Source organism: Streptomyces sp. NPDC015242, from assembly GCF_043079125.1.
Classification (GTDB): Bacteria; Actinomycetota; Actinomycetes; order Streptomycetales; family Streptomycetaceae; genus Streptomyces.
This window is the reverse complement of the sequence record NZ_JBIBUF010000009.1, coordinates 170,684-226,784: the sequence shown is the minus strand read 5'-3', so window position 1 is coordinate 226,784 and position 56,101 is coordinate 170,684. Positions and strand designations below refer to the sequence as shown.

Below are 56,101 nucleotides of genomic sequence, written 5' to 3'. Positions count from 1 at the left end.
GGCGGCCCTGCGACCTTCCAGGCGCCGAGCGAGGTCTCGAAGCCCTCAGTCTCCTTCACCGTGCCGCCGACGACGAGCGAGGCCTCGTCGGCCAGGACGCCGTGCCCGCCGGTGCCCGGGTCGGTGACGTAGCTGATCGCGATCTCGACCGTCCGGCCCGCGTACGCGCTCAGGTCGAACTCGACCTGCTGCCAGCCGCCGGAGCTGCCGGTGAGGCTGTTCCACGCGCCGGTGCTGCCGGTGGCCGCGCAGCCGTCGTCGGACTGGGTCAGGTAGTGCTGCAGCCAGGGGTGCTCGCGGAGGTAGAACCCGCCCTCGCACTCCGTCGGCACGGTCGCCTCGGTGGCGCCGCCCTTCTCGGGCAGGGTCGTCCAGTCGTCGGCGCCCGCGGTGTGGGCCTCGATCAGGACGTTGTCGTAGCCGGGCTCGGTGTCCCACGTCAGGCGGGTGCGCAGCGTGGGCTGGTCGGCGGCGGTGACACCGGTGAGGTCCACGGTGCGCATGAGGCGCTTGTAGCCGTCGTCGGTGTGGACGGCCGCGGCCATCGAGGTGCCCGCGTACGGGCCGTAGGGGTTGACCGCCCCGGCGAACTGTCCCGCGCCCTCGCTCGCGAACTGCGGGAACTCGCCGGTGGGCAGCTCGTCGGAGGTGACGCTGTAGCGGCCGGCCTTGTCCAGCGGGTTGCCGGGGGCGGCGGCGAGCGGGCCGGTGAAGCCGCGCAGCTCGCCGGCGCCGGTGAAGCCGGTGGCGCCGGATGCCGGGGTCCGGCTGTAGGCGCCCAGGTAGTACTGGCTGAAGTCGTCCGAGAGGGCTCCCCCGCCGAGGTCGACGCTGCCGCCGGCCTGCTCCCCGGCCTCGATCAGCCGCCCGCCCTCGTTGAGGAAGGCGCGCAGCTGCAGCTGGGTGGCGTTGCCCGGGACGCTCGCGCCCGTGTAGTGGACGACGGTGTCGAAGTGGCTCAGCACACCCAGGGCGTCCGGCGCTCCGCTCCGGGCGACGTCCCAGACGACCGCCTTGCGGCCGGCGGCCTTCAGCGCGTCCACGTACTTCTGCGCCTGCGTGGCGGTCGCGCCCTCCTCGGCGACCACGAGGGTGTTCGCCCGGGGCCGCTCGGCGACGGTGTAGGTGAAGCGCTCGCTGGAGACCTTCTTGCCGCCCCGCGTCTCGGCGGTGAACCACACCTCGACCCTGTCGCCCGGTTCGCCGTCCTTGACCTTCGCCCGGTACTCGTCGAAGTAGAGGTTGTCCTCACCGCCGTAGGTCTCGCCTCCCTTCCAGGGCTTGAGCGCCATGTCGTGGGTGCGGCCGCCGTCGACCCGGTACTTGAGCTCCTTGTCGCGCAGCGACTTCCGCGCGACGACGGAGACCTCCTGGTCGGCGCCGCGCGCGTACGACGTGGTGAACCCGGCCGGGGTGAAGTCGGCGGCGCTCAGACCCACCGACGAGGACGGCCGGTCGGGGTGGGCGGCGGACTCGGCGACGGAGAGCGCGAACGGGACGTTCTTGGCGAACTCCTGCTGGATCAGCTTCTCGTCGTCCGGGAAGGTGAAGATCGAACGGCAGTCGGACGCCTTCCACTCGTCGTCCGGGTCGAGGTTGGAGACGGTCTGGCAGGTCGACATCTCCGGGGTGAACATCGCCAGCCCGTTGACGTTCGCCGCGTGCCCGTCCGCCTCGCCGTTGGTGGTGTACAGCTCGGAGGAGACCTGCGGGTGGTAGCCGGGGACCGCGGGGTTCCCGGGCGTGCCGGCGAGCGCCTCGTACACGACGTCGTCCGGGGTCTTCGTGGCGACCTGCCAGCCGACGCCGTAGAGGATCAGTTCGGCGGCGGAGTGGTAGTTGATGCCGTACGTGAAGCCGATGCGCTTCTGGAAGGCGTCCAGGGCCCGGGTCTCCGGCTCGGAGTTCGGGCCGGCGCCGCGGTAGGTCTCGCTGGTGGGGTTGGGGGACGAACCCTCGTTGTCGTAGCCCCACTTGTAGGCGAAGTTGCGGTTGAGGTCGACGCCGTCGCCGGTGGTGATGGCACCGTCGCCGTTGACGTCCCGGAGGTTCTTGCGCCACAGGCGGTTCGCGTCGGCGGCGTGGGTGAAGTCGTAGCCGTCGGGGTTGGCCGAGATCAGGAACCACAGTTCGGTGGAGTCGACGATCTTCTTGACGCGCCGGTCCTTGCGGTAGTTGTCCAGGTAGTGGTGCATCAGGCGCCGGGTCATCTCCGGCGTGATCCACTCGCGCGCGTGCTGGTTGGACATGTAGAGAACGGAGGGCTTGGAGCCGTCCTTCGACTTCTTCGCGCCCTTGGTCAGCTTCAGGGCGAGGATGTCCTGGCCCTTCACGGTCCTGCCGATGGAGACGACCTTGGTGAGGTCCGGGTTCTCCTGCGCGACCTCGAGGATCTCCTCCTTCAGGCCGCCCTGCCCGCTGTACGGCCGGAACACGCCCTCGGCGGCGGCCTCGACACGGGCGTCCGCGCGGGTGGAGAGGGTGTGCTCGGCGAGGTCGACGCCCTGCTTCTCCAGCTTCTTGGCCTGACGGTCAGTCAGGTAGACCTCGACGGTGGCGGTGCCCTTCTCGGGCACCCGTTCACTCAGCTCGTGGCCGTCCTGGCCGGCCGCCAGCAGCAGGGGTACCTGCTGCCGGGTGACGTCGGCGCGGAAGACCTTGACCTCGTCCGGGTCGGTCGGGTCGGAACTCCCGGGTTGTGCCTGGGCGATGGGCGCGATGCTCGCTCCGCCGATCAGGAGCGCGCCGACAGCGAGGATCGATCTCGCTCTTCGTCTCATGAACCCCCCTAGCGTGGGTCCGCCACAGCAGCGAACAGATGCCAGGCTCATGACAGTCCATGATCGAGTCAAGGGTGCCCGAGCGACACGCGAAAGCCGGTGACGACCACCCAAGTGGCGGTCGGCACCGGCTTCTTGACGCTCTGTGGGGCGGGTCAGCCCACGAGGTTGTCGGCGAGCTCCTCGCTGAGGTTGGCCTCCGTGCCCGGGATGCCGAGGTCGGAGGCGCGCTTGTCGGCCATGGCCAGCAGGCGGCGGATCCGCCCGGCGACGGCGTCCTTGGTCAGCGGCGGGTCGGCGAGCGCGCCGAGCTCCTCCAGGGAGGCCTGCTTGTGCTCCATGCGCAGCCGGCCGGCCGCGGCGAGGTGCTCGGGCACGTCCTCTCCGAGGATCTCCAGCGCGCGCTGCACCCGGGCACCGGCGGCGACGGCCGCGCGCGCGGAGCGGCGCAGGTTGGCGTCGTCGAAGTTGGCCAGCCGGTTCGCGGTGGCGCGCACCTCGCGGCGCATCCGGCGCTCCTCCCAGGCCAGCACCGACTCGTGGGCGCCCAGGCGCGTCAGCAGCGCGCCGATCGCGTCACCGTCACGGACGACGACCCGGTCCACCCCGCGCACCTCGCGGGCCTTCGCGGCGATCGACAGCCGGCGGGCGGCGCCGACCAGGGCGAGCGCCGCCTCGGGGCCCGGGCACGTCACCTCCAGGGAGGAGGAACGGCCGGGCTCGGTGAGCGAGCCGTGCGCCAGGAACGCACCGCGCCAGGCGGCCTCGGCGTCGCAGGTGGCCCCCGAGACCACCTGCGGGGGCAGGCCGCGGATCGGGCGGCCCCGCCCGTCGACCAGGCCGGTCTGGCGGGCCAGCTGGTCGCCGCCCGCGACCACCCGCACCACGTAGCGCGAGCCCCGGCGCAACCCGCCCGGGGCCATCACGATCAGCTCGGAGCTGTGGCCGAAGATCTCCAGGATGTCCCGCTTGAGGCGGCGGGCCGCCATCGCGGTGTCCAGCTCCGCCTCGATCACGATCCGACCGCTCACCAGGTGGAGGCCGCCGGCGAACCGCAGAATGGCGGAGACCTCCGCCTTCCTGCAGCAGGTCCGGGTGACGGGGAGCCGGGAGATCTCGTCCTTCACCGCTGCCGTCATCGCCATGGGCCGATCCTTCCATGCATCCGAAAAATACGGTCGTACGCGGCGGCCAACAGCTCCGGGTCGTGCCTCGGGGTGCCGTCGGGCCGGGCCACCGGCGCCAGCTCGACCGCGGCCCCGAACCGCTTGGCGGCATCGGTCAGGGAGTCCCGGTCGGGCACGGCGGCCTCGTCGGCCAGCACCACGTCCAGGGCGAGTTTAGGGGCGTGTCGTCCCAAAACCTCCAAATGACGCTGCGGGGAGAAGCCCTCGGTTTCTCCGGGCTGCGGGGCGAGGTTCAGCGAGAGTACCCGGCGGGCCTTGGTCTGCGTGAGCGCGTCCAGCAGCTCGGGCACGAGCAGGTGCGGGATGACCGAGGAGAACCAGGAGCCGGGGCCGAGCACCACCCAGTCGGCGTCCAGGACGGCCGCGACCGCCTCGGGCACGGCAGGGGGGTCGCACGGCACCAGGTGCACGGACTGGACCTCGCCCGGGGTGAGGGCGACGGTGGCCTGGCCGCGGACCGTGTCGACCTCGTCCGGGCGCTCCGGGTCGTGTCCTCTGACCAGGGCCTGGAGTTCCAGTGGCACGGCGGACATGGGCAGCACCCGGCCCTGCGCGCCGAGCAGGCGTCCGACCAGGTCGAGGGCCTGGACGTGGTCGCCGAGCTGCTCCCACAGGGCGACGATCAGCAGGTTGCCGACCGCGTGCTCGTGCAGGTCGCCCTGGGACTGGAAGCGGTGCTGGATGACCCGGGCCCAGGTCTGGCCCCAGTCGTCGTCACCACACAGCGCGGCCAGCGCCTTGCGCAGGTCGCCGGGCGGCAGCACGCCCAGCTCGTCGCGCAGGCGCCCGCTGGAGCCGCCGTCGTCGGCGACGGTGACGACGGCGGTGAGGTCGCCGGTGATCCGGCGCAGTGCGGCGAGCGAGGCGGACAGGCCCATGCCGCCGCCGAGGGCGACGACCTTGGGCTGGGTGCCGCGGCGGCGCGGGCGGCCGCCCCGGGCCTCGGCGGGCCGGCCGCCCTTTCCTCCGGTGTTGCCCTCGGGCACCACCCGGCGCAGCCGGCTCAGCCGCGGAGTACGTCGTGTCATTCGCGTCCCATGTCCCGGTGTACGACCACCGTCTCCACGCCCTCGGCGGCGAGCCGGGCGGCGAGCTTCTCCGACATGGCGACCGAGCGGTGCTTGCCGCCCGTACAGCCCACGGCGATGGTCACGTAGCGCTTGCCCTCGCGGCGGTAGCCGGTGGCGACGAGCTGGAGCAGCTCGGTGTACCGGTCGAGGAACTCCTTGGCGCCCGGCTGGTTGAAGACGTAGCCCGACACCTCCTCGTTGAGGCCCGTGTACGGGCGCAGCTCCGGGACCCAGTGGGGGTTCGGCAGGAAGCGGCAGTCGACCACGAGGTCGGCGTCGACCGGCAGGCCGTACTTGTAGCCGAACGACATGACCGTGGCCCGCAGCTCCGGCTCCTCCTCGCCGGCGAACTGGGCGTCCATCTTGGCGCGCAGCTCGTGCACGTTGAGGCTGGAGGTGTCGATCACCAGGTCGGCGTCGCCGCGCAGCTCGCGCAGCAGCTCGCGCTCGGCGTCGATGCCGTCGACGATGCGGCCGTCGCCCTGGAGGGGGTGCGGGCGGCGCACCGACTCGAAGCGGCGCACCAGGGCCTCGTCGGAGGACTCCAGGAAGACGATCCGCCGGGTGACGTGCTTGGCCTCCAGGTCGGCGAGGGACTCGCGCAGGTTGTCGAAGAAGCGGCGGCCGCGCACGTCGACGACGACGGCGATGCGGGCCACGTTGCCCTGGGAGCGGGCGCCGAGCTCCACCATGGTGGGGATCAGCGCGGGCGGCAGGTTGTCGACGACGAACCAGCCGAGGTCCTCCAGGCACTTCGCGGCGGTCGAGCGGCCGGCCCCGGACATGCCGGAGATGATCACCAGCTCGGGGATGGCCGCGTCGGGGATCTGGGCCTTCTCGTTCGCCGTGCCCGTACTCACCTGTGCTCCTGCTCCGGCTTGCTCTTGCTGCCCGTGGTGCTCGTTCACATTCATGTCTCCTGCCCCCGTCGTTCGTCCGGTGCGCCCGTCCGTACGGGCTCGCCGCTGGAACCCATGGTGCCGGGTTCCTCCTCCATGATCTCGCCAGTGGCGGTGTTGACGGCGGGAGCGGCCGGGGCCGAGCGGGCCAGGGCCACGACGATCGTCTCCGCCGTCTTGCGGCCTATGCCGGGGACCTCGCAGATCTGGTCGATGGTGGCGGATCGCAGTCTCTTCAACGAGCCGAAGTGCTTCAGGAGTGCCTGCTTGCGCGTGTCGCCGAGGCCGGGGACGTCGTCCAGAGGGCTGGAGCGGAAGCGCTTGGACCGCTTGGCACGCTGGTACGTGATCGCGAAGCGGTGCGCCTCGTCCCGGACCCGCTGGAGCATGTACAGGCCCTCGCTGGTGCGGGGCAGGATGACCGGGTCGTCGTCGCCGGGCAACCAGACCTCCTCCAGGCGCTTGGCGAGGCCGCACACGGCGATGTCGTCGATGCCGAGCTCGTCCAGGGCCCGGCGGGCCGCCGCGACCTGCGGGGCGCCGCCGTCGACCACCACGAGCTGGGGCGGGTAGGCGAACTTCTTCGGGCGGCCGTCGTCCTCGGTGAGGCCGGCCGGGGCGACCGGGGCGCCCGAGGCGGTGAGGACGTCGGGGCCGGCGGGTGCCCCCGGGCCCGTGAGGGCGTCAGGGCCGGCGAGGGTGCCCGCGCCGCCCCGGCCGCCCTCCCCGCCCACGCCGTTCTCCCCGTCGGTCCACTCGCCCGTCTTCTCCTTCTCGGCGAGGTAGCGGCGGAAGCGGCGGGTGATCACCTCGTGCATGGAGCGGACGTCGTCCTGCCCGGCGAAGCCCTTGATCTGGAAGCGGCGGTACTCGCTCTTGCGGGCCAGCCCGTCCTCGAAGACGACCATGGAGGCCACGACGTCGTCGCCCTGGAGGTGGGAGATGTCGTAGCACTCGATCCGCAGCGGGGCGCTGTCCAGGCCGAGGGCGTCGGCGATCTCCTCCAGGGCGCGCGAGCGCGTGGTCAGGTCGGAGGCACGCTTGGTCTTGTGCAGCACGAGCGCCTGCTGGGCGTTGCGCTGCACGGTCTCCATGAGGGCCTTCTTGTCGCCGCGCTGCGGGATGCGCAGGGACACGCCGGAGCCGCGCCGCCCGGCGAGCCATTCCTGGACGGGCTCGACGGGGTCGGGCAGGGCGGGGACGAGGACCTCCTTGGGCACGGCGTCCCCGGTCTCCTCCCCGTACAGCTGCTGCAGGGCGTGCTCGACGAGGGCGCCGGTGGTGATCTCCTCCACCTTGTCGGTGACCCAGCCGCGCTGGCCCCTGACGCGTCCGCCGCGCACGTGGAAGATCTGGACGGCCGCCTCCAGCTCGTCCTCGGCGACCGCGATCAGGTCGGCGTCGGTCGCGTCGGCGAGCACGACCGCGTTCTTCTCCATGGCCTTCTTCAGGGCCTCGATGTCGTCGCGCAGGCGGGCCGCCCGCTCGTACTCCATCTCCTCGGCCGCCTCGCCCATCTGCCGCTCCAGACGGCGGATGTACGTCTGCGTCCGGCCGGTCATGAAGTCGCAGAACTCGTCGGCCAGTTCGCGGTGCTCCTCGGCTGAGACGCGGTCCACACAAGGGGCGGAGCACTTGCCGATGTAACCGAGGAGGCAGGGGCGGCCGGTGCGGGCGGCGTTCTTGAACACGCCCGCCGAGCACGTGCGCACGGGGAAGACGCGCAGGAGCAGGTCGACCGTGTCGCGGATCGCCCACGCGTGCGCGTACGGACCGAAGTAGCGCACGCCCTTCTTCTTGTGACCGCGCATCACCTGCACGCGCGGATACTCCTCGTTCATCGTCACCGCGAGGTACGGGTAGCTCTTGTCGTCGCGGTACTTGACGTTGAACCGGGGGTCGTACTCCTTGATCCAGGAGTACTCCAGCTGGAGCGCCTCGACCTCCGTGGACACCACCGTCCACTCCACGGACGCGGCCGTGGTGACCATGGAGCGGGTGCGCGGGTGCAGGCCCGCCAGGTCCTGGAAGTAGTTCGCCAGGCGCTGGCGCAGGCTCTTCGCCTTTCCGACGTAGATCACCCGGCGGTGCTCGTCGCGGAACCTGTAGACCCCCGGCGAGTCGGGGATCTCACCCGGTTTGGGGCGGTAGCTGGAGGGGTCGGCCATGTCTCACACCCTACTGGCGAGCACCGACAGTCCGAGCCGGTGGCGGGGCATGATCACGGTCCGCTGCAGGGGCATGATCACGGCCCTTGCGGAGGGGCGCGTTTCAACGGCATGTGCCGCCATGGGGTTACGGCGGGCCGGGAGCGGGAATGCAGGCTTCCCACGGGACACGGCGACGTCCGGCGGACGCCAGGGCGCCAGTCCGTGCCGGTGCGGGCACAGGTTGTCGGTGCGGACCGGCCGTCTCCCACGCGGGAGCGGCCCGGGCCACGGGTCGGAGGGCTGCGCAGATGAAGCGGATGCGGATCGAGAAAACCCGGCGGACGGTCCGTGCCCGCCGGCACGCGGACGAGGCGTTCGGGCTGCGCGACCTCCTGGACCCACGCGACGCCGACATAGTGCGGGCCAAGCGCCTGTCGCTGCGGGAACGGGGCGGTGACGACCGCTCCTGAAGCCGGCGTCACCACCGAGAGCGCCCGGGGCCCGTCTCGCCCCGGGCGTTCGCATGTCCGTATCCGTGCGGCACGGTGGGGGCGGGAGCAGGGGCGGGGGCGAGGGCAGGGGCGGGGGCGGGGGCGGGGCAAATCCGCGTGCGGGCGGGAGTACCTCGCCATGCCGGAGGGCGTACATCACTGTCCGGCATCAGGTGTTGTCGGGACCAGGTCAACACGCTTCAATGCGGGGGAACTCGGGACCTGAACGACGGCGTACGGATGTGAAGACCCGCCCGGCGCCGGCGGGACGGCCCCGGGCGGCCCGCGCGAACGGTCTGACCAGCCGTCGCCGACTCACAGGAAGGCCCCTGCATGCCGCACGCCCCTCAGCACGCGGACGTCGCCACCGCCGAACTGGACTCGGCCCTGCGAGGCGGCCCCTTCCACGTCGCCCTGCGGGCCGCGATAGCCGCCCGCGGGCTGCCGCTGCAGCGGGTACAGCACCATCTGTCCCGCCACGGGGTGAAGGTCGGCGTGACGAGCCTCAGCTACTGGCAGCAGGGCGCGCGGCGCCCGCAGCGGCCCGAGTCGCTCCGGGCCGTGCGCGCCCTGGAGGAGATCCTCCAGCTGCCCGCGGAGTCGCTGATCCGGCTGCTCGCCGCGTCCGGCGACAGCCCGGCCGGACAGCGGTCGGCGGCCCGGTCCTACCGCTCCCTCGTCGAGGCCTCCGGAGTCCTGGACCAGCTGCTGGCCGAGCTGGAGTGCCCTCCGGACGGGGGTCTGCACACCCTCGGGCACCACGAGCGGCTGCGCATCGGGGCGCGGCGCGAGCTGGCCGAGCGCGAGTCGCACCACATCGTGCGCGCCCACCGCGACGGCGTGGACCGCTTCGTCGCCGTCCACCACGGCGAGCGGGGAGCCGTGCCGGAGCGCATGCGGGTGCACGCCCTGGAGAACTGCCGCACCGGGCGGGTGCGCTGGCACGGCGACACCGGGGTGCTCGCCGCCGAGCTGCTGTTCGACACCAGGCTGCGCGCCGGGGACACCTTCCTGTTCCGCTACGGCGTGGAGGACGGCACCGCCGGTGTCTCACGCGAGTACGTCCGCGGCTTCGACTCCCCCGGCGGCCAGTACGCCCTCCAGGTCTCCTTCGACGCGGCGGCCCTCCCGGTGCGCTGCCACCGGTTCGCCCAGCACTCGGCGGCGGCGCCCCGCACCGGGTGCCAGGAGCTGGCGATGACCGGGCAGCACCGGTCGGTCCATCTGGTCGAGCCGCGGGTGCGGGCCGGGTTCCTGGGGATCGGCTGGGACTGGGAAGCGGGGGTGTAGCGGCAGGGGCGCTGGGGCGTGGGTCGCCCGTCCTGCCTGATCCGGCTGCGTAAACGCTTGCGTCGGCGCTCGCGTAGAGGTTCGCGTAAGCGCTCGCGTAAAGGTTCGCGTAAGCGCTCGCGTAAGCGCTTTCGTTTAACGACTACGTCAGCGCTTGCGCAAGCGCTGACGCAAGCGTTTGCGTATGCGCTTGCGCGCTCCCTGACTCCGACCGTCGCAGGCGGCATGTTCTCGTGTTCGACGTAAACGTTTGCGCAATCGTTTACGTGACGCGCCGCATGCGATACCTTCCCGCCTGAACCGCCTGAACCGACGGAAGAAGCGGAGGCCGCATGGCCACGATGGCCGACGTCGCGCGGAGCGCCGGTGTCTCCGTGGCGACCGTCTCGCACGTGCTGAACGGCACCCGCCCGGTGCTGCCGCACACCCGCCAGGCCGTCCTGGACGCCGTCGAGGAGCTCGGCTACACGACCAACACCCTGGCCCGTGCCCTGGTGACGTCCCGCACCCGGTCCATCGGGCTGGCGGTGTCGGCGATCAGCAACCCGTACTTCACGGAGATCCTCCAGGGCGTCGAGGCCGCCACGCTGGAGGCCGGCTACAGCCTGCTCATCGCCGACCCGCACGACGATCCGGAGCACGAGCGCAAGGTCGTCCAGCTGCTGCACGAGCGCCGGGTGGACGGCATGATCGTCGCCCCCTCCGCCGATCCGCGCGGGTTGCTGGCCTACCTGGAGCGGCACGACGTGCCGGCCGTGTTCCTCGACCGGCTGGTGGACGCCCCGGGGGCGGTCGGCGGTCCGCGGTTCGACCAGGTGTGCGCGGACAGTGCCGAGCCGACGTCCCGGCTGGTCGGTCATCTGGCCGGGCTGGGACACCGGCGGATCGGCCTGGTGGCCGGGCGGCCGGGGCTCAGCACCACGTCCGAGCGAATCATGGGCTACCGCACCGGCCTCGCTTTCGCGGGGCTGCCCTACGACGAGCGGCTCCTGGTGCACGGCGACTCGGAGTCGGCCGGGGCGGAGGAGGCCGTCGTGGCCCTGCTGTCCCTCGCCGTGCCGCCCACCGCGCTGGTCACCGGCAACAACGCCATGACCATCGGTGCGCTGCGGGCCCTGCGCGCCCAGGGCCTGTCCGTGCCGGACGACATCGCCCTGTGCTGCTTCGACGACTTCGCCTGGGCGGATCTGTTCTCGCCCCGGCTGACCGCGATCGCCCAGCCCAGCAAGGACATCGGCGCCCGGGCCGTGGGCGTGCTCCTGGAACGGCTCGCCGAGCCGGGCCGGCCCGCGCGGACCCTGCGGCTCCCCTGCACTTTCGTCCACCGCACGTCGTGCGGCTGCCCCGACCCGTCCCAGGAAGGAACCGCCTCATGATCGTCGTAGCCGGTGAGGCTCTGATCGACCTCGTCCCGCAGGGCACGGGTGCCCTCGCGGCGCTGCAGCCGGCGCTCGGCGGCGGCCCGTACAACACGGCGGTCGCCCTGGGGCGTCTCGGCTCCGCCGCGGCCTTCTGCTCCCGGGTGTCGTCCGACGCGTTCGGAGAAGCCCTGCTGGACCGGCTGCGCGCGACCGGGGTGGACGTGTCGTCGGTGCAGCGCGGCACCGAGCCCACGACGCTGGCCGTCGCCACGGTCGGTGCGGACGGCTCCGCGGCGTACTCGTTCTACGTCGAGGGGACAGCGGACCGCCTGTTCGAGGCGCCCTCCGCACTGCCGGACGGCACCCGCGCGGTCTCCTTCGGCACCTGTTCGCTGGTGCTGGAGCCGGGGGCGAGCGCGTACGAGGACCTCATGCGGGCGGCTGCCGCCGAGGGCATTTTCACCGCGCTCGACCCGAACATCAGGGCCGGGCTGATCCCGGACGCGGACGCCTACCGGGCGCGGTTCAAGCGCTGGCTGCCGTCGGTGTCGCTGCTGAAGCTGTCCGAGGAGGACGCCCGGTGGCTCGGCGGCACGCCCCAGGAGTGGCTCGCGGCCGGCCCCGCGGCGGTCGTGGTCACGCGGGGCGGGGACGGGCTGACCGCCTTCACCGCCGACGGCGCCACCTACTCGGTGCCGGGCGAGCGGGTGGAGGTCGTGGACACGATCGGCGCGGGCGACACCGTGAACGCCGCCCTGCTGCACGGGCTGGCGGTGCGCGACGCGCTCAGCGGACCGGCGCTGGCCGCGCTGGGGCCGGACGGCTGGGCGGACCTGCTGGGCTTCGCGGCCCGGGCGGCGGCCGTGACCTGCTCCCGCGCGGGGGCGGAGCCGCCGTACGCGCACGAGCTGGAGGGCTGACCGGCGTGACGCCGGGCCGGCGCCGCACCGCGGCGCCGGTGGGACGCGTGCCGCGGCGCCGGTGGGACGCGTGCCGCGGCGCCGGTGGGACGCGTGCCGCGGCGGGTCGCCTGCGCCCACGCACCCGCGGCGGCCGGTCACGCCCTCAGCACCCCGTCGAGAGCCGTCAGCCTGTCTCCCCGACCGCTCGCAGCGCGCCGGGGCGGCGGCCGTTGAGGCGGTCCAGGGCCGCGGCCGTGGCGTCGTCCGCGGGCAGGTACACGAAGACGCGCTGTCCTTCGTCGGGCAGCGCGAGCGTCTCGTGCAGCAGCCGCAGGGAGCCGGCCTCGGGATGGTCGAGGTGCTGGGAGCCCGTCGGACGGGGTGTCATGGCGAGGTCGGCGAACCGGTCGGCGAAGTCCGCCCCGGCCGTCACCGTCAGCTCGTCGGCCAGTGCGGTCAGGTGGGGGTCCCGCAGGGGGACGCCGTGCCGGAGCCGGGCGACGAGGTCGTCGGCCACCCGGTCCCAGTCACGGTAGGCGGTGCGGGCCCGCGCGTCGGTGAAGAGGTACCGCAGGAGGTTGGGCGGCTCGCCGTCGAGCAGGCCGATGGGGCCGACGAGCCGTTCGTAGCCGGACGTGTGGGCCAGGACGTCGCCGATCCAGTTGACCACCAGCGCGGGAGCCGGTTCGAGGCGCTCCAGTACGGCCCGCACGGTGGGGCGCGCCCCACGGCTGAGGGGCGGGGCCGCCGCGCAGACGAGGGGGTCACCGCCGTCGGCCTCCTTGGTCAGGCGGCGCAGCAGCATTCGGTCGGCCAGGGACAGGTTCAGGGCGTCGGCGAGGGCGCCGAGGACCTGGGCGGACGGGTTGCGGTCGCGGCCCTGTTCCAGCCGGGTGAGGTACTCGACGCTGATGCCGGCGAGCGTGGCCAGCTCGGCGCGCCGCAGGCCCGGGGTACGGCGCCGTGGCCCCGTGGGGAGTCCGGCCTCGGCGGGGGTGACGGCTTCACGCCAGGTGCGCAGGTAGGTGCCCAGCTCGTTGTCGCTCACCCGGACGAACGTACCGCCCGCGCGGGCGGCAGAGGATGGCCCTGTCACTACCAGTCTCCGGCCGGTCTCCCTGTCGGGCCGTGGAGGCGCCAGGGTGGAGGGCATGACGAATGACACCGCCACCACCACCCTGCCGCTGGCCCCGGGACACTGGGCCCTGGACCCGTTCCACTCCTCCGTGAACTTCACCATCCGGCACCTGGGCATCGCCAAGGTGCGGGGACGGTTCGAGCGGCTGGAGGCCGAGCTGTTCGTCGGGGAGCGGGTCGAGGACGTGCGGGTCTCCGCGACCGTCGACCTGGCCTCGATCGACACCGGCAACCCCGACCGGGACGCCCACGTGCGCGCCGCCGACCTGCTCGACGTCGAGAAGCGGCCGACGATGACGTACCGCTCGACGCGGGTGTCGGGCGCGGGCGAGGACTGGACGATGGAGGGCGAGCTGACGATCGGCGACGTGACCCGCCCGGTGGCGCTCGCCGTGGAGTTCGGCGGGCTGGTCGACGTGCCGATGGACGGCAGCAGGCACGCCGGGTTCGAGGCGACGGGCGAGATCCGGCGCAGCGAGTTCGGGCTGGACTTCGCTCCCGGGCTGCTCGGCGAAGTGGTGAAGATCCAGCTGGACATGCAGTTCGTGGAGCCGAAGAGCGCCTGACCGGTCACCCGGCCGGAAACGCGCCGTGCCCCACGGGAGTCACCTGTGGGGCACGGCGCGTCCGGCGTGAGTCGTCAGCTCTTGGCCGTCCGCGTGGTCTTCTTCGCGGCCGCCCCGGTGCTCTTGGCGGTCTTGGCGGCGGGCTTCTCGGTGGCGGTGCCGGTGACCCGCCTGGTGGCGGTCTTCTTGGCCCTGGTCTGGGCCGGGACCGTCTTCTTCGCGGCCGTCCGGCGCGGGGCCCGGACCGAGGACGCGTCGCTGATGCGCTCGGCGCCGAGGATCTCCCGCAGGAACTTGCCAGTGTGGCTGGCCGGGACGGCGGCGACCTCCTCGGGCGTGCCCTCGGCGACGACCAGGCCGCCGCCGGCGCCGCCCTCGGGGCCCATGTCGATGAGCCAGTCGGCGGTCTTGATCACGTCGAGGTTGTGCTCGATGACGATGACCGTGTTGCCCTTGTCGACCAGGCCGGACAGGACCTTCAGCAGCTTGCTGATGTCCTCGAAGTGCAGACCGGTGGTCGGTTCGTCCAGGACGTAGACCGTGCGGCCGGTGGAGCGCTTCTGCAGTTCGCTGGCGAGCTTCACGCGCTGCGCCTCGCCGCCGGACAGGGTGGTCGCGGCCTGGCCGAGGCGGACGTAGCCGAGGCCGACGTCCTTGAGCGTGTTGAGGTGCCGGGCGATCGCGGGGACGGCCTCGAAGAACTCGGTGGCCTCCTCGATCGGCATGTTCAGCACCTCGGCGATGGACTTGCCCTTGTAGTGGACCTCCAGGGTCTCCCGGTTGTACCGGGCGCCGTGGCAGACCTCGCACGGGACGTAGACGTCCGGGAGGAAGTTCATCTCGATCTTGATGGTGCCGTCGCCGGCGCAGTTCTCGCAGCGGCCGCCCTTGACGTTGAAGGAGAAGCGGCCGGGCATGTAGCCGCGGACCTTCGCCTCGGTGGTCTCGGCGAACAGCTTGCGGATGTGGTCGAAGACGCCGGTGTACGTGGCCGGGTTGGAGCGCGGGGTGCGGCCGATGGGCGACTGGTCGACGTGGACGACCTTGTCGACGAGGTCGTCGCCGTCCACGCGCGTGTGCCGCCCGGGCACGCTCCTCGCGCCGTTCAGCTCACGGGCCAGGTGCGTGTACAGGATGTCGTTGACCAGCGTCGACTTGCCGGAGCCGGAGACGCCGGTGACGGCCGTGAACACGCCGAGCGGGAAGGAGACGTCGATGTCCTGGAGGTTGTTCTCCCGGGCGCCGTGCACCGTGAGCTGCCGGGACGGGTCCAGCGGGCGCCGGACGTCGGGCAGCGGGATGGCCTTCCTGCCGGACAGGTACTGGCCGGTCTGCGACTCCTCGTTGGCGAGGAGTTCCTTCAGGGAGCCGCTGTGCACGACCTTGCCGCCGTGCTCACCGGCGCCGGGACCGATGTCGACGATCCAGTCGGCGGTCTTGATGGTGTCCTCGTCGTGCTCGACGACGATGAGCGTGTTGCCCATGTCGCGCAGCCGGACCAGGGTCTCGATCAGCCGGTGGTTGTCGCGCTGGTGCAGGCCGATGGACGGCTCGTCGAGGACGTAGAGCACGCCGACCAGGCCGGAGCCGATCTGGGTGGCCAGGCGGATGCGCTGGGCCTCGCCGCCGGAGAGGGTGCCCGCGGCGCGGTTGAGGGAGAGGTAGTCCAGGCCGACGTCGACCAGGAACCGCAGCCGCTCGTTGACCTCCTTCAGCACGCGCTCGGCGATCTTCTTGTCGCGGGCGGTGAGCTTCAGTTCGCCCAGGAAGTCCGCGCAGTCGCTGATCGACATCGCGGAGACCTCGGCGATGGACTTGCCCATGATCGTGACCGCGAGGACGATCGGCTTGAGCCGCGTGCCCTCACAGGTCGGGCAGGGCACCTCGCGCATGTAGCCCTCGAAGCGCTCGCGGCTGGAGTCGCTCTCGGCCTCGCTGTGCCGGCGCTTGACGAAGGGGACGGCGCCCTCGAAGGCCGTGGTGTAACGGCGCTCGCGCCCGTAGCGGTTGCGGTAGCGGACCTCGACCTGGGTCTTGTGGCCGTGCAGCAGGGCCTTCTTGGCGCGCTGCGGCAGGCCGGCGAAGGGGATGTCCGTGCGGAAGCCCAGCGCGTCGGCGAGGGCGCCGATCAGACGGCCGAAGTAGTCCTTGGTGTGGCCGTGCGACCACGGGTGGATGGCGCCCTCGTCCAGGCTCTTGTCCGGGTCCGGGACGATCAGCTCCGGGTCGACCTCCATGCGTGTGCCGATGCCGGTGCAGTCGGGGCAGGCGCCGAAGGGGGAGTTGAAGGAGAAGGAGCGCGGCTCCAGCTCCTCGAAGGAGAGGTCGTCGTACGGGCAGTACAGGTGCTCCGAGAACATGCGCTCGCGCTCGGGGTCGTCCTCCGGGAGGTCGACGAAGTCGAGCACGACCATGCCGCCGGACAGGCCGAGGGCCGTCTCGACGGAGTCGGTCAGGCGGCGCTTGGCACCGTCCTTGACGGTGAGGCGGTCGACGACCACCTCGATGGTGTGCTTCTCCTGCTTCTTCAGCGTCGGCGGGTTCGACAGCTGGACCGTCTCGCCGTCGACCCGCGCGCGGGAGTAGCCCTTGGTCTGCAGGTCGGCGAAGAGGTCGACGAACTCGCCCTTGCGCTCGCGCACCAGCGGCGACAGGACCTGGAAGCGGCTGCCCTCGGGCAGCTCCAGGACCCGGTCGACGATGGCCTGCGGCGACTGGCGCGAGATCGGGCGGTGGCACTCGGGGCAGTGCGGCTTGCCGATGCGCGCGAAGAGCAGGCGCAGGTAGTCGTAGACCTCGGTGATCGTGCCGACCGTGGAGCGCGGGTTGCGCGAGGTCGACTTCTGGTCGATGGAGACGGCCGGGGAGAGGCCCTCGATGAAGTCGACGTCCGGCTTGTCCATCTGGCCGAGGAACTGCCGGGCGTAGGAGGAGAGGGATTCGACGTAGCGCCGCTGGCCCTCCGCGAAGATGGTGTCGAAGGCCAGCGAGGACTTGCCCGACCCCGACAGGCCCGTGAAGACGATGAGCGAGTCGCGCGGGAGGTCGAGCGAGACGTTCTTGAGATTGTGCTCGCGCGCTCCACGAACGATGAGACGGTCGGCCACGCCGGTCCGCACCTTTCTTGAGAGAAGTGACAGGGGCGGGGCCCCCGTCTTTCTCAGACTAGGGGGAGCCACTGACAACGCCGGTCGGATTCACGGGTTGCCAACAAACCCCGGCTCTCCAGCATGCCCGACGCCACGTCCGACCATATAGCACGTGCTTTCGAATAACGGCACTCCTTCACCACCTTCACCCGAAGGAGTGGCGGAGCTAGGGTCAGCACCATGATTGATCACGCTCATGACCTGGCGTCTGTACGTGACGCGACCGAACGGCTGCTGACCGCAGTCGGCACCCTGGACAACGCCGCTGTGACGCAGCCGTCACGGCTGCCCGGCTGGACCCGCGGTCACGTCCTGGCCCATCTCGCCCGGAACGCGGACGCCCTCGTGAACGTCCTGGAGGGCCGCCCCATGTACGTCTCCGCCGAGGCACGGGACGCCGACATCGAGCGGGACGCCCCGCGCGACCTCGGCGTCCAGCTCGCGGACCTGCGGGAGAGCGCGGCCCGCTTCCAGGAGGCCGGGGACGCTCCGGCGGACTGGTCGCGCACGGTGGAGCTGCGCAACGGGGTGAAGGACGCCGCGGCCCGGGTGCCGTTCCGGCGGTGGGTGGAGGTGGAGCTGCACCACGTGGACCTCGGGATCGGGTACGAGCTGGAGGACCTGCCCGGGGAGTTCACCGAGCGGGAGATCGACTTCCTCGCGGACCGGTTCGCCGGGCACCCCGACGTGCCGCCCACCCGCGTGACGGACGGCACGCGCGCGTGGAGCACGGGACGCCGGCCGGACGGCGGACCGGAGGTGACCGTCACCGGGAGCCCCGCGGACCTCCTGGGGTGGCTCGCCGGGCGCCGCGACGGGGCCGCGCTGGCGGTGGACGGCGGGCCGCTTCCGGCGTTGCCCCCGTTGTAGGACCGGGCCCCCTCCCCCGCTATAGGCTGGCGGACATGACGTACAGCGGACAGGTGACGGTCGGCGGGCCTGCCGACGTGCACGAGCTCAAGGACCTGATGATCACGAAGATCGCGGTGGGTCCGATGGACAACAACGCCTATCTGCTGCGCTGCCGGGCCACGGACGAGCAGCTGCTGATCGACGCCGCCGCCGAGGCGGAGACGCTGCTCGGCATGATCGGCGACGACGGGATCGCGTCGGTCGTCACGACCCACCGGCACGGCGACCACTGGCAGGCGCTCGCCGAGGTCGTGGCGGCCACCGGCGCCCGCACCTACGCGGGCCGGGAGGACGTCGAGGGCATCCCCGTCCGCACGGACGTACCGGTCGACGACGGCGACACGATCCGGGTGGGACAGGTGGAGCTCACCGCGCGCCACCTGGTCGGGCACACGCCCGGCTCGATCGTCCTCGTCTACGACGACCCGCACGGGCATCCCCACGTGTTCACCGGCGACTGCCTCTTCCCGGGCGGTGTGGGCAACACCCACCAGGACTCCAAGGCGTTCGCCAGCCTCATCCACGACGTCGAGACCAAGATCTTCGACGTCCTTCCCGACGAGACGTGGGTCTATCCGGGACACGGCAACGACACGAGCCTGGGCGCGGAGCGGCCGCACCTGCCGGAGTGGCACGCGCGCGGGTGGTGACCGGTTGCGCGGGGCGCGGGCACGCCGAGGAGTGAGCCGCGCACGCGCCCCGTGTGATTCGTTCGCACACGCCGGTCTCGCACATGCGCTCCCCTGGCGTCCGGCCAGGCGCTGAACTGGTGGCAGCCCCGTCCAGGATGACGGCTCCTGGGCGGACGGGCCGCCGGTCTGTCGTTCCCCGCCCTCGACCGGCGGCCCCGGCGCCCGCCGAAAGCCGCGCCGGAGGCGGCAGTTCACACGGACGCAACACCCGTTCCCATCATCCGGACATTCGTTGCCGTGACCTCGACAAAGAGGACCGCCGGCTGTCAATCTCCCGCCATGCGTCCCGTCCAGCGTGCCCTGCGCCGCACCGCCGTCCCCGTCGTCGTCCTCGCCGCCGCCGTGAGCTGTGCTCCGCAGCCGGAGAGCTCGGGCAAGCCGTCGGCCTCGGCGTCCTCCTCGTGCGAGAAGGGCGCGCTGGCCACCGAGACACCGGGCAAGCTGACGGTCGCGACCGACGAGCCCGCCTACGAGCCCTGGTTCAAGGACGACGATCCCGCCAACGGCAAGGGCTTCGAGTCGGCGGTGGCCTATGCCGTCGCCGACCGGCTCGGGTACGGCAAGGACAAGGTCGTCTGGCGGACCGTCCCCTTCAACAAGGCCTTCGCTCCCGGCGACAAGACCTTCGACTTCGACATCAACCAGGTGTCCGTCAGCGACGAGCGCAAGAAGGCCGTGGACTTCTCGTCCGGCTACTACGACGTCCGTCAGGCCGTCGTCGCGCTGAAGAACTCCCGGGCGGCGAAGGCGAAGAGCGTCGCCGCCCTGAAGGACGTGAAGCTGGGCGCCCAGGTCGGCACCACCAGCCTCGACTACATCAACGACGTGGTGCGGCCCACCCGGGCGCCCGCCGTGTACGGCAAGAACGACCAGGCGAAGTCCGCGCTGAGGAACGGCCAGGTCGACGCCATCGTCGTGGACCTGCCGACCGCCTTCTACATCACCGGCGCGGAGGTCACGGACGCGACGATCGTCGGCCAGTTCGAGCACCGGGGCGGCACGCCGGAGCAGTTCGGTCTCGTCCTCGACAAGGGCAGCGCGCTCACCTCCTGTGTCTCGCGGGCCGTGGACGCGCTGCGCGAGGACGGCACGCTCGGGAGGATCGAGCAGCAGTGGCTGTCGGACGCCGTCGACGCGCCGGTGCTCAAGTGACCGGCGGCAGGACGGGCGGCAGGACGGGCAACGGGTGACGGGGAACGGGTGACGGTGAACAAGGAGGAGCTCGCCGAGGGCTCCGGTGAGCACGACGGGTACGTCCCCTCACGGCGGCGTCTGGAGCGCGAGCGCTACCGGCGCGGACGTGCCCGGCGCGCCACGGCGATCGGCGCGGTGTCGACCCTGGTCACGGCGGCCGTCCTGTACCTGGTCGTGGTCAGCGCACCGGGCTGGCCGCGCACCAAGGAGACGTTCTTCGACGGGGGGTACGCACGCGAAGCGTTCCCGAAGGTCCTCGAAGGGCTGTGGCTGAACGTCCGCCTGCTGCTGGTGTGCGGGGCCGCGGTACTCGTCCTCGGCATGCTGATCGCCGTCGCGAGGACGCTGCGCGGCCCGGTGTTCTTCCCGCTGCGGTTCCTGGCCGCCGCCTACACGGACTTCTTCCGGGGGCTGCCGCTCATCATCAACCTGATGATCGTGGTCCTCGGCGTCCCGGCGCTGCGGCTCCAGGGCGTGACCGTCGACCCGGTGCTCCTCGGCGGCACCGCGCTCACCCTGACCTACTCGGCGTACGTGGCGGAGGTGTTCCGGGCCGGCATCGAGTCGGTGCACCCCTCGCAGCGCGCCGCGGCCCGCTCGCTCGGGCTGAACAACCGGCAGGCCCTGCGGTACGTGGTGCTGCCGCAGGCGGTGCGCCGCCAGGTGCCGCCCCTGCTCAACGACCTGGTGTCGCTGCAGAAGGACACCGGGCTGGTGTCGATCGGCGGGGCCGTGGACGCCGTGCGGGCCGCCGACATCATCGTCGGGCGCAGCCTCAACTACACGCCGTACATCGTCGCCGGCCTGGTGTTCGTCGCGCTGACCATCCCCATGACCCGCTTCACGGACTGGGTGACGGCACGCATGGACCGCCGGCGGGCCCAGGGAGGAGTGGCATGAGCGGAACGCCCGTGCTGCGGATGGAGTCCGTCCGCAAGAGCTTCGGCGGCTCGCTCGTCCTGCGGGACGTCGACCTGAAGGTCGCCCCGCACACGGTGACCGCGCTGATCGGCGCCTCCGGCTCCGGCAAGTCCACGCTGCTGCGGTGCGCCAACCTGCTGGAGGAGATCGACGACGGGGCGATCTGGCTGGACGGCGAGGAGATCACCGACCCGCGCGCCGACCAGGACGCCGTACGCCGCCGGATCGGGGTGGTGTTCCAGGCGTACAACCTGTTTCCGCACATGACCGTCCTGGAGAACATCACGCTCGCTCCCCGCCGGGTGCACGGCGTGCCTCGCGCCGAGGCCGAGGCACGCGCGCGTGAGTTGCTCGAACGGCTCGGGCTCGCCGGGAAGGCCGGAGAGTACCCGGACCGGCTGAGCGGGGGCCAGCAGCAGCGTGTGGCGATCGTGCGCGCCCTGGCCGTACGGCCCCGGCTGCTGCTCCTCGACGAGATCACCGCCGCACTCGACCCGGAGCTCGTGGGCGAGGTCCTCACCGTCGTGCGTGGCCTGAAGGACGAGGGCATGACCATGGTGCTGGCCACGCACGAGATGGGCTTCGCCCGGGAGGTCGCCGACCAGGTGTGTTTCCTGGAGGGCGGCGTGGTGCTGGAGCGCGGCACCGCCGAGCAGGTCTTCGGAGCGCCGCGGCAGGAGCGCACGCGGCGGTTCCTGCGGCGGATCGTGGAGGCGGGGCGCCTGTGACGACCGCGCGCCGCCCCTGGGCTCAGGCCTCGGCCCGGCCCGCCCCCGCCAGCGCCGCGACGCGCTCCACGCCGAACACGTAGCCCTGCACTCCGCACCCGGCGATGACTCCGTCGGCGCGCAGGGAGACGTAGGAGTGGTGCCGGAACGACTCGCGCTGGTGGATGTTGGAGATGTGGACCTCCAGCACCGGCAGGCCGTCACAGGTGTTGAGGGCGTCCAGGATGGCCACGGAGGTGTGCGAGTAGGCACCGGGGTTGATCACGATCCCGCAGTGGTGCAGCCGTGCCTCGTGGATCCAGTCCACCAGCTCGCCTTCGTGGTTGGACTGCCGGAAGTCCACCGTGCCGCCGTGCGCGGCCGCCGCCTTGGCGCACAGGGCCTCGACGTCGGCGAGGGTGTCGGAGCCGTAGATCTCCGGCTGTCGCTGGCCGAGCAGGTTCAGGTTGGGGCCGTTGAGGATCATGATCGGGGCGTGGGCCAGGGTGCGGGGCACGGTTCCTCCGGTCCGTTCGGTCGGGCGGCCCGGAACGGACCGCGCTCACAGCCGGTTTATCACGGTGCGCCGGCGGCCCGCCGGGCCGTAGCCTCCCGGCATGACCACCCCTGCCGGTCCGCCCAAGCCGTCGCCCGGTGACCGCGTCGCCGTGCTCTCACCCTCCTCCGGCCTGCCGGGGCTCTTCCCGCTCCCCTACGAGCTGGGCCTGGCGCGGCTGCGCACGGAGTACGGGCTGGAACCGGTCGAGTACCCGACGACCCGCCGCATGGGAGCCACGCCACGGGAGCGGGCCGCCGACCTCCACGCCGCGTTCTCCGACCCGGACATCAAGGCGGTCATCGCGTCGATCGGCGGGGACGACCAGATCACCGTGCTGCCGTATCTGGACCGCGAGGTGTTCCGGGCGAACCCGAAGCCCTTCTTCGGCATGAGCGACAACACCAACCTGCTCGCCTTCCTGCACACCTGCGGCATCGTCGCCTACCACGGCGGCAGCGTCATGTGCGAGCTGGGCCGGCCCGGGGCCATGCACCCCCAGACCGCCGACTCCCTGCGGGCGGCCCTGTTCACCTCGGGCCCCTACGAGTTGCGGCCCGCCGAGCGGTGGCGGGACGTCGACCGGGACTGGGCCGACCCGGCGACGTTCGACGCCGAGCCCGAGACCCGCCCCGGCACCGGCTGGACCTGGGTGAACCCCGGCCGGGTGGTGGAGGGCCGCACGTGGGGCGGCTGCCTGGAGATCCTCAGCCGGCTGCTGACGGCGGACCGGGAGGTCGCGCACGATCTGTCCGTGTACGACGGCGGCGTCCTGCTCCTGGAGACCTCGGAGGACATGCCGAGCGCCACGGAGGTGTACCGCACGATCCGGGCCATGGGTGAGCGCGGGCTGCTCCAGCGCTTCCCGGCCCTGCTGATGGGCCGTGCGAAGACCTGGTCCCTGGAACGCCGCAACAGCCCGGAGGAATCCGCCCGTTACGCCTCCGAACAGCGCGAGGCCGTCCTGCGCGCCCTGCGGACCTACGCCCCCGGCACCACGATCGTCTTCGACGTGGACTTCGGGCACACCGATCCACAGCTGGTGATCCCGTACGGCGGCACCGTGCGCGTGGACGGACCGGCCCGGCGCATCACGGTCGTGTACTGAGGACCCCTCAAGCCCTCCATGCGCCCCCGTAACCGCCAGTCACCGTGGGTAGTTGACGCGGCATGCACGTTGCACGCACCGTAAGGGCACCCTCCATGCCGCGCCTCGCGGCCGCCTCACTCGCCGGCACGGCCATCGAGTTCTACGACTTCTTCGTCTACGGCACCGCGGCCGCCCTGATCCTGGGGCCGCTGTTCTTCCCGACCTTCTCGCCCGTGGCGGGGACGCTGGCCGCCTTCGCCACCTTCGGCGTGGGCTTCGTGGCCCGGCCGCTCGGGTCGGTGCTGTTCGGGCACCTCGGCGACCGGCGCGGCCGGCGGCCGGTCCTCGTCGCCTCCCTGCTGCTGACCGGGGCCTCCACGGTCGCGGTCGGCTGCGTGCCGACCTACGAGACGATCGGCGTCGCCGCTCCCCTGCTGCTCCTGGTGCTGCGTTTCCTGCAAGGGCTGGGGCTCGGCGGGGAGTGGGGCGGCGCGGTGCTGCTGACGGTGGAGCACGCGCCCGCCGCACGGCGAGGGCTGTGGTCGAGCTTCCCGCAGGTCGGGCCCGCGGTGGGCTTCCTGCTCGCCAACGGGGTGGTCCTCGGGCTGTCCTCGACGCTGTCCGAGGCGCAGTTCGCCGCGTGGGGGTGGCGGGTGCCGTTCTGGGTGGCCGGGGTGCTCGCGGTGGTGGGACTGTGGCTGCGCTCGTCGCTCGCCGAGAGCCCGAGCTTCCTGGAACTCGACGACCACGCGCGCGTGCCGCTCGTGGAGGTCGTGCGCCACCACTGGCGCCTCCTGCTGCTGACCGGCGGCGCCCTCGCCATCGGCTACGCCATCTTCTACGCCGTGACGACCTGGTCCCTCGCCTACGGCACGGAGCGGCTCGGCGTCGGCCGCGGGGTGATGCTGACCTGCATCATGGGCGCGGTGGTCGTGAAGGGCGCGCTCACGCCCGTGGTGGCACTGCTCGGAGACCGCTACGGGCGGCGCCCCTTGTGCCTGGCCGGATGCGCGGCCGCGGCCCTGTGGATGTTCCCGATGGTCGCGCTGCTCGCCACCGGCGCGCCGCTGCCGATGTTCCTCGGCTTCCTCGGCGCGATGCTCTCGTTCATCACGATGTTCGCCGTGATCGCCGCGTATCTGCCGGAGCTGTACGAGCCGCGGGTGCGCTGCACCGGCGCCGCCGTCGGCTACAACCTCGGCGGGGTGCTCGGCGGCGCCCTCACGCCGATCGTGGCCACGGCCCTGGCCGAGCAGGGCGGGCGGGTGCCGTGGGGCGTGGCCGCGTACCTGACGGTGATCGCGCTGGTCAGCCTGGCGTGCTTCGCGATGCTGCCGGAGACACGGCCGGTGCCGGTGGGGGCGGCCGCGGAGACGGCCTGAACCGGGACATCCTCACGGATTGATCGCCAGCTCCAGGTACGCCGCGAACAGCACCAGGTGGACGCCGCCCTGCAGGGGTGTGGCCCGGCCCGGTACGACCGTCAGCGAGGCGACCACCACCGTCAGGGCGAGGAGCACCATGTGCGTGGCCCCCAGGCCGAGGACCAGAGGGCCGGAGAGCCACAGCGAGGCCAGCGCGACGGCGGGGATGGTCAGGCCGATGCTGGCCATCGCCGAGCCGAGAGCGAGGTTCAGGCTGGTCTGGACCCGGTCGCGGCGGGCGGAGCGCAGGGCCGCGATGGTCTCCGGCAGGAGCACCAGCAGCGCGATGATCACACCGACGACGGCGTGGTGCAGGCCCGCGGCCTCCACGCCGGACTCGATGGTCGGCGAGACGCCCTTGGCCAGACCGACGACGCCGATCAGGGCCAGGCCCAGCAGCCCCACGCTGATCAGGGCCGTACGGGCGGTCGGCGCCTCGGCGTGCTCCTCGGCGGTGATGACCTCGCCGTGGCGGGTGATGGGCAGGAAGTAGTCCCGGTGCCGCACGGTCTGCGTCGCGACGAACAGGCCGTACAGCACCAGTGAGGACAGTGCCGCGAAGGTCAGCTGGACCGTGGAGAACTCCCGGCCCGGCTTGCTGGTGGTGAACGTCGGCAGGACCAGGCTGAGCGTGGCCAGGGTCGCGACGGTCGCGAGGGCGGCGCCGGTGCCCTCGGGGTTGAAGACGGCCGTGCGGTGCCGTAGCGAGGCGACCAGGAGACACAGGCCGACGATGCCGTTGCAGGTGATCATCACGGCGGCGAAGACCGTGTCCCGGGCGAGCGTCGAGCTCTTGTCCCCGCCGTCGGCCATCAGGGTGACGATGAGGGCGACCTCGATAATCGTCACGGCGACCGCGAGGACGAGGGAGCCGAACGGTTCACCGACCCGGTGGGCCACCACCTCGGCATGGTGGACGGCCGCCAGCACGGCGCCCGCGAGCACCAGCGTCACCAGCGCGACGACCGCGCCGGGCAGGTCGCGCCCCCAGGTGAGCACCAGCAGCACGGCGGCGAGCAGGGGCACCAGGGTCGTCCACTGAGCCGCGAGCGGCCGGCGCCGAGCGATCATGCAGTGATCGTCGCAGAGGTGACGGAGCCCCGCACTCCGGTCGTTGCGGGCCCCGTCACCCGTGGGGCGCCCTACCTACCGCAGGTCACGCGTGTCCAGGAGATCGCAGTCGGTGTAGACCCGGTCACCGATGCACAGCGCGCCCACCCGCTCCGCGAGCCTGCCGGTCTCGGGGTCGTCGCTGTTGCGCATGGCCTCCTCGTACGAATCGAACTCGATGAGGGCCAGATAGCGGCGGGGGTTGGCGCGGTCCCTCAGGAGCGTCCTGCGGGTGGGCCCGCCCGCGCGGCCGGCGGAGCGCTGCCCGGCCTCCTGGAAGATCTGCTCCATCTCGTCCAAGCGCTCGGTCTCGAAGTCGATGATCTGAACGAACCTCATGGCACCTCCAGCCGGCCACGGCGCCCCCGGGCCGGGGAACGCGCTCAGAACCAAGCAAGCACCGGGACCGGTGGTCGGCAATTCGCCGGCCACCGGCCCCGGTGATGGTTCTCGCCGCGGTCGTCCCGGTCAGACGTCGATGCTGTCCTTCGATACGTTTCCGCCCTGCCCCTCGGCCGCCTCGGCGGCCGCCTGCTTCCGGGAGGCCCGCAGGCTCGTGATCGTGGTGACGATCAGGACGGAGCAGATCACGCCGAGCGAGACCGGAATGCTGATCTCGGGGACGTGCACCCCGGACTCGTGCAGCGCGTGCAGCACCAGCTTCACGCCGATGAAGCCCAGGATGATCGACAGGCCGTAGCTGAGGTGGACCAGCTTCTTCAGCAGGCCACCGATGAGGAAGTACAGCTGGCGCAGACCCATCAGGGCGAACGCGTTGGCCGTGAAGACGATGTACGGGTCCTGCGTCAGGCCGAAGATCGCCGGGATGGAGTCGAGGGCGAAGAGCACGTCCGTCATGCCGATCGCGAGCATCACGACCAGCATCGGGGTCATGACCCGCTTGCCGTTCTCCTGGATCCACAGCTTGGTGCCGTGGTAGCGGTCGGCCACGCCGAAGCGGCGCTCGACGGCCTTGAGGAGCTTGTTCTCCTCCCACTCCTCGTCCTCCTCGTCCGCGCGGGCCTCCTGGATGAGCTTCCAGGCGGTCCAGATGAGGAAGGCGCCGAAGAGGTAGAAGACCCACGAGAAGCTGGCGAGGATCGCCGCACCGGCGGCGATGAAGATCGCCCGCAGGACCAGGGCTATGAGGACGCCGATGAGCAGTACGCGCTGCTGGTACTGCGACGGCACCGCGAACTTCGCCATGATCAGGACGAAGACGAAGAGGTTGTCGACGCTCAGCGACTTCTCGGTGATGAAGCCGGCGAAGAACTCACCGGCCGGCTGGCCGCCGGCGAACACCATCAGGCCGAGCCCGAAGAGCACGGCGAGGACGATCCAGACGACCGTCCAGATTCCGGCTTCCTTGATCGACACGTCGTGCGGCTTGCGGCCGATGAAGAAGTCCACCGCGATGAGAGCGGCCAGACCCACGATCGTCAGGACCCATAGGGTCACGGAAACATCCACTGCGCCTCCGGCAGTCGTAACGGCAAGTGTCAGCGTCGTAGCTGCCGGAGGTCTCTTCCACCCGATGACGATCGGGCCGACGCCCCGGGACCAGGTCTGGCTTTCACCGACCTGCTCCGTATTGACGGGTACGCCGCAGCAGACAGGGAGTACTCCCCTCCGTGCCGACAACAGTACCCAATCACCAAGAACAGGTAAAGCGCTTGGCAAAAGAAAGACCAAACTCCCTGGTCAGAAGGCTTTACGTGTACTTGGTACGAGCGGCCGCGACCTGAGCGAGCACCTGCTGGAGGACCTGGCTGCCGGGCGGCACGAGCGAGGGCTCGTACGTCCAGGCGTGACCGACCCACGGGTCGGCGAGATGATCGTCGGGCAGGGGCGAAAGGCGCAGCAGGGACCGCCACAACGGGTCGAGCAACGGCCCGTACGCGGAGGACTCCTCACGGTCGGCCACCATCATCAGGTGGACGCCGAAGGCCGGGCCCTCGTCGGCGAGGTAGCGCAGCTGGTTCACGGCCCGGTCGTCGAAGCCGTGCGGGAAGTCGTTGACGATCAGCAGCTGCTGGGCGGTGTCGAAGCCGGGCGGAAGGGCGTCCGCCGCGCCGCCACGGACCGCCATCTGCACCAGGTCCACGCGCTGGGTCAGCCGCGTCAGCACGTCCGTGACGCCCGCCGCGCCGAGTGCGGGCGGAGCCGCGAGCACTCCGCTCTGCACGAGGGGCGCCAGCGCCTGGGCTCCGGAACCGGCCGGATCGATCACGTGGACGGTGAAATCACCGGCCGGGTGGATGGCGAGCAGCCTGGCCGCGTGCGCGGCCGCCGCCTCCATCGCGAGCCGCCCCAGGGAGTGGGCGTCGGCGAACGACCCGTCGGACGACGGGGTGCGGCCGCTGTCGATCCACAGACCGCGCTCCAGTGGCAGCCTGACGAGCATGGGGATACGGATCTGCTCGGCCTCGGGGAGGTGCAGGTCGCCCAGGCGCACGGCCATGGGGATCTCCATCGGCACCCGGTAGGCGTGCCACACCGGGTTGTCCCAGCGGGCGTACGCCGGCGGGAGGGCCGGTTCCACGACGTCGGCCTCGGCCCGCAGCTGGGCGAGGTCCCGGTCGAGGACTTCCCTGGCCTGGTCGACGAGCTGGGCGTGCCGGGCGCGGGCCGCCTCGCGGGCGGCGTCGCCCTGCCCACCGATCCGGCTGCGCGGGTCGGACAGGACCTGCTCGAGCTCCTTGTCCATGCGGGACTCGGCGAAGTCGACGGCGCTGCGGTAGGCGGCGGTGGTGCGGGCGAGGTCCTCGAACATGCCCCACACCTGGTTGTAGAGCCGCTCCTCCATGGACCAGCCGGTCGCGTCGCCCGCCACGGGCCGGGCGGGCTGCCCCGGCGCGGCCGGGGGCGCGGTGGGCGGCGGCGGGGGCGGTGCGGCGTTCCGGCGGCGCGGGTGGCTGTAGTCGATCGGACCGCCGGCCGTGGTGGGAGCCGACGGCTGGGTGACGGCGCCGGGGTCGTCGAGGCCCGGCGTGGGTCCGGGGTGGGACGGCGTCTGCGGGGCGGTCTGTCCGGACCCGCCGGACGTGTGGCCCGCGTACGGAGTGACCGGGGGCACCGGGCCGGGCTGCGGGGCGGCGCCGCCCTGGTCCGGGCCGAGGGCCGGGGCCGCCGCCTGCCGGGAGCGGTCGCCTTCCGCGGTGCGCGGCGGGGGCGCCTGCACCGAGCGGGCCAGCCCTCGGGCCACCGCCTCGTGGATGCTGCCGGCGAGCTGCTCCGCCTGCGGCAGGCCCTGGTCGGTGAGGAGTTCGGCCAGGCCGCCCGCATAGCCCTGGCCGACGGCGCGGACCTTCCAGGCGTCCTGCCTGCGGTAGAGCTCCAGGGCGATGACGGCCGACTCGGCGTCGAGGCCGTGGAGGGTGTAGCTGGCGATCCCGGCGCCGTCGAGGCCGGTGACGGCGACGAACGGGGCGGCCACGGATCCGAAGCGGACCGGGCCCGCCCCGCCGGTCGGCAGTGCGAGCAGCACGCCGACCCGGTGGACGGCCGCGGGCAGGGCGTCCAGGTCCACCGCGAGGCGGTGGTCCGCCGCGGCCTGCCGGGAGACCTCGAGACCCGGCTGGGTGGGCGCGCCCGGGTGGGCGACCCACTCCACGCCCTGGATCCGGCCGTTCTCGTCGCTGAGCGCGGCCGCGGCCACGACCGGCGTGCCGGCCGAGATCCGGATCTCGAGACGGGCCTGGGAGAGCGGGTGGTTCTGCCCCCGCACCAGCTCGGCCGTCATCGCCTGCGTCCCCCTGTGTCGTTGTGCGCCGTGGTGTGCTGCCCGCCGGGGCCCGCCGGTCCGGGCCCGAGGGCTGTCAGAGCACCGGCAGGATCGCCGGCATCAGGTCCTGGAAGGTGCGGCCGTTGGCCGGGTTGCCCAGGGCCGTCATGGTCCAGCCGGAGCCCGAGCGGTGCACCTTGGCCATGATCTGCGCCGTGTACTGGCCGCCGCCGGCCAGTGTGTAGCGGGCGAGCTCCTGGCCGTTGGTCTCGTCGACGAGGCGGCAGAACGCGTTCTGCACCTCCTGGAACGTCTGCCCCGTGAAGGAGTTCACGGTGAAGACGATCTGGTCGATGTGGACCGGGACCCGCGACAGGTCGACGAGGATCGCCTCGTCGTCGCCGCCCTGGCCGACACCGCCGACGAGGTTGTCGCCGGTGTGGCGGACCGAGCCGTCGTCGCTCACCAGGTGGCGGAAGAAGACCACGTCGACCGGCTGCTTGTCGGCGAACAGCACGGCGGAGGCGTCGAGGTCGATCTCACGCGTGCGCGTGCCGAACAGGCCGCGCCGGGGAGCCGCCTGCCAGCCGAGACCCATGCGCACCGCGGTCAGGCTGCCTCCGTCGTTCTTCTGCAGACTGATGGCCTGACCCTTGGTCATGTTGACGGTCACGCGCCGATTCCCCTCTCGAACGTCCCCTGTTGCCGCGCAGTCGCGGTTGACCAGCACCTTACGCAGGGGCACTGACAGCCACGTACCCTGGTCCGCACTTTGTGTCGGTCTTGCAACACAGTGCGTGCGGTATGCGCTGTCAGGCCAGACCCGCCTCCTTCATCTGGCGCAGCTCCTTCTTCATCTCGGAGACCTCGTCGCGCAGTCGGGCCGCGATCTCGAACTGCAGGTCCGCTGCGGCGGCTCGCATCCGTGTGGTCAGTTCCTCGATCTGCTCGGCGAGTTCGGCCGCGGGGCGGTCCGTCGGCACCGTCTCCTTGGCCTTGCCCCTGCCCTTGCCGGGCTTGGCCAGCTCGCCCGCCTTCCCGAGGGAGGGCACGGGCGCCTTGGTGCCGCCGCCGTCCTTCCTCGACTTGCGGTAGCCCGAGCCGAGGAGCTGCTCGGTGTCGACGTCCTCACGGGCGATCTGGGCGACGATGTCGTTGATCTTTTTGCGGAGGGGCTGGGGGTCGATGCCCTTCTCCGTGTTGTACGCGATCTGCTTCTCCCGGCGCCGGTTGGTCTCGTCGATGGCCTTCTCCATCGCCGGGGTGATCTTGTCGGCGTACATGTGGACCTGGCCGGAGACGTTGCGTGCGGCGCGGCCGATGGTCTGGATCAGGGACGTGCCGGAGCGCAGGAAGCCCTCCTTGTCGGCGTCCAGGATCGCCACCAGGGACACCTCGGGCAGGTCGAGGCCCTCGCGCAGGAGGTTGATGCCGACGAGGACGTCGTACTCACCGGCGCGCAGTTCGCGCAGGAGCTCGATGCGGCGGAGGGTGTCGACGTCGCTGTGCAGGTAGCGCACCTGGATGCCGAGCTCCAGGAAGTAGTCCGTGAGGTCCTCGGCCATCTTCTTGGTGAGCGTGGTGACGAGGACGCGCTCGTCCTTCTCCGTGCGCTGCCGGATCTCGTGCACCAGGTCGTCGATCTGCCCCTCGGTGGGCTTGACCACGACCTCCGGGTCGACCAGGCCGGTGGGGCGGATGATCTGCTCGACGACGCCGTCGGAGCGGGACATCTCGTAGGTGCCCGGGGTGGCGGACAGGTAGACCGTCTGGCCGATGCGCTCCTGGAACTCCTCCCACTTCAGGGGGCGGTTGTCCAGGGCGGAGGGCAGGCGGAAGCCGTGGTCGACGAGGGTGCGCTTGCGGGAGGCGTCGCCCTCGTACATGGCGCCGATCTGCGGCACCGTGACGTGCGACTCGTCGATGACGAGGAGGAAGTCGTCCGGGAAGTAGTCCAGCAGGGTATTGGGCGGGGAGCCGGGCAGACGGCCGTCGAAGTGCATCGAGTAGTTCTCCACGCCGGAGCAGGTGCCGATCTGGCGGAGCATCTCGATGTCGTAGGTCGTGCGCATGCGCAGGCGCTGGGCCTCCAGGAGCTTGCCCTGCTTCTCCAGCTCCGCGAGGCGTCCGGCCAGCTCCTTCTCGATGTCGTTGACGGCCCGCTCCATGCGCTCGGGGCCGGCGACGTAGTGGGAGGCCGGGAAGACGTAGAGCTGCTGGTCGTCGCTGATGATCTCGCCGGTGAGCGGGTGCAGAGTGGAAAGCGCCTCGATCTCGTCGCCGAACATCTCGATGCGGACGGCGAGCTCCTCGTAGACCGGGAAGATCTCGATGGTGTCGCCGCGAACGCGGAAGGTGCCGCGGGTGAAGGCCATGTCGTTGCGCGTGTACTGGATGTCCACGAAGCGGCGCAGCAGCTCGTCGCGGTCGATCTCCTCGCCGACCCGCAGGGGGACCATGCGGTCCACGTACTCCTGCGGGGTGCCGAGGCCGTAGATGCAGGAGACCGAGGCGACCACGATCACGTCACGGCGGGTGAGCAGCGAGTTGGTCGCGGAGTGGCGCAGCCGCTCGACCTCCTCGTTGATCGAGGAGTCCTTCTCGATGTAGGTGTCCGACTGCGGGACGTAGGCCTCGGGCTGGTAGTAGTCGTAGTACGAGACGAAGTACTCGACGGCGTTGTTCGGCAGGAGCTCGCGGAACTCGTTCGCCAGCTGGGCGGCCAGGGTCTTGTTCGGCGCCATCACGAGCGTGGGGCGCTGGAGCTTCTCGATCATCCACGCGGTGGTCGCGGACTTGCCGGTGCCGGTCGCGCCGAGCAGGACGACGTCCTTCTCGCCCGCCTGGACGCGCCGGGCGAGCTCGGCGATGGCCGCGGGCTGGTCGCCGCTGGGCTGGTAGGGGCTGACGACCTCGAAGGGCGCCACCGTGCGTTCGATGTGGGAAACGGGCCGCATGGGTTCCACCGTACGACCTCCCACTGACAAACTGCTCTGATCAGCGGTTTTGCGGCGTGCGCGAGCCCTGGTGCGGCACGGGGCGGCGGGGGCGGAACCGCAGGCGTGCCGGGTCGTGGTGCACGGTGTGGTGCGTGCGGGCGGGGATGCCGGGCTTGTGCTCGGCAGGGACGACGGTGGGCTTGCCCATGACGATCAGCGGGTCGAACATCACGACCACGCCAGCGAGCAGGAGGAAGGCGAGGGGGCCGACCAGCATGGGCGCGAGGAGTGTGGCGGGCGACTCCCCCGTGGTGGGCTCGGCCGTGCCGTGGAGATGCACGGTGAGGGCGGCCATCCCGGTGTAGTGCATGCCGCTGACGGCCAGGCCCATGACGAGGCTGGCACCGACGCTCCAGAGCAGGCCCCGGATCTGTCCGGCCGCCCACAGGGCCGCGGTGGCGGCGCACATGGCGATGACGACGGAGGCGCCGACGGTGAAGGTGTTGTACTCGAGCTTTCCGTCCAGGCTCATGCTCGCCATGCCGAGGTAGTGCATCGAGGCGATGCCCAGGCCGGTGATGGTGCCACCGGTGAACAGGGCCGTTCCGCGGGCGCCCTTGTAGCCGACGATGAAGATGCCGACGCCCACCATCACGATCGCGACGGCCAGGCTCGCGAAGGTCATCGCCTTGTCGTAGTGGATCGGGATCCCCCGGACCGTGAAGCCCATCATGGCGATGAAGTGCATGGTCCATATGCCCGAGCCGATGGCGGCCGAGCCGAGGGCGAGCCAGCCGGGGCGCCAGGACTGGGCGACCAGCATGGATCTGGTGGTGCAGCGCAGTCCCAGAGCGCCGCCGAGGCAGGCCATGAGGTAGGCGACCAGAGGTGTGACCAGGCCGTAGCTGAATCCGTCGACCGTGCCCTGCATGTGCGGCTGCCCTTCCCGCCCTTTGCGTCCCGGAATACCTGATGTGCGCCCCCCTCCCAGGACCGCACGAGCGGTCAGGGTCGACGCAGAGAGTATGACCCCCACCGGAATGGTCGAACGACTTTCCTGCAAAGAAACACGGCCCTGCCCCAGTTGTGCGGCACCGGTGAGCGGAGTCGGGTCATCTCCATTCAACCTGTGGCCATCCTGCACCCCTCGCGCGTTGACCCTCTGCTGTCACAGTTGAGCTGTCCGTGATGAAGCGGATCACGCCGAAGACCGCTCGACGCGAGGAGTACGCATGCACGCGCGCGCTGTTGCCGCCTCGACCACCGCGCTCCTGGGGACCGCCGCCCTCCTCTCCCCCGTCTCGCCCGCGCGGGCCGCCGGCGACGGTGGCGGCCCGCCCCGTGTCATCGCGCACCGGGGCGCTTCCGCGTACGCGCCGGAGAACACCCTGGCCGCGGTCGACAAGGCGGCGGAGCTGGGCATCCGCTGGGTGGAGAACGACGTCCAGCGGACCAGGGACGGCGAACTGGTCGTCCTGCACGACGACAGCCTGCGGCGCACCACCGACGTCGAGGAGGTCTTCCCCGGCCGGGCGCCCTGGAACGTGAGGGACTTCACGGCCGCGGAGATCGCCCGGCTGGACGCGGGCAGCTGGTTCGGCCCCGCGTTCGCGGGCGCGCGCGTGCCGACGCTGGAGCAGTTCGTGCGGCGTGTCGAGCGGCACCACCAGAAACTCCTGCTGGAGATCAAGAACCCGGAGCTGTACCCGGGCATCGAGCGGCAGACGCTGAAGGTCCTCAGCAACGAGGGCTGGCTCGACCGCTCGCATCGTGCGGGCCGGCTGATCGTGCAGAGTTTCAGCGCGGACAGCGTGCGGACGGTGCACGCGCTCAAGCCCGGGGTGAAGACCGGGCTCCTCGGGACACCGCCGGTGTCGGACCTGCCGGGCCTGTCCGGCTTCGCCGACCAGATCAACCCGTCGCACGCCTCGCTCAGCTTGGCGTACGTCTCCTCCGTTCAGGCGTTCACGGGGCCCCACGGCAGGCCGCTGGAGGTGTTCGCCTGGACGGTCGACGACGCGGCGACGGCCCAGCGGGTCGCGGGGTACGGCGTCGACGGGATCATCACGAACCGGCCGGACGTGATCCGGAAGGCCGTCGGCCGGTGATCCACCGCCGGAAGTCCACCGCCGGGGATCCACCGTTCGGGATACACCGTCGGGGATCCACCGCCAGGGACGGTGACCGGGCGCCCGCCGGGGCCGCGCTGTCAGTGGCGGGTCGTACGGTGGGCGCATGGACAGTCAGGAGCAGGCGGGTCAGCGCGTCGTGTGGGCCGTGGTCGGCACCGGGATCGGTCCGCTGCTGCTGGCCGCGACGGACAACGGCCTGGTCAACGTCGTGTTCCATGCCACGGACGCGGTGCGGGACCGGGCGGTCGAGCGGCTGGCGTCGCGGTTCGGTGCCGACCCCGTGGAGGCACCCGGCTCTCCGCTGCTGGCCGAGGCGATACGCCAGGTGGAGGCGTACTTCGCCGGTGAGCGCCGGGCCTTCGACCTGCCGCTGGACTGGTCGCTGATCTCCGGCTTCAACCGGGAGGTCCTGCGCGCTCTGGCCGCCGGTGTGCCGTACGGCTCGGTCGTGGGGTACGGCGATCTGGCCGGGCGGGTCGGCCAGCCCGGCGCCGCACAGGCCGTGGGCATGGCGATGGGCGCCAATCCCCTGCCGGTGGTGGTGCCCTGCCACCGGGTCGTCGAGAGCGGCGGCGGCATCGGCGGTTTCGGCGGCGGCCTGGAGACCAAGCGCAGGCTGCTCGCCCTGGAAGGCGTGCTGCCCGAGCCGCTGTTCTGAAGGCGCGCCGGTCAGTCGTAGTGCCGTGCCTCGAAGACGTTGCCGTCCGGGTCGCGGAAGTAGAAGCTCCGCTCGGCCTCGCCCCGCGCCCCGAAGGAGCCGTACGAAAGCTCCGACACCGGCACGGAGCGTTCCCGCAGGCGGCTGAGGAGCGTGTCGAAGTCTCCGCGGGACAGTGCCAGGCAGACGTGGTTCACGGGGTGCCCGGAGCTGTCGGCGGCGCCGGGCAGCATCGTCATCCGTTCGGCGAAGGTCAGCGGCATGAGGTCGAGGATGGTCTCGTCGTTGACGCGCACGGAGGGGAACGGCACCTCGCCTGCGGCGAACTCGGTGAGCCTGACCGGCTCCATGCCGACGGCCTTCTCGTAGAAGTCGGCGGCGCCGAGCGGGTCGCGCACCCAGAGGACGGCGTGGTCGAGACGTGCTGTGTGATCCGTCATGCTCACCAGGCTCCTGAGGTGTCCGGCGGCCCGCAAGGGTTTGGCCCGGTGCGCCGCCCGCCAGAGATGAGGGAAGACCGACTGGCCGGCTGACGGGAGGCAGGCGCGTGGTGCTGGTGGTGTCCGAAGAGGTGCGGGAGGCGCTCGACGCGGGTCGGCCCGTGGTGGCGCTGGAGTCCACGATCATCGCCCACGGGCTGCCGCGGCCCCGCAACCTGCAGGTGGCGCTGGAGCTGGAGACGGCCGTGCGGCAGGAGGGCGCGGTACCCGCGACGATCGCCGTGCTCGACGGGCGGCCCCGGGTCGGGCTGGACAAGGAGCAGCTGGAGCGGGTCGCGAACGAGGACGGCATCCGCAAGCTGGGCCATCGCGACCTGCCCCTCGCGGTGGCGTCCGGCGCGAGCGGGGCGACCACGGTGTCCGCGACCGCGCTGCTGGCGGCGCTGGCCGGCGTCCGGGTGTTCGCGACCGGCGGGCTCGGCGGGGTGCACCGGGAGTGGACGGTGACCCAGGACGAGTCGGCCGACCTGGGCCTGCTCGCCCGGACGCGGATCACGGTGGTGTGCGCCGGGGTGAAGTCGATCCTGGACGTGCCGGCGACCCTGCAGCGGCTGGAGACGCTCGGGGTCGCGGTGGCCGGGTACGGCACCGACCGGTTCCCCGGGTTCTACCTGTCCGACTCGGGGCATCCCGTGGACTGGACGCTGGGGACGCCGGAGCAGGTGGCGGAGGTCATGCGGGCCCAGGACACGCTGGGCGGTCCCGAGTCGGCGCTGATCGTCGCGAACCCCGTCCGCGAGGAGGAACAGCTCGATCCGGACCTGCACGCGCGCGTGCTCGCGGACGCGCTGCACGCGTGCGAGGCGGAGGGGATCACGGGCCAGGCGGTCACGCCGTTCCTGCTCGACTACTTGGTGCGGCACACCGACGGTGCCTCCCTGAGCGCCAATCTGGCGGCCGTTCGCGGCAACGTCCGCTTGGCGGCACGGATCGCGGCGGCCTGGGCCCGGGGGTGAGCGGCGGCGGGGACGAGAGAGGCGGCGTGGGGGCGCTGCTCGTCGTCGGGGACGTGGTCACCGATGTCGTCGCTCGGCATCGGGGGCCGCTCGCCGCCGGTACGGACACGGCCGCCGCCATCCGTACGGTCCCGGGCGGGGCGGGCGCGAACGTGGCGTGCTGGGCGGCGTACGAAGGTGCCGCGGACGTGCGGCTGCTCGGGCGTGTCGGGGTGGAGGCGGCTGCCTGGCACGAGCGGGAGCTGGCGGCCGGGGGCGTGCGCCCGCGGCTCGTCGTCGATCCGCAGGCGCCGACCGGGACCGTGATCTGCCTGGTGGACGAGAGCGCTTCGGCCGAGCGGACGTTCCTCACCGACAGCGGCGCGTCGCTGCGGCTCGAACCCGCCGACTGGTCGGACGCGCTGCTCGACGGCGTCGCCCGGCTGCACCTGTCGGGTTATCTCCTGTTCTCGGAGCCGAGTCGGGCGCTGGTGACCGTGGCTCTGGAGGCGGCACGCGCGCGTGGGGTGCCGGTGAGTCTGGACCCGGCCTCGGCCGGTTTTCTGGCGGAGCTCGGCGCGCAGCGGTTCCTCGGTCTGGTCGAAGGCGTGGACGTGCTGCTGCCCAGCCGGGACGAGGCGTGCCTCCTGACAGGGCTCACCGATGCGGCCGGTGCGGCGGCCGAGCTGAGCCTGCGAGTGCCGCTGGTGATCGTCAAGCAGGGGCGCGAGGGGGCACTCGTGGCGCGCGCAGGGCAGGTGTGCGCCCGCGTTCCCGCCGTACCCGCGAGGCCGCGGGACACCACAGGGGCCGGCGACGCGTTCACGGGCGCTTTCCTCGCCGCGCTGCTCGCGGGCGCCGAGCCGGAGGACGCGGCGGCGGAGGGCTGCCGGGCGGGTGCGCGGGCGGTGGAGCGAGTGGGCGGGCGGCCGCCTCTGCCGGAGTGACGGCGGAGCAGGCGGCTCCCGTCGCGAGGGCGACTGGCGTCAGCGGGTGGCCGTGCGCGCCGCCCAGCACGGGTGGCCGTGCGCGCCGCCCAACGCGGGTGGCCGTGCGGGTGGCCGTGCGCGCCGCCCGACGCGGGTGGCCGTGCGGGTGGCCGTGCGCGGGCGGGAGCCCGCCCTCGCCGGCTTGGGCCACCCGGCCCCGTCGCTCGGGCTTCGGCCGCCCGGCCGTCGCGGCCCACGCGCCGCGCCTTCGGTTGGCTGGCGCCTTCGGTTCCCGGGACTCGCACCTTCCGTCCCCGGGACTCGCACCTTCCGTCCCCGAGGCTGGTGCCTTCCGTTTCCGGGGCCGGCACCTTCTGTCCCCAGGCTCACCCCTTCCGGCCCCACGCCGAGATCATCGGCGCGGTCGTCAGATCCAAGGCGCCGGACGTCACGTTCGCGAGATGCCGGTCGATGTCCTCGTCCGTCGCGAGGCCCGCGGTGACCATCTGGTCGCGGACCTGGCGGATCGTCACGGACTCCAGGGCCGCGCAGGCCGGCGAGGTGAGAGGGAAGTAGGCGTCGGCGTGGACGCGGGTCAGGCCGGCCTCCCGCAGCAGGCGTGGCAGGGCGCGGCCGCTGGGCAGTTCGGTGCCGCGGTCGGCGAGCAGGGTGCGGAAACCGCTCCGCAACCGGTTCGCGAGCTGCTGCTCGGGCCCGTGCTCGTCGGGGCACAGCAGGGGCTGCAGGGTGGGATCGGCGTCCTCGACCAGGAGACGGCCGCCGGGGCGCAGGGCCCTGACCATGGACCGCAACGCCTGCTCCCGGTCGGTCACGTGGACGAGGGCGAGGCGCGCGTGCACCAGGTCGAAGCCCTCTCCGGGCGGCTCCTGCGACCCGAGTTGGTGCAGACGCACCTCGACGGGTGGCCGGGCCGCGCAGGCCAGCCGTGCGGTGTCCGTGTCGGTCGCCACGACGCGTCCGGTGGGGCCGACCTTCTTGGCCAGCCAGGACACCACGGTCGTGCCGGCTCCGACCTCCCAGCAGCGCCACCCGGATCCGACGCCGAGGGCTTCGAGATGGCGGAACGTCGTCGGGTCGAAGAGGGCGGCGAAGGCGCTGAAGTGCTCGGCCGCCCCGGTCTGCCGGGTGTCGAGGAGGTTCCCATCGGTTCGCGTCATACCGCGATCATCCCATTTGTCCCACTTGCGAGGAACGGCCGACGCTCCCGAGGAAGGGGCAGACCGGGCGATGTGTCGGGGCGTCAGCGCCCGTGCCTCGTCCGTCCACAGCCGGGAACCAAGCGGAACGGGCCGTTTCCACAGGCTTACCCGCAGCTCACTGCGCCCTGGCAGACTGGCGAGCCAGGGCGCAGGGACGGCGCGAGGAGTTCCACGCAAGGAGATCGGGATGTCCATGGCAGGGAATCTGCGGAAGGTCACGAGCCTCGGCGGGGTCGACGGCCTGCGCAAGGTGGCTCGGCTGGCCCGGCGACGCCCGCGCGTCGACCTGAGCCACCCGGCCCGGTCCCCGCTGGGCTCCTCGGTGGTCAACTGCGTGACGTACCGGGACGGCGTCCGCACCTCCGCACGCGGCGATCTGGTGGAGGTCGTGGAGCGGGTGCGCAAGAGCCGGGAGGGCTTCGTCTGGCTCGGCCTGCACGAGCCGACGGACCAGGAGTTCGCGGGCATCGCCGAGCTGTTCGACCTGCACCCGCTGGCCGTGGAGGACGCGGTAGAGGCCCACCAACGGCCCAAGCTGGAGCGCTACGGCGAGACGCTCTTCGCGGTGTTCAAGACGGTCTGTTACGTCGAGCACGAGGAACTGACGGCCACCAGTGAGGTGGTGAACACGGGCGAGATCATGGTGTTCGTCGGCCACGACTTCGTGATCACGGTGCGGCACGGCCGGCACGGCTCGCTGGGCCCGCTGCGCGAGGAGCTGGAGTCCGACCCCCAGCAGCTCGCCAAGGGCCCCTCCGCGGTGCTGCACGCCATCGCGGACCATGTGGTCGACGACTATCTGACGGTCACGGACTCGGTGCAGCTGGACATCGACCAGGTGGAGACGGACGTGTTCGCGGCCGACGGCGCGCGGGCCGACCCGGGCCGCATCTACCAGCTCAAACGCGAACTGCTCGAACTGAAGCGGGCGGTGGTGCCGCTCAGCCGTCCGCTGGAGGATCTCGCCACCCGGCCGATCCGCGCGGTCGACCCGGAAATACAGGCGTACTTCCGTGACGTCTCGGACCACCTGCTGCGGGCGAAGGAGCAGATCGCCGCCTTCGACGAACTCCTCAACTCCATCCTGCAGGCGCACCTCGCGCAGGTCACGGTCGCGCAGAACGAGGACATGCGGAAGATCACGGCGTGGGCCGCGATCATCGCCGTGCCGACGATGGTGTGCGGGGTGTACGGCATGAACTTCGACCACATGCCGGAGCTGCACTGGAGGTACGGCTACGGCATGGTCATCGGCGTCATATCCGTCGCGTGCGTGTCCCTGTACCGGATGTTCCGGCGCAGCGGTTGGCTCTGAGCGGGCCGTGACCCACCGGAGGCGCGGGATCGGGCCGGGGCGGCGTCAGGCCGTGGTGGTGCGGGCGTAGACGCTGCCGGCCCAGGCCGCGATCTGGTCGTCGGCCAGGTGCCTGACCAGGTCCGCTTCGCTGATCATGCCGACCAGGCGCTTGTCCCGGATCACGGGCAGGCGGCGGATCCGGTGCTCACGCATCTCCCGGAGCACCTCGCCGACATCGGCGTCCGCGTCGATCCAGCGGGGCGTGCCCTTGGCCATGTCCCCGGCGGTGACCCGGGCGGGGTCGTGTCCCATGGCGACGCAGCCGACGACGATGTCCCGGTCGGTGAGGATGCCGCAGAGCCGCTCGTTCTCGTCGCTGATGGGCAGGGCGCCGACGTTCAGCTCGCGCATGAGCTGGGCGGCGCGGTCGAGGGTCTCGTGGGCGGGTATCCACTGGACGCCGCGGTGCATGATGTCTCCGGCGGTGGTCATGAAGTACCTCCCTGTGCCGGACGGCCGGCGCGGTGCGGGGACGCACCGCGAGTCCCGGCGTCCTTCATTCTCGCCGCGCCACCGAACCCCCGCACACGAAGGCGGACCGCCCTTCAGCCGCCGATCCGTCAGAGCCGCCGGAGCCACCGGCGCCGCCGATCCGCCGACGCCGCCGGAGCCGCCGCGGTTTTCCCGGCTACCGCCACTACCGCAGTCGCTCCGGCGCATCGGCCGTCTCAGCCGCTCCAGGCGGGATGGCGCGGGTCGTCGGCCCGGACCAGTACGTCCGCCGTGGCCGCCGGGTCGGTCTCCCGTTCATAGCGTGCGAAGGCCGGCAGGGTCCAGTGCTCGTCCTCGGGAGTGCGACGGCGCAGGGCGCCCGGGGAGAGCAGGACGTGGACGCTCAGATCGAAAGGGAACCAGTGCCGGAGGAGGAACGGACCGTGGAGCAGAAGCAGCCCTTCGGGCGGGAGCTGCACATAGGGACTGCGCGTGGCCCGGTCGGCGGCCGGGTCCCAGAGGTCCGGCAGGACACGGCCGTCGCCGCCGGCTTCGAGCGGGCCGAACACCTCCCGCCACAGGGCGCCGGTGTCGTACCAGCCGCTGTAGTACGCCTCCTCGTCCCGGTGGCCGTGTTCCAGCCGGACGGAAGCGGGGCGCAGGAAGCCCTCCGTGCCGACGACCAGCGAGGAGCGGCCGCGGACGCGCAGTGCCTCGGAGACGCGCTGGGCGAGGTCGCCGGGCCGGGCGGCCGGGGCGCCGTCGAACGCGATGCGCGGCCAGGGACTGCCGTCGGCGGGCTTCACATCGAGCAGGCGCTCGGCGAGCAGGTCGCCGAGCCGGTCCCAGGTGATCGCTTCGAGTCGCACACGGCCCATGATGCGCCAGGCCGCGGCACGACGTCCGCGCGGCCTCCGGCCCGTGCCGGCACGCGCGGTGCCCGCTGCCGCCCGGGATACTCCGGCTGCTTCCGGGGTGCCCGCACGGCCGGGCACGGGCCATCGCCGCGCACGCCTCGGAGCGGGGCAGCGGGCGGGTGGGCCGCAGCGCGGCGGGGCGGGCGCTGACCGAGAGGGCGGTCCTCTCGGCGGTCGTGGCGTCCGTACGGCATCTGGACACGCCGTACGACCGGCTGCTGATGAGCGGCGTGCCGCGGCACGAGGCGCGGCGGCGGATCACACCCCTGGTGGAGGCGGTGCTGAGGGAGTGGGAACAGGCGGGGCTCGGTGCCGCGGGGTGACGGACGCGTGGACGTTCGCGCATGCGCCCGCGGCGCTCGGCCATGGTCACCGGTTCCGTACGGGATTTCACTGGTGGTGCCGACGGATGCCGGGCGGGAGGACGCCGGGCGGGATACCGGCTCGGCGGGCGGGAGAGGCTGACATGATCGACGGACCGTACTTCTGGCTGACGGTGCTGGGTGTGCTCGGGACGGGCCTGGTGGCCGGGGTGTTCTGCGGTTTCTCCACGTTCGTCATGCGGGGCCTGGCCACGTTGCCGCCCGCGCAGGGGGTCGCCGCGATGCAGGCGATCAACGGGGCGGCGGTGACCCCGCCCTTCATGGCCGTGTTCCTGGGCTCGGCCGTGCTGTGCGCGGTGACAGCCGTGGTGACGTTCGTGCTGTGGCCGGACCGGGGGGCGGTGGAACTGCTGGTGGGCAGCGCGCTGTACCTGTTCGGCTCGTTCGGGCTCACGATGGTCGCCAACGTGCCGCGCAACGAGGCGCTGGCCCGGCTGCGGCCGGGTACGTCGGAGGCTGCCGCGTACTGGCCGGTGTACGTGCGCGAGTGGACGAGGTGGAATCACGTCCGCACCGTCGCCTCCGCCGGGGCGGCCCTGGCCTACGTCCTGGCGCTCACCTGATATCCGCCCCTGCTCAGCCCACTCGTCCCCCCGCTGCTCTGCGCCGCTCGCATGCGTCCCCTCCCCCTCCCCCCAGCTCCGCGCCGCTCGCCCGCCTCCACGGTGACAGGCGCGGGTGAGGAGGCGGACGTATCGTGGCGACAGGAGTGCCGCCCGACGACGCACGGCCTGTCACCCGCGCACGCAAGGAAGACGGCCATGGCCGATCCCAAGGGTTTCCTGACCACGCCCCGCCAGGACTGGCCGCGCAGGCCGGTCGAGGAGCGGGTGCGGGACTGGGACGAGGTCTACGTCCCGGGGGCGCTGCTGCCGATCATCAGCAAGCAGGCCGGTCGCTGCATGGACTGCGGCATCCCCTTCTGCCACGACGCCTGCCCGCTGGGGAACCTGATCCCGGAGTGGAACGACCTGGTGTCCCGGGAGGACTGGCGGGCGGCGGCGGACCGGCTGCACGCCACGAACAACTTCCCGGAGTTCACCGGCCGGTTGTGCCCAGCGCCGTGCGAGGCGGGGTGTGTGCTGGCGATCAACCAGCCGGCCGTGACCATCAAGAACGTCGAGTGCGCGATCGCCGACCGGGCCTGGGAGGAGGGCTTCGCACCGCCCCGGCCGCCGGACCGGCTGTCGGGCAGGACGGTCGCGGTGATCGGTTCGGGGCCGACCGGGCTGGCCGCCGCCCAGCAGCTGACCCGGGCCGGGCACACGGTCGCGGTGTACGAACGGGACGACCGGCTCGGCGGTCTGATGCGCTACGGCATCCCCGCGTTCAAGATGGAGAAGCACCATCTGGAGCGGCGGCTGGAGCAGATGCGGGCCGAGGGGACGAAGTTCCGCACGTCGACGGTGGTCGGGCGGGACATCGGAGCCGAGGAACTGCGCGGCCGCTACGACGCGGTGGTGATCGCGACGGGCGCGACGGCCTGGCGGGAACTTCCGGTGCCGGGGCGCGAGCTGACGGGTGTTCATCAGGCGATGGAGTACCTGCCCTTGTCCAACCGGGTCGGCGAGGGCGATCTGGAGACGTCTCCGCTGTCGGCGGCGGGACGCCACGTCGTCATCGTCGGCGGCGGCGACACCGGCGCGGACTGCCTGGGCACGGCGGTCCGCGAGGGGGCCGCGTCCGTCACACAGCTGGACATCTACGCCCTGCCGGACGCGGAGCGGAACGAGGACGTCGAGCCCTGGCCGACCTACCCCATGCGGGTCTACCGGCTGTCCGCCGCGCACGAGGAGGCCCGTGACCTGCGGACCGCCCCGGTCTCGGACGCGGACGCGCGGCTGTTCGCGGCGTCCACGCTGCGGTTCGACGGAGACGCGGACGGGCACGTCCGTTCGCTGCACCTGGTGGAGGTGGACGAGCGGCGCCGCCCGGTGGCCGGCACCGGGCGGACGCTCCCGGCCGACCTCGTGCTGCTCGCGCTCGGCTTCTCCGGGCCGGACCGGCGGGACGGGCTCGTCGACCAGCTGGGGCTGCATCTTGAGCCTCGGGGCACGATCGCGCGCGACGCCGGGTTCGCGACGAACGTGCCGGGTGTCTTCGCCGCGGGCGACGCCGCCCGGGGACAGTCGCTCATCGTCTGGGCGATCGCCGAGGGACGGGCGGTTGCGGCCGCCGTGGACCGTCATCTGACGGGCAGCTCGGCGCTGCCGGCGCCGATCGGACCGTACGACCGGCCGATGGCCGTGTGACCACCGTCCCCAGCCCCTGACCGCTCAGCGCTCGTCCGTGCCCGCGACCTTCGCCGTGGACAGTGCCACCCGGTTCCAGGTGTTGATGGTGAGGATGAGCGCGAGCACCTGGGCGAGTTCCCGCTCGTCGAACCGCGCGGCGGCCTCGGCGTAGACGTCGTCGGGGACACCCGCGTCGGCGACCCGGGTCACCGCCTCCGTGAGGGCGAGGGCCGCCTGCTCCCGCTCGGTGAAGAAGTGCCGGGCCTCGCGCCACACGGCGACCATGTGCAGCCGGTCCTCGCTCTCGCCGGCCTTGCGGGCGTCGTTGGTGTGCATGTGGAGGCAGTACGCGCAGTGGTTGAGGTGGGAGGCGCGGATCTGGATGAGTTCCACGAGGGCCGGGTCGAGTCCCTCGCGGGAGGCGGCGTCGAGGGCGATCAGGGCCCGGAAGGCCTTCGGGGCGGCCTTGGCGAACTCCAGCCGGGGTGCCTGCAGGGGGGTGCCGTAGGTGCTCGTGTTCGTCGTCATGCCGTTCAACCTACGGAGGTGAAAGACCCACGGTAGGGTGCACTTCCGTGGCGGATTCGTGGGTCAATACGGCGGAGCGGATCGGGGCCGACCTGCATCTGGAGCTGAGCGGACCGGGCGGGCGGCGTGCGGCGCTGATCCGGGCCCTGCGGGAGGCCGTCCGCAGCGGGCGCCTGGCTCCGGGGACGCGGCTGCCGCCGTACAGGTCGCTCGCCGCGGACCTCGGGGTGGCCCGCAACACGGTGGCGGACGCGTACGCCGAGCTCGTCGCGGAGGGCTGGCTGACCGCCCGGCAGGGCTCGGGGACGCGGGTCGCGGAGCGCGCCGCACCGCTGCGGCCGGCCGCCCGCGTGCCCAGGCGGGCCCTCGTCCACGCGGGCCCCCGGCACGACCTTCGGCAGGGCAGCCCGGACGCCTCGGCCTTCCCGCGCACGGCCTGGCTGGCCTCCTACCGGCGGGCTCTCCAGCAGGCGCCCAGCGAGGTGTTCGGACCGGGGGACCCGGCGGGCCGGGCCGAACTGCGGGAGGCGCTGACCGAGTACCTCGCCCGCGCGCGTGGCGTCCGGACCGAGCCGGGCAGGATCGTGATCTGCTCCGGTTTCGCGCACGCGCTGCGGCTGCTGTTCGGCGGGGGCGTGCTGCGCGGACCGCTGGCGGTGGAGGCGTACGGGCTCGGGTTCCACCGGGAGGTGCTCGCCGCCGCCGGGGTGCGGACGGTGCCGCTCCCCCTCGACGAGCACGGCGCGCGGGTGGACCGGTTGGGGCGCGAGCGGGCGGTGTTGCTGACGCCGGCGCACCAGTTCCCGACCGGCGGCCCCCTGCACCCGGCGCGCCGGACCGCCGTGCTCGACTGGGCCCGCGCGCCGGACGGACTGGTGCTGGAGGACGACTACGACGGGGAGTTCCGCTACGACCGCAAGCCGGTCGGCGCCGTCCAGGGGCTCGACCCCGAGCGGGTGATCCACCTCGGCTCGGTGAGCAAGAGCCTGTCCCCGGCGGTGCGCCTGGGCTGGATGGTGCTGCCGGAGCGGTACGTCGACGCCGTGCTGGCGGCCAAGGGCGAACGGGAGGCCTGGGCGAGCGTCCTCGACCAGCTGTGCCTGGCGGACTTCGTCGCGTCGGGTGCGTACGACCGGCACGTGCGGCGGATGCGGCAGCGCTACCGCGGGCGCCGGGACCGGCTGGTCGCGGCGCTCGCCGCGCACGCGCCGCACATCGAGGTCAGCGGCGTCGCCGCCGGGCTGCACGCGGTGCTGCGGCTGCCGCCCGGCAGCGAGGCGTCCGCGGTCAAGGCCGCCGCCTGGCGGGGCATCGCCCTCGACGGCCTCGCCGCGTTCCGGCACCCGCAGACGGACATGCCGGCGGGCGACGGGCTCGTCGTGGGGTACGCGACCCCCTCCGAGCACGCCTACGGGCCGGCCCTGGAGGCGCTGTGCGGTGCACTGCCGCCGCCCTGACCGGCCCGCGACGGACGGGGCTTACGGCTTGCGGGCCACCGCCCCGTACCCCGGGATCACCCCGTCGTCCTGGCCGGGCACCGGCTCGCCCAGCTCGGGGTGCCAGCGGTGCGGTACCTCGACGCCGGGCTCGACGAGGTCGAGTCCGTCGAAGAAGCGGGTGAACTCCGCGCGGGAGCGCAGGGCCAGGGTGACACCGGCGGCACGCATCTTCGCGGTCGCTGCCTCGGACTCCTCCGGGGTGAAGTCGGAGGTCGCGTGGGTCATGACCAGGTAGCTGCCGGAGGGCAGCGCGGCGAGCAGCCGGCCGACGAGGTCGTGCGCGCCGTCCTCGTCGGAGACGAAGTGCAGCAGCGCGATGAGCGACAGGGCGACCGGCTCGGAGAAGTCCAGGACCTTCCGCGCGCCTTCCAGGATGGCGTCCGGATCGCGCACGTCGGCCTGGAGGTACTCGGTCACCCCCTCGTCCGTGCCCCGCAGCAGGGCGGCCGCGTGGGCGAGCACGATGGGGTCGTTGTCGCAGTAGACGACCCGGGCGTCGGGGACGACGTCCTGGGCGACCTGGTGGAGGTTCGGCTCGGTCGGTATGCCGGTACCGATGTCCAGGAACTGCCGTACGCCGTTCCGCGCCAGCCAGCGGGTGGTCCGGTGCATGAAGGCGCGGTTGACGCGGGCCATCACCGGCACCCTCGGGTCGAGGGTGAGCATCTGGCGGCCCATCTCCTCGTCGACCGGGTAGTTGTCCTTGCCGCCCAGGTACCAGTCGTACATTCGCGCGGGATGGGGTCGGGTGGTGTCGATTCGGACGGCCGACGTGGGGTCCTGCCCGGTCATGAGGCACTCCATAAGACACAGAGGGTGGTCACTTCAGCACCAGCGATTCAGCATCAGCGATTGAACATCAGCGATTGAACATCAGCGGTTCGGCATCAGCGGACAGAGGTCGAGCGTGAGCAACGGCGAGCACGGTCAGGACAACAGGAAATCCGCCTCTCCCGCCTTCGCCCCCTCGATGAAGGCCGTCATCTCGGCGGTGGTGTAGATCAGCGCCGGCCCGTCCGGGTCGGTGGACTGGCGGACGGCGATCCGGCCGTCGGCGAGCTTCATCGCCTCAAGGCAGTTGCCTCCGTTTCCGCCGCTCCACGGCTTGTGCCAGCCTTCGCTGCCCAAGTCGCGCGCGGGCATGCCGTTGTAGACGTGTTTGCGCGGCTTGATGCGATCCATTTACAGCTCCTTGCGGAGATCCCGGAGGATCTCCTTCGTGCGATGTGCCGTGGCGGCCTGCGCCGCCATGCGGTCCATGACCTCGAGATGGGTCGCCACCTCGGCGCGCGCGTCCAGGTAGACCGCGCCGGTCAGGTACTCGCTGTAGACCATGTCCGGCAGTTCGGGCATGGCGAATCGGAACAGCACGAACGGTCCGTACGTGCCCGGGTGCGGCCCGGCCGCGAACGGGGCGATCTGCAGCGTCACGTTGGGCATCGCGGTCGCCTCCAGCAGCCGGTCGATCTGGGCGCGCATCACCTCCGGACCACCGACGGGGCGCCGCAGCGCGGTCTCGTCCATGACGACCCACAGCCGGGGCGCGTCCTCGCGGGTGAGGAGGGTCTGGCGCTGCATGCGCAGGGCGACATGGCGCTCGATGTCCTCGGGCCGGGTCTGCCCGATGGCGCCCGAGCGGAGCACGCCGCGCGCGTAGTCCTCGGTCTGCAGCAGCCCGGGGACGAAATGGGGCTCGTAACTGCGGATGACGCCGGCCGCGCCCTCCAGGCTCACGTACATCGAGAACCAGCCGGGCAGGATGTCGTGGAACCGCTGCCACCAGCCGGGCTTGTTCGCCTCCTCGGCCAGCTGGACGAAGGCCTCGGCCTCCTCGTCGGAAATCCCGTAGGCCTTGAGGAGCAGCTGCAGGTACGGGATCTTGAGCCCGACCTCGGCCATCTCCATACGGCGGACCGTGGCGGGGGCGACGCGCAGGATGCGGGCGGCCTCCTCGCGCTTCATCCCCGCGCGTTCCCGCAGGTCCAACAGGCGCCGGCCGAGAACGACCTGGCCGACCGTCGGCGCGGACCGCGGTTCACTCACGCTCCACCTCCACGAAGAGTTCTGACGAGCCGGCCACAGAGAAACGCTGACAGCCCGGCGGCGCCATTCGAAGACCTATTCGAAAAGCTGGTCCGAACACAGGTTTCGAACGAACCTTCGACGATCTCAACTGGCGCCGCGCGGGGTGCTGTTGCGAGCAGTGTGCCACGCCGTTCCAGACCGTCACACCGCACTCTGCAATTTTCAGAGTGACACTTGCCAAGTGTTCACGGCGGGGCGATAGTGGCAAGCGTGATTCCGTCCGCGCCCTTAGGAACAGAAGCCGCCGCAGGCCCGCTCGGGCTCGGCGCCGCCGCGGGAGCAGACCCCCTCGGGGCGGCTGCCGAGCGCCGGTTCCGTTTCGAGCTGGCCGCACACCCGGGCTCTCCCGCACAGGCCAGACGCCTGACGCGGGCCCGGCTGAACGGCTGGTCGGTGTGCGAGGACACGTGCGACAGCGCGGCCCTGGTCGTGTCCGAGCTGGTCACCAACGCCATCGTGCACACGGCGAGCACCCACATAGTGTGCGAGCTGCACGACGGCGACGACCTGGTGCGGATAGCCGTGCGGGACGAGGGCTGCGCCCCGGGCCAGCCCCACGCCGCCAGCCGGACCCGGCCCGAGGAGGAGCACGGGAGGGGACTGCTCCTCGTCGACGCCCTCTGCCACGCCTGGGGTGCCCATGAGCACGGGCCCGGGCTGCTGGTCTGGGCGGAGCTGCCCCGCACATCGGACACCGCGCACGACCCCGCCGCGGCCTGGAACGACGCGGACTGGGACGGCATCCTGGACGACCCCGAGCCCGGCGCCCCGCGCACGCCGGAGGGCGACTCGCCCGCCGCGGACCGCTCCGGCTCCGCCGGTCGCCCCACTGCCGCGGACCAGGACACGCCCCGCAGCGACCTCGGCTGGGGCGCCCGCCCGAAACGCGTCCCGTCCGACGACCAGGGCGACGACGAGGACACCCGGCGGACGCCGCACCAGGCGCCGCGTGAGGCACAACGACGAGCAGCGCACGAGGCCCGGCACCGGATGCACCCGGCCGCGTCCGCCGCGGAGGTCCCCCCGCAGGAACGACGCCGGGAACGGGGGCCGGCATGAGGCCCGGCGGCCGGGTCCTGCACCTGGACACCCTGGCCCGTCTCCGGCGTGCGCAGCGCGCTGCGCAACCGGTCCTGCGCCTGCCCGTGCCCGAGGGCATGACCACCCCGCTGGGCTGCGACGCGGTGGCCGTCCCCGCCGGCTACGGCCGGCTGATCATGCCGCGGCTGCCCCGTGTCGGCTGCGTCTACGCCGACGCCGCGCACTGGTGGTGGCTGGTGCCGTCGGACTCCGACCACGCCCTGGAGTGGCCGGCGCCCGCCCGGTACGTCACCGGCGCCGTCGTGCCGGACGTCCCGCAGCCGCCCGCCCTGATCCACCGGCCGGACGGCACCCTTCCGTACACCCCGCCGATTCCCCTGTACCTGACCCTGTGCCGCGTGACGGGGACGGCGCCGGCCTGGTCGCGGCCGGTCAGCGCGTAGACCCGGCCGGGAGCGCGCCGCCGAGGCCGGCATCCCCACCGCCGGGGCCGGCACCCCACCGCCGGGGCCGGCATCCCCACCGCAGGGGCCGCCGCGCCCCCCACCCCACCCACCCGCACACCAGCCGCCGCCCCGGGCCACCCCCGCGCCGTCCCGGGCCCGGCCGCGTCCTGTCGTGCGCCCGCGCGCATCCGGCGCCCCGGGCTGCGCCCTGCCCCGGTGGACCCCGCCCCCGCGATAGTGGCCGCTCACGAGCCGGGGCGGACCCGGGCGGCGGCGAGCGGGGAGGTCGGTCGACGGTGGCGAAGAAGCGGACCGCGCCGGAGGTGTCCGAGTCGGAGCGGCTGCTCTTCGGCGGGCCGCTCCGCTACGACATGGGCTGGAACCAGCACGCCGACGCGTTCCTCGAACTGAACTTCCGCGCCATGATCACCCGGCTCCCGTCCCTGCTGGCGTCCAGCCTCCGGCTCGCGCGGCAGGCCGACCCGGGCGCCGCGCGGATCGTGCTGGCCGCCGAGGCGGGCCGGGGCGTGGCGCAGGCGGTGAGCCTGCTCGCGGTCAACAGCGTGCTGGCCCGTCTGATGGGCGGCGGCCCCATCGAGGACCGGCTGGGCGGCGCCGTCCCCGCGCTGGTCACGGTGGCCGTCGTGATGCTGCTGGCGGCCCTGCTGCGGGCCGCGAGCACATACGCCACCGGGCGGCTGGAGCCGAAGGTGGAGCGGGTGGCGACCGAGCGGTACCTGGAGCGGGCCGCGGCCGTGGAACTGGCCGCCATCGAGGACCACGCCTTCCACAAGCTGCTGGACACCGCCCAGTACGGGGCGGCCTCGGCCCGCCGGATGATCTCGTACGGGACGCGCGTGATCAACGCGATGATCTCGCTGGTCGCCGCCGCCGGCGTGCTGACCGTGCTGCACCCGGCCCTGCTGCCGCTGCTGGTCACGATGGTGCTGCCGAGCGCCTGGAGCGCGCTGACCGTGGCCCGGCGGCGCTACGAGTCCTTCCACGCCTGGGTGCAGCACGCCCGGGCCGGCCGGCTGCTCGGCAACCTGCTCATCGAACCCGAGGCGGCACCCGAGATCCGGGTGCACGGGGTGGGCGCGTTCCTGCTGCGGCACTTCCGCGCGATGTCGGAGACGGCGGAGGCCGAGCAGGCCCGGCTCGCCCGGCTCGCCGCCCGCACCGGCCTGATCGCGGCGGCCTGGACCGGCCTGGCCACCGTCGCGACGTACGCCACGCTCGGGTGGATGCTGCTCGCCGGGGCGATGGCCCTGTCGGTGGCGGGCACCGCCGTGATCGCCATCCGCACCGGCTCGCAGAGCCTGGACACGCTCGTGGTGGAGGTCAACGCGCTGCACGAGGAGGCGCTCTTCGTCGGTGACCTGCACCGGCTGTACGCGGAGGCGGCCGAGCGGGCGATCCCGCCGGGCGGCCACGCGCTGCCGGAGGACCCGCGCGAGATCCGCTTCGAGAACGTCACCTTCCGTTACCCGGGCGACTCGGCGCGCCCCGCCCTCGACGACATCACGCTCAGCCTGCCGCTGGGCCGGATCGTGGCGCTGGTCGGGGAGAACGGCTCCGGCAAGACGACCCTGGTCAAGCTGCTCGCCGGGCTCTACACGCCGGAGCGTGGACGGATCCTGTGGGACGACGTGGACGCGGCGACCGCCGACCGGCACCGGCTGGCGGAGCGGATCGCGATGGTCGCGCAGGACTTCAAGCGGTGGCCGTTCACGGCGCGGGTGAACGTCGCCCTGGGACGGCCGTCGGCGCCCGTGAGCGAGGAGCGGCTGGCCGCGGCGGTCGCCGAGGCCGGGGCGGAGCCCGTGATCGCGGATCTGCCGCGCGGGCTGGACACGCTGCTGGCCCGCAACTTCTCCGGCGGGCACGAGCTCTCCGGCGGCCAGTGGCAGCGGCTGGGCATCGCCCGGGCGGCCTATCGCAGGGGCCGCATCCTGATCGTGGACGAGCCGACGGCGGCCCTGGACGCCCGGGCCGAGCTGGAGGTCTTCGAGCGGATCCGCGCCCTGGCCGACAGCGGCCAGACGGTCGTGCTGATCACCCACCGGCTGGCGTCGGTGCGCCACGCGGATCTGGTGCACGTCCTGGACCAGGGGCGGCTCGTGGAGTCCGGGACACCGGACGAGTTGCTGGCGGCCGGCGGGCTGTACGCGGAGCTGTACGCGCTCCAGGCGGAACAGTTCGCCCCGTCCCCGCCGCCGGCCAGGAAGGTGCCGGCCCCCGAGGCGCCGGCCCCCGAGGTGCCGGCCCCGAAGGCGGGCTGAGGGCACCGGCCGCGCGGCGCCCCACGGCGGGGGTCACGCGGTGGCGTCGGCGCCGTCCCCGCTGCGCACGATGACCAGGAACATGTCCGACGCCAGATCCATGACGACCTCGGCAGGCATGCCTTCCAGACGCCGCGCCTGCGCGAACTCCTCCGCCGGCCAGGAGCCTCGCGGCCCGCCCGCGGGAAAGCGCTCGAGCACTGTTCGCCCGTTCACCACCCTGCACCTCCATGTCGCGCTGTACTCGTAGAGTTAAACGCCAACCATGGGGTGAACGGCTCGCGAAGTGACGGTTCTGAGACGTAGTTGACACGCGTTCACCGTCAAGTGTGAGCGAATTCTCAGCCGCTTGGCTGATTTCCTCACTGTACGTATCAGTCGTCGTACTCGTCGTGATACCGGACGCGCTCACTTCCCGCAGGCGCCCCAAGAGCCGACGCGCGCCCCTTGGGCTCCTCCCACTCCTCCTGCCGGCCCAGCGCGGTGAGGTCCAGCAGGCTGGTGGTCGAACCGAGGCCGTCGAGGCCGCGCTCGTACGTCGAGTACGTGTGGAACACGCGGTCGCGGTCCCGCAGGAAGCAGCTCAGCCCGGGCCGCTCGACGAGTTCGCCGTCGCGCTCGAGCGTCACGTCGAAGTCGCGGTTGAAGTCGCTGCCGTACGACGAGTACCAGGGCAGCGGCCAGCCCATCCGTGCCTTGAAGGGGAGGATCTTCGGGTACGGCGCTCGCGAGACGGCCACGAACGACGTGCCGCGCGCCGCGAGATGAGCGAGATGCCCCACTTGGTCCAGGAACGCGGAGCAGCTGCGGCACCCGGCCTCCCACTCGGGCGCGAACATGAAGTGGTAGACGACGAGCTGGTGCCGGCCCTGGAACAGGTCGAGCAGGGTGGCCTTGCCGTCACCACCCTCGAAGACGTACTCCTCGTCGACCTCCACCATGGGCAGGCGGCGCCGCTCGGCGTTGAGCGCGTCCCGCGCGCGGGTGGCGGCCTTCTCCTTGACCAGCAGTTCCGCGCGCGCCGCGCGCCACTGCTCGCGCGAGACGATCTCCGGAAGCGACATGGGCCCTCCTGTGACAACGGTCCGTCCGGGGTGGTGACCGGCGGGAGGGGCGGAACTCATCGCCGCCCGGGGAAAATTCCCCGGGGACGTTTCCCGGGAGGCTTCCCGGCGACCCCGGGCTCAGGTGCCGTACTCCTGGACGCGCCGGCCGTGGCTGCGGTCGACGAGCGCGGGCAGCCGCTCCTCCAGCTCCCCTACGACCGCGGGCACGTCGATGCTCAGCAGCTCCCGGTCCCGCATCAGGATCCGGCCGTCGACGATCGTGGTGCGCACGTCGGCGGAGCGGGCGCTGTGCACGAGGGTGGCGGCGAGGTCGTGGACCGGCCGGGTGTGCGGCCCCGTCAGGTCGACCAGGATGATGTCGGCCCTGCGGCCGGGCGCGATGCCGCCCACGTCGTCGCCGAGGCCCACGGCCCGGGCGCTCTGCAGGGTGGCGTGGTGCAGGGCCTGGCGGGAGGTCAGCCAGCGCGGATCGCCCTCGGCCGCCTTCTGCACCAGGGAGGTGAGGGCCATGGACTCCCACACGTCGAGGGAGTTGTTGGAGGCGGCGCCGTCGGTGGCGAGTCCCACGTCGACGCCGATGTCGCGCAGGGCGCGCACCGGCGTGGTGTCGGGCCAGGCGAACTTGAGGTACCCGCGGGGCGCGCTGGCGACGGCCGTACGGCCGGCCGCCCGCTGCAGCAGCGGCAGGTCGCGGTCCGTGATGCCGGTGCCGTGGGCGAGGAGCAGGTCCGTGTCGAGGAGACCGGTGCGGCGCAGGACCTCGATCGGGGTGACGCCGTGGCGGGCGAGGCTGGCCTCGGTCTGGGCGCGGTTCTCGGCGGCGTGCAGGTGCACCGGCAGACCGTGCTCGCGCGCGAGGTCCGCGGTGGCGGCGAGGTCGGTGTCGCCGACCGTGTAGGGGGCGTGCGGCGCGAGGGCCGTGGTGATGCGCCCGCCCGCCGCGCCGCGCCGGCGCAGTGCGAACTCCAGGGACTGCTCGCGGCCTTCGGGCCCCTGGGAGGAGAAGTAGGCCTGTCCCAGCAGCGCCCGCATGCCGCACTCGGCGACCACGTCCGCGACCGCGTCCATGGCGAAGTAGTGGTCGGCGAAGCAGGTGACGCCCGCCCGGATCATCTCGGCGCAGGCGAGCCGCGCCCCCAGCTCGACGTCCCTGGCGGTGAGGTTGGACTCCACCGGCCAGACGACGTCGTTGAACCACTCCTCGGTGGGCAGGTCCTCGGCGAGGCCGCGCAGCGCGACCATCGGCGCGTGCGTGTGGCAGTTGATCAGGCCCGGCAGGGCCACCTGGCCACGGGCGTCGAGGCGCTCGGCGGCGGGCAGGTCCGCGGCCGCCGCGGTGCCGGTGACCGCTTCGACGATGCCGTTCCGCACGACGATCGCGGCGTCCTCCCGGAACCCGATCCGCTCTTGATCGTCGTGCACGAGAACCGTACATGCGCTGATGATGAGCTCGGCGGGACTGTCCGCGGCAGAAGGCGTCATCACGCCAACGTACGACGGGGTCGTAGGGCGGTATGAGCCGAACCGCACATCCTGCCGCGGCTCTGTCGCGGGGCGGGCCGGGCGAGCACCCTGGCCTCGTCACCCCGCCTGTCGGCTTCGGAAAGGAGCCCGGCATGCTCCTCGGCACGTGGAATCTGGAGAACCTCTACCGGCCCGGCGGCCCGTTCGGCCCGCCCGACGAGGCCGCGTACAGGGCGAAGCTCGCCGCCCTGGCCGCCGTGATCACGGAACTCGACCCGGACCTGCTCGGGGTGCAGGAGGTCGGGGACCCGGAGGCCCTGGAGGACCTGGCGGGGATGCTCGACGACGGCTGGCACACCGCCCTGTCCGCGCATCCGGACGGCCGGGGCATACGGGTCGGTTTCCTCAGCCGTGCGGAGCTGACGGTGGTGGCCGACACGACCGGCTTCCCCGCGGAGCTGCGGCCCGTGCAGGTCGACGACGCCGGGGCGACGGTGACGGCGGCCGGGCGCGGCGTGCTGGCGGTGGAGGTCGGGGACGAGCCCCTGCGAGTGGCCGTCTGCCATCTGAAGTCGAAGCTGCTGACCTACCCGGGCGGCCGGTTCCACCCCCGCGACGAGGGCGAACGGGCCCGCTACGGCGCCTACGCGCTGTACCGCAGGGCGGCGGAGGCGACGGCCCTGCGCACCCTCGCGGACGAGTTGCTCGACGGCGACGGGCAGGGCAGGGACGTGGCGATACTGGGCGATTTGAACGACGAGGTGCAGGCCGCGACCACGCAGATCCTGCTCGGCCCGCCCGGCTCGGAGATCGGCACGCCCGGCTACGACCGGCCGGACCGGGGCGACGCGTCCCGCCTGTGGGACGTGGCCCCGCTCATCCCGGCCGGGCAGCGCTGGTCCCGCGTCAACGCGGGGCGGCGGGAACTCATCGACCACGTGCTGCTGAGCCACCGCCTGGTCCACCGGGCGACGGCCGCGGGCACCGGCCTGCCCGGCGAGGGACCGCACCCGCTGCCGTCGGTCGGCCCCGACCCGGCGGAGCGGCGGGGCGCGCCCGGGTCGGACCACGCGCCGGTGTGGGTACGGATCGGCGGCTGATCAGGGGCCCTGGGGGTTACGGTGCGCCGGGGGCGCGCTACCCGGCGAGGGTGGTGCGGGGCGGGCGCAGGCCCAGGCGTTCCGCCGGTGCGGCGAGTTCGGTGAGGACGGCGGTCAGCCGTTCCCGGTGGCGGTCCCCGATCCGGCCCGTGTCGTCGAGGTGCACCGCGCAGGCGGTCGTCGTGTCGACGAGCCGTTCGAGGAGGCCGGCCACCTCGTCCGCGCCCTCGGTGTGCCGGGCGAGGGCGGGCAGTTCGTGGGCGGCGAGCGAGATGGCGGTACGGGCCTCGGCGAGCGTGCGGTAGGCCTCGCGGCGCAGGGTCCAGCGGGTGGCGCGGTGATCGGAAGGGGTGCCCGCGGTCCCGATGCGCGGTGCTCCGGACTCGTCGAGGACATGGGTGAGGTAGGCGTACGCCGCCTCGCTCGCCGCGGCGAGCCGGGCCCGCACTCCCCCGCCGCGCTGCCCGGGCATCGGCAGGTGGCCGACGATCAGCACGATGGCGCAGGCCAGCAGCGTCTCACCGATCCGGCCGGCGGAGGCCTGCGGTTCGCCGCCGACCATGACGAGGGCCAGGACGAGGACGGTGACGACGGCCGTCTGGGCGGCGAAGTGCCGGGTCGCCACGGGGATCAGCGCGCCG

51 protein-coding genes and 1 pseudogene (2 of these 52 cut by a window edge) are annotated in these 56,101 nt (G+C 72.4%); 25 read left to right on the top strand and 27 right to left on the bottom strand.

What is annotated here, in order from left to right; genetic code table 11:
• The 5 genes from ACF07N_RS29065 to uvrC all read right to left on the bottom strand — a co-directional run.
• Positions 1 to 2,780 carry the 5' portion of a M14 family zinc carboxypeptidase gene (locus ACF07N_RS29065; protein ID WP_392118437.1) on the bottom strand. It extends 175 nt beyond the left edge of the window, so 2,780 of the gene's 2,955 nt are visible here — the first part of the coding sequence; the start codon lies at positions 2,778 to 2,780; its stop codon lies off the left edge, out of view.
• A 155-nt stretch (positions 2,781 to 2,935) separates the two neighbouring features.
• Positions 2,936 to 3,925, bottom strand: coding sequence for a DNA-binding protein WhiA (gene whiA / locus ACF07N_RS29060; protein ID WP_010039680.1), 990 nt, complete (start codon positions 3,923 to 3,925; stop codon positions 2,936 to 2,938).
• Positions 3,916 to 4,995: a uridine diphosphate-N-acetylglucosamine-binding protein YvcK gene (gene yvcK, locus ACF07N_RS29055; protein WP_383331804.1), complete on the bottom strand. Its 1,080-nt coding sequence runs from the start codon at positions 4,993 to 4,995 to the stop codon at positions 3,916 to 3,918. The genes whiA and yvcK overlap by 10 nt, the downstream gene beginning before the upstream one ends.
• Positions 4,992 to 5,951, bottom strand: coding sequence for an RNase adapter RapZ (gene rapZ / locus ACF07N_RS29050; protein WP_383331802.1), 960 nt, complete (start codon positions 5,949 to 5,951; stop codon positions 4,992 to 4,994). Before rapZ ends, yvcK begins: the two co-directional genes overlap by 4 nt.
• Positions 5,948 to 8,104: an excinuclease ABC subunit UvrC gene (gene uvrC / locus ACF07N_RS29045; RefSeq protein ID WP_392118433.1), complete on the bottom strand. Its 2,157-nt coding sequence runs from the start codon at positions 8,102 to 8,104 to the stop codon at positions 5,948 to 5,950. Before uvrC ends, rapZ begins: the two co-directional genes overlap by 4 nt.
• Positions 8,105 to 8,403: 299 nt before the next feature.
• Between uvrC and ACF07N_RS29040 the strand changes: the two genes are divergently transcribed.
• From ACF07N_RS29040 to ACF07N_RS29025, 4 genes are all read left to right on the top strand, one after another.
• Positions 8,404 to 8,556: a hypothetical protein gene (locus tag ACF07N_RS29040; RefSeq protein WP_383331798.1), complete on the top strand. Its 153-nt coding sequence runs from the start codon at positions 8,404 to 8,406 to the stop codon at positions 8,554 to 8,556.
• A 354-nt stretch (positions 8,557 to 8,910) separates the two neighbouring features.
• Entirely contained in the window at positions 8,911 to 9,867 is a 957-nt protein-coding gene (locus tag ACF07N_RS29035) for a hypothetical protein (protein ID WP_383331796.1), read from the top strand.
• Positions 9,868 to 10,199: 332 nt separating this feature from the next.
• Positions 10,200 to 11,243: a LacI family DNA-binding transcriptional regulator gene (locus tag ACF07N_RS29030; RefSeq protein ID WP_392118429.1), complete on the top strand. Its 1,044-nt coding sequence runs from the start codon at positions 10,200 to 10,202 to the stop codon at positions 11,241 to 11,243.
• The gene (locus ACF07N_RS29025) at positions 11,240 to 12,148 is read left to right on the top strand and encodes a carbohydrate kinase (protein WP_392118426.1); all 909 of its coding nucleotides are present in this window, start codon (positions 11,240 to 11,242) and stop codon (positions 12,146 to 12,148) included. Before ACF07N_RS29030 ends, ACF07N_RS29025 begins: the two co-directional genes overlap by 4 nt.
• 166 nt (positions 12,149 to 12,314) lie before the next feature.
• Here ACF07N_RS29025 and ACF07N_RS29020 read toward each other — a convergent pair whose 3' ends face one another.
• Entirely contained in the window at positions 12,315 to 13,178 is an 864-nt protein-coding gene (locus ACF07N_RS29020; protein ID WP_392118423.1) for a helix-turn-helix domain-containing protein, read from the bottom strand.
• 103 nt (positions 13,179 to 13,281) lie between these two features.
• On the opposite strand from ACF07N_RS29020, the gene ACF07N_RS29015 reads away from it, so the two are divergent.
• On the top strand, positions 13,282 to 13,833 hold the full coding sequence (locus tag ACF07N_RS29015) for a YceI family protein (RefSeq protein WP_392118420.1): 552 nt from the start codon (positions 13,282 to 13,284) through the stop codon (positions 13,831 to 13,833).
• 74 nt (positions 13,834 to 13,907) lie between these two features.
• Here the strand turns inward: ACF07N_RS29015 and uvrA are convergent, their stop codons facing one another.
• Positions 13,908 to 16,940, bottom strand: coding sequence for an excinuclease ABC subunit UvrA (uvrA, locus tag ACF07N_RS29010; RefSeq protein WP_392118417.1), 3,033 nt, complete (start codon positions 16,938 to 16,940; stop codon positions 13,908 to 13,910).
• 222 nt (positions 16,941 to 17,162) lie between these two features.
• On the opposite strand from uvrA, the gene ACF07N_RS29005 reads away from it, so the two are divergent.
• From ACF07N_RS29005 to ACF07N_RS28985, 5 genes are all read left to right on the top strand, one after another.
• Complete coding sequence (locus ACF07N_RS29005) at positions 17,163 to 17,852, top strand: maleylpyruvate isomerase family mycothiol-dependent enzyme (protein ID WP_392118414.1); 690 nt, start codon at positions 17,163 to 17,165, stop codon at positions 17,850 to 17,852.
• Between the two features lie 35 nt (positions 17,853 to 17,887).
• Entirely contained in the window at positions 17,888 to 18,544 is a 657-nt protein-coding gene (locus tag ACF07N_RS29000; RefSeq protein ID WP_392118412.1) for an MBL fold metallo-hydrolase, read from the top strand.
• Between the two features lie 321 nt (positions 18,545 to 18,865).
• The gene (locus ACF07N_RS28995) at positions 18,866 to 19,738 is read left to right on the top strand and encodes an ABC transporter substrate-binding protein (RefSeq protein WP_392118410.1); all 873 of its coding nucleotides are present in this window, start codon (positions 18,866 to 18,868) and stop codon (positions 19,736 to 19,738) included.
• A gap of 48 nt (positions 19,739 to 19,786) precedes the next feature.
• Complete coding sequence (locus ACF07N_RS28990; RefSeq protein WP_383331778.1) at positions 19,787 to 20,680, top strand: amino acid ABC transporter permease; 894 nt, start codon at positions 19,787 to 19,789, stop codon at positions 20,678 to 20,680.
• Entirely contained in the window at positions 20,677 to 21,429 is a 753-nt protein-coding gene (locus tag ACF07N_RS28985; protein WP_392118408.1) for an amino acid ABC transporter ATP-binding protein, read from the top strand. Before ACF07N_RS28990 ends, ACF07N_RS28985 begins: the two co-directional genes overlap by 4 nt.
• 22 nt (positions 21,430 to 21,451) lie before the next feature.
• Here ACF07N_RS28985 and aroQ read toward each other — a convergent pair whose 3' ends face one another.
• Positions 21,452 to 21,925, bottom strand: a complete 474-nt coding sequence (gene aroQ / locus ACF07N_RS28980; protein WP_383331774.1) for a type II 3-dehydroquinate dehydratase — start codon at positions 21,923 to 21,925, stop codon at positions 21,452 to 21,454.
• Positions 21,926 to 22,025: 100 nt separating this feature from the next.
• Here aroQ and ACF07N_RS28975 point away from each other — a divergent pair, with 100 nt between their 5' ends.
• Positions 22,026 to 23,072 (top strand): S66 peptidase family protein, encoded by a 1,047-nt coding sequence (locus ACF07N_RS28975; RefSeq protein WP_392118405.1) that lies wholly within the window; start codon positions 22,026 to 22,028, stop codon positions 23,070 to 23,072.
• A 95-nt stretch (positions 23,073 to 23,167) separates the two neighbouring features.
• Positions 23,168 to 24,436 carry an MFS transporter gene (locus tag ACF07N_RS28970; RefSeq protein ID WP_383331770.1) on the top strand — a complete coding sequence of 423 codons (1,269 nt, stop codon included), beginning with the start codon at positions 23,168 to 23,170 and terminating at the stop codon, positions 24,434 to 24,436.
• Between the two features lie 12 nt (positions 24,437 to 24,448).
• On the opposite strand, the gene ACF07N_RS28965 is transcribed toward ACF07N_RS28970, so the two are convergent.
• The 7 genes from ACF07N_RS28965 to ACF07N_RS28935 form a co-directional block, all read right to left on the bottom strand.
• Positions 24,449 to 25,549: a calcium:proton antiporter gene (locus tag ACF07N_RS28965; RefSeq protein WP_392118402.1), complete on the bottom strand. Its 1,101-nt coding sequence runs from the start codon at positions 25,547 to 25,549 to the stop codon at positions 24,449 to 24,451.
• Between the two features lie 75 nt (positions 25,550 to 25,624).
• The gene (locus ACF07N_RS28960; RefSeq protein ID WP_383346684.1) at positions 25,625 to 25,927 is read right to left on the bottom strand and encodes a hypothetical protein; all 303 of its coding nucleotides are present in this window, start codon (positions 25,925 to 25,927) and stop codon (positions 25,625 to 25,627) included.
• A gap of 129 nt (positions 25,928 to 26,056) precedes the next feature.
• Complete coding sequence (locus ACF07N_RS28955) at positions 26,057 to 27,058, bottom strand: TerC family protein (RefSeq protein ID WP_383331764.1); 1,002 nt, start codon at positions 27,056 to 27,058, stop codon at positions 26,057 to 26,059.
• A 241-nt stretch (positions 27,059 to 27,299) separates the two neighbouring features.
• A complete protein-coding gene (locus ACF07N_RS28950) occupies positions 27,300 to 29,330 on the bottom strand; it encodes a TerD family protein (RefSeq protein ID WP_392118398.1) in 2,031 nt (676 codons plus the stop codon).
• A 76-nt stretch (positions 29,331 to 29,406) separates the two neighbouring features.
• Positions 29,407 to 29,985 (bottom strand): TerD family protein, encoded by a 579-nt coding sequence (locus tag ACF07N_RS28945; RefSeq protein ID WP_383331760.1) that lies wholly within the window; start codon positions 29,983 to 29,985, stop codon positions 29,407 to 29,409.
• Positions 29,986 to 30,124: 139 nt separating this feature from the next.
• Positions 30,125 to 32,269 carry an excinuclease ABC subunit UvrB gene (gene uvrB / locus ACF07N_RS28940; RefSeq protein WP_392118395.1) on the bottom strand — a complete coding sequence of 715 codons (2,145 nt, stop codon included), beginning with the start codon at positions 32,267 to 32,269 and terminating at the stop codon, positions 30,125 to 30,127.
• 40 nt (positions 32,270 to 32,309) lie between these two features.
• Complete coding sequence (locus ACF07N_RS28935) at positions 32,310 to 33,182, bottom strand: MHYT domain-containing protein (protein ID WP_392118392.1); 873 nt, start codon at positions 33,180 to 33,182, stop codon at positions 32,310 to 32,312.
• Between the two features lie 301 nt (positions 33,183 to 33,483).
• On the opposite strand from ACF07N_RS28935, the gene ACF07N_RS28930 reads away from it, so the two are divergent.
• The gene (locus tag ACF07N_RS28930) at positions 33,484 to 34,359 is read left to right on the top strand and encodes a glycerophosphodiester phosphodiesterase (protein WP_392118390.1); all 876 of its coding nucleotides are present in this window, start codon (positions 33,484 to 33,486) and stop codon (positions 34,357 to 34,359) included.
• 127 nt (positions 34,360 to 34,486) lie between these two features.
• Positions 34,487 to 35,041 carry a methylated-DNA--[protein]-cysteine S-methyltransferase gene (locus tag ACF07N_RS28925; RefSeq protein WP_392118388.1) on the top strand — a complete coding sequence of 185 codons (555 nt, stop codon included), beginning with the start codon at positions 34,487 to 34,489 and terminating at the stop codon, positions 35,039 to 35,041.
• Between the two features lie 11 nt (positions 35,042 to 35,052).
• On the opposite strand, the gene ACF07N_RS28920 is transcribed toward ACF07N_RS28925, so the two are convergent.
• The gene (locus ACF07N_RS28920) at positions 35,053 to 35,481 is read right to left on the bottom strand and encodes a VOC family protein (RefSeq protein ID WP_392118385.1); all 429 of its coding nucleotides are present in this window, start codon (positions 35,479 to 35,481) and stop codon (positions 35,053 to 35,055) included.
• A 107-nt stretch (positions 35,482 to 35,588) separates the two neighbouring features.
• On the opposite strand from ACF07N_RS28920, the gene ACF07N_RS28915 reads away from it, so the two are divergent.
• Together ACF07N_RS28915 and ACF07N_RS28910 are read left to right on the top strand one after the other, a co-directional pair.
• Positions 35,589 to 36,497 carry a pseudouridine-5'-phosphate glycosidase gene (locus ACF07N_RS28915; RefSeq protein WP_392118383.1) on the top strand — a complete coding sequence of 303 codons (909 nt, stop codon included), beginning with the start codon at positions 35,589 to 35,591 and terminating at the stop codon, positions 36,495 to 36,497.
• Complete coding sequence (locus ACF07N_RS28910) at positions 36,482 to 37,423, top strand: carbohydrate kinase family protein (protein WP_392118788.1); 942 nt, start codon at positions 36,482 to 36,484, stop codon at positions 37,421 to 37,423. The genes ACF07N_RS28915 and ACF07N_RS28910 overlap by 16 nt, the downstream gene beginning before the upstream one ends.
• A gap of 368 nt (positions 37,424 to 37,791) precedes the next feature.
• Here ACF07N_RS28910 and ACF07N_RS28905 read toward each other — a convergent pair whose 3' ends face one another.
• Positions 37,792 to 38,583, bottom strand: coding sequence for a methyltransferase domain-containing protein (locus tag ACF07N_RS28905; RefSeq protein WP_392118381.1), 792 nt, complete (start codon positions 38,581 to 38,583; stop codon positions 37,792 to 37,794).
• A gap of 229 nt (positions 38,584 to 38,812) precedes the next feature.
• Here ACF07N_RS28905 and ACF07N_RS28900 point away from each other — a divergent pair, with 229 nt between their 5' ends.
• Positions 38,813 to 39,940, top strand: a complete 1,128-nt coding sequence (locus ACF07N_RS28900) for a magnesium and cobalt transport protein CorA (RefSeq protein ID WP_383331739.1) — start codon at positions 38,813 to 38,815, stop codon at positions 39,938 to 39,940.
• A gap of 45 nt (positions 39,941 to 39,985) precedes the next feature.
• Here ACF07N_RS28900 and ACF07N_RS28895 read toward each other — a convergent pair whose 3' ends face one another.
• Complete coding sequence (locus tag ACF07N_RS28895) at positions 39,986 to 40,414, bottom strand: CBS domain-containing protein (protein ID WP_383331736.1); 429 nt, start codon at positions 40,412 to 40,414, stop codon at positions 39,986 to 39,988.
• A 236-nt stretch (positions 40,415 to 40,650) separates the two neighbouring features.
• Positions 40,651 to 41,292 (bottom strand): uridine kinase, encoded by a 642-nt coding sequence (locus tag ACF07N_RS28890; RefSeq protein ID WP_392118377.1) that lies wholly within the window; start codon positions 41,290 to 41,292, stop codon positions 40,651 to 40,653.
• A 77-nt stretch (positions 41,293 to 41,369) separates the two neighbouring features.
• On the opposite strand from ACF07N_RS28890, the pseudogene ACF07N_RS28885 reads away from it, so the two are divergent.
• From ACF07N_RS28885 to ACF07N_RS28875, 3 genes and pseudogenes are all read left to right on the top strand, one after another.
• A pseudogene (locus ACF07N_RS28885) lies at positions 41,370 to 41,654 on the top strand (DUF2293 domain-containing protein); the annotation flags it as partial.
• Positions 41,655 to 41,797: 143 nt separating this feature from the next.
• A complete protein-coding gene (locus tag ACF07N_RS28880) occupies positions 41,798 to 42,277 on the top strand; it encodes a DUF1772 domain-containing protein (RefSeq protein WP_392118374.1) in 480 nt (159 codons plus the stop codon).
• Positions 42,278 to 42,475: 198 nt separating this feature from the next.
• The gene (locus ACF07N_RS28875) at positions 42,476 to 43,966 is read left to right on the top strand and encodes a glutamate synthase subunit beta (protein ID WP_392118371.1); all 1,491 of its coding nucleotides are present in this window, start codon (positions 42,476 to 42,478) and stop codon (positions 43,964 to 43,966) included.
• Between the two features lie 24 nt (positions 43,967 to 43,990).
• Here ACF07N_RS28875 and ACF07N_RS28870 read toward each other — a convergent pair whose 3' ends face one another.
• Positions 43,991 to 44,476, bottom strand: a complete 486-nt coding sequence (locus tag ACF07N_RS28870) for a carboxymuconolactone decarboxylase family protein (RefSeq protein WP_392118368.1) — start codon at positions 44,474 to 44,476, stop codon at positions 43,991 to 43,993.
• Positions 44,477 to 44,523: 47 nt separating this feature from the next.
• Between ACF07N_RS28870 and ACF07N_RS28865 the strand changes: the two genes are divergently transcribed.
• A complete protein-coding gene (locus ACF07N_RS28865) occupies positions 44,524 to 45,933 on the top strand; it encodes a PLP-dependent aminotransferase family protein (RefSeq protein WP_392118365.1) in 1,410 nt (469 codons plus the stop codon).
• Between the two features lie 21 nt (positions 45,934 to 45,954).
• Here ACF07N_RS28865 and ACF07N_RS28860 read toward each other — a convergent pair whose 3' ends face one another.
• From ACF07N_RS28860 to ACF07N_RS28850, 3 genes are all read right to left on the bottom strand, one after another.
• Positions 45,955 to 46,767, bottom strand: coding sequence for an SAM-dependent methyltransferase (locus ACF07N_RS28860; RefSeq protein WP_392118362.1), 813 nt, complete (start codon positions 46,765 to 46,767; stop codon positions 45,955 to 45,957).
• Between the two features lie 135 nt (positions 46,768 to 46,902).
• Positions 46,903 to 47,157 carry a DUF397 domain-containing protein gene (locus ACF07N_RS28855; protein ID WP_030246665.1) on the bottom strand — a complete coding sequence of 85 codons (255 nt, stop codon included), beginning with the start codon at positions 47,155 to 47,157 and terminating at the stop codon, positions 46,903 to 46,905.
• A complete protein-coding gene (locus ACF07N_RS28850) occupies positions 47,158 to 48,018 on the bottom strand; it encodes a helix-turn-helix transcriptional regulator (RefSeq protein ID WP_383331712.1) in 861 nt (286 codons plus the stop codon).
• Between the two features lie 252 nt (positions 48,019 to 48,270).
• Between ACF07N_RS28850 and ACF07N_RS28845 the strand changes: the two genes are divergently transcribed.
• The 3 genes from ACF07N_RS28845 to ACF07N_RS28835 all read left to right on the top strand — a co-directional run bounded on the left by ACF07N_RS28845 (position 48,271) and on the right by ACF07N_RS28835 (position 51,829).
• Positions 48,271 to 49,119: an ATP-binding protein gene (locus tag ACF07N_RS28845; protein WP_392118359.1), complete on the top strand. Its 849-nt coding sequence runs from the start codon at positions 48,271 to 48,273 to the stop codon at positions 49,117 to 49,119.
• A complete protein-coding gene (locus ACF07N_RS28840; protein ID WP_392118356.1) occupies positions 49,116 to 49,544 on the top strand; it encodes a hypothetical protein in 429 nt (142 codons plus the stop codon). The genes ACF07N_RS28845 and ACF07N_RS28840 overlap by 4 nt, the downstream gene beginning before the upstream one ends.
• Positions 49,545 to 49,843: 299 nt before the next feature.
• Positions 49,844 to 51,829, top strand: a complete 1,986-nt coding sequence (locus ACF07N_RS28835) for an ABC transporter ATP-binding protein (RefSeq protein ID WP_392118353.1) — start codon at positions 49,844 to 49,846, stop codon at positions 51,827 to 51,829.
• Between the two features lie 33 nt (positions 51,830 to 51,862).
• On the opposite strand, the gene ACF07N_RS28830 is transcribed toward ACF07N_RS28835, so the two are convergent.
• The 3 genes from ACF07N_RS28830 to ACF07N_RS28820 form a co-directional block, all read right to left on the bottom strand.
• Complete coding sequence (locus ACF07N_RS28830) at positions 51,863 to 52,045, bottom strand: hypothetical protein (RefSeq protein WP_383331700.1); 183 nt, start codon at positions 52,043 to 52,045, stop codon at positions 51,863 to 51,865.
• Between the two features lie 158 nt (positions 52,046 to 52,203).
• Positions 52,204 to 52,893: a DUF899 domain-containing protein gene (locus ACF07N_RS28825; protein ID WP_392118350.1), complete on the bottom strand. Its 690-nt coding sequence runs from the start codon at positions 52,891 to 52,893 to the stop codon at positions 52,204 to 52,206.
• Between the two features lie 120 nt (positions 52,894 to 53,013).
• The gene (locus ACF07N_RS28820; protein WP_392118347.1) at positions 53,014 to 54,378 is read right to left on the bottom strand and encodes an amidohydrolase; all 1,365 of its coding nucleotides are present in this window, start codon (positions 54,376 to 54,378) and stop codon (positions 53,014 to 53,016) included.
• Positions 54,379 to 54,512: 134 nt separating this feature from the next.
• Here ACF07N_RS28820 and ACF07N_RS28815 point away from each other — a divergent pair, with 134 nt between their 5' ends.
• Positions 54,513 to 55,460, top strand: coding sequence for an endonuclease/exonuclease/phosphatase family protein (locus tag ACF07N_RS28815; RefSeq protein WP_392118344.1), 948 nt, complete (start codon positions 54,513 to 54,515; stop codon positions 55,458 to 55,460).
• 37 nt (positions 55,461 to 55,497) lie between these two features.
• Here the strand turns inward: ACF07N_RS28815 and ACF07N_RS28810 are convergent, their stop codons facing one another.
• Positions 55,498 to 56,101, bottom strand: the end of a protein-coding gene (locus ACF07N_RS28810; RefSeq protein WP_383331688.1) for an FUSC family protein. The gene runs 1,289 nt beyond the window's last position; 604 of the gene's 1,893 nt are visible here — the last part of the coding sequence; its start codon lies beyond the right edge, outside the window; the stop codon is at positions 55,498 to 55,500.

Coding starts and splice junctions, on each gene's coding strand:
- whiA (WP_010039680.1), bottom strand. CDS start 3,925: ATGGCGATGACGGCAGCGGTGAAGGACGAGATCTCCCGGCTCCCCGTC.
- yvcK (WP_383331804.1), bottom strand. CDS start 4,995: ATGACACGACGTACTCCGCGGCTGAGCCGGCTGCGCCGGGTGGTGCCC.
- rapZ (WP_383331802.1), bottom strand. CDS start 5,951: ATGAATGTGAACGAGCACCACGGGCAGCAAGAGCAAGCCGGAGCAGGA.
- uvrC (WP_392118433.1), bottom strand. CDS start 8,104: ATGGCCGACCCCTCCAGCTACCGCCCCAAACCGGGTGAGATCCCCGAC.
- ACF07N_RS29040 (WP_383331798.1), top strand. CDS start 8,404: ATGCGGATCGAGAAAACCCGGCGGACGGTCCGTGCCCGCCGGCACGCG.
- ACF07N_RS29035 (WP_383331796.1), top strand. CDS start 8,911: ATGCCGCACGCCCCTCAGCACGCGGACGTCGCCACCGCCGAACTGGAC.
- ACF07N_RS29030 (WP_392118429.1), top strand. CDS start 10,200: ATGGCCACGATGGCCGACGTCGCGCGGAGCGCCGGTGTCTCCGTGGCG.
- ACF07N_RS29025 (WP_392118426.1), top strand. CDS start 11,240: ATGATCGTCGTAGCCGGTGAGGCTCTGATCGACCTCGTCCCGCAGGGC.
- ACF07N_RS29015 (WP_392118420.1), top strand. CDS start 13,282: ATGACGAATGACACCGCCACCACCACCCTGCCGCTGGCCCCGGGACAC.
- ACF07N_RS29005 (WP_392118414.1), top strand. CDS start 17,163: ATGATTGATCACGCTCATGACCTGGCGTCTGTACGTGACGCGACCGAA.
- ACF07N_RS29000 (WP_392118412.1), top strand. CDS start 17,888: ATGACGTACAGCGGACAGGTGACGGTCGGCGGGCCTGCCGACGTGCAC.
- ACF07N_RS28995 (WP_392118410.1), top strand. CDS start 18,866: ATGCGTCCCGTCCAGCGTGCCCTGCGCCGCACCGCCGTCCCCGTCGTC.
- ACF07N_RS28985 (WP_392118408.1), top strand. CDS start 20,677: ATGAGCGGAACGCCCGTGCTGCGGATGGAGTCCGTCCGCAAGAGCTTC.
- ACF07N_RS28975 (WP_392118405.1), top strand. CDS start 22,026: ATGACCACCCCTGCCGGTCCGCCCAAGCCGTCGCCCGGTGACCGCGTC.
- ACF07N_RS28970 (WP_383331770.1), top strand. CDS start 23,168: ATGCCGCGCCTCGCGGCCGCCTCACTCGCCGGCACGGCCATCGAGTTC.
- ACF07N_RS28965 (WP_392118402.1), bottom strand. CDS start 25,549: ATGATCGCTCGGCGCCGGCCGCTCGCGGCTCAGTGGACGACCCTGGTG.
- ACF07N_RS28960 (WP_383346684.1), bottom strand. CDS start 25,927: ATGAGGTTCGTTCAGATCATCGACTTCGAGACCGAGCGCTTGGACGAG.
- ACF07N_RS28950 (WP_392118398.1), bottom strand. CDS start 29,330: ATGACGGCCGAGCTGGTGCGGGGGCAGAACCACCCGCTCTCCCAGGCC.
- uvrB (WP_392118395.1), bottom strand. CDS start 32,269: ATGCGGCCCGTTTCCCACATCGAACGCACGGTGGCGCCCTTCGAGGTC.
- ACF07N_RS28935 (WP_392118392.1), bottom strand. CDS start 33,182: ATGCAGGGCACGGTCGACGGATTCAGCTACGGCCTGGTCACACCTCTG.
- ACF07N_RS28930 (WP_392118390.1), top strand. CDS start 33,484: ATGCACGCGCGCGCTGTTGCCGCCTCGACCACCGCGCTCCTGGGGACC.
- ACF07N_RS28925 (WP_392118388.1), top strand. CDS start 34,487: ATGGACAGTCAGGAGCAGGCGGGTCAGCGCGTCGTGTGGGCCGTGGTC.
- ACF07N_RS28920 (WP_392118385.1), bottom strand. CDS start 35,481: ATGACGGATCACACAGCACGTCTCGACCACGCCGTCCTCTGGGTGCGC.
- ACF07N_RS28905 (WP_392118381.1), bottom strand. CDS start 38,583: ATGACGCGAACCGATGGGAACCTCCTCGACACCCGGCAGACCGGGGCG.
- ACF07N_RS28900 (WP_383331739.1), top strand. CDS start 38,813: ATGTCCATGGCAGGGAATCTGCGGAAGGTCACGAGCCTCGGCGGGGTC.
- ACF07N_RS28895 (WP_383331736.1), bottom strand. CDS start 40,414: ATGACCACCGCCGGAGACATCATGCACCGCGGCGTCCAGTGGATACCC.
- ACF07N_RS28890 (WP_392118377.1), bottom strand. CDS start 41,292: ATGGGCCGTGTGCGACTCGAAGCGATCACCTGGGACCGGCTCGGCGAC.
- ACF07N_RS28880 (WP_392118374.1), top strand. CDS start 41,798: ATGATCGACGGACCGTACTTCTGGCTGACGGTGCTGGGTGTGCTCGGG.
- ACF07N_RS28875 (WP_392118371.1), top strand. CDS start 42,476: ATGGCCGATCCCAAGGGTTTCCTGACCACGCCCCGCCAGGACTGGCCG.
- ACF07N_RS28870 (WP_392118368.1), bottom strand. CDS start 44,476: ATGACGACGAACACGAGCACCTACGGCACCCCCCTGCAGGCACCCCGG.
- ACF07N_RS28860 (WP_392118362.1), bottom strand. CDS start 46,767: ATGACCGGGCAGGACCCCACGTCGGCCGTCCGAATCGACACCACCCGA.
- ACF07N_RS28855 (WP_030246665.1), bottom strand. CDS start 47,157: ATGGATCGCATCAAGCCGCGCAAACACGTCTACAACGGCATGCCCGCG.
- ACF07N_RS28840 (WP_392118356.1), top strand. CDS start 49,116: ATGAGGCCCGGCGGCCGGGTCCTGCACCTGGACACCCTGGCCCGTCTC.
- ACF07N_RS28825 (WP_392118350.1), bottom strand. CDS start 52,893: ATGTCGCTTCCGGAGATCGTCTCGCGCGAGCAGTGGCGCGCGGCGCGC.
- ACF07N_RS28820 (WP_392118347.1), bottom strand. CDS start 54,378: ATGACGCCTTCTGCCGCGGACAGTCCCGCCGAGCTCATCATCAGCGCA.
- ACF07N_RS28815 (WP_392118344.1), top strand. CDS start 54,513: ATGCTCCTCGGCACGTGGAATCTGGAGAACCTCTACCGGCCCGGCGGC.